Annotated in this window: 49 protein-coding genes and 1 tRNA gene (1 of these 50 running past the window's edge); 34 read left to right on the forward strand and 16 right to left on the reverse strand. The window is 40.5% G+C overall.

Annotation, left to right across the window (positions count from 1 at the left end):
• Nucleotides 1-679 precede the first annotated feature (679 nt).
• The 3 genes from GLP24_RS15895 to GLP24_RS15905 all read left to right on the forward strand — a co-directional run bounded on the left by GLP24_RS15895 (nucleotide 680) and on the right by GLP24_RS15905 (nucleotide 2,126).
• Complete coding sequence (locus GLP24_RS15895) at nucleotides 680-871, forward strand: hypothetical protein (protein WP_232578186.1); 192 nt, start codon at nucleotides 680-682, stop codon at nucleotides 869-871.
• Nucleotides 872-943: 72 nt separating this feature from the next.
• Nucleotides 944-1,924 (forward strand): sugar-binding transcriptional regulator, encoded by a 981-nt coding sequence (locus GLP24_RS15900; RefSeq protein WP_232616242.1) that lies wholly within the window; start codon nucleotides 944-946, stop codon nucleotides 1,922-1,924.
• 107 nt (nucleotides 1,925-2,031) lie between these two features.
• Nucleotides 2,032-2,126, forward strand: a tRNA-Sec gene (locus GLP24_RS15905).
• A 16-nt stretch (nucleotides 2,127-2,142) separates the two neighbouring features.
• Here GLP24_RS15905 and selB read toward each other — a convergent pair.
• The 5 genes from selB to fdnG form a co-directional block, all read right to left on the reverse strand.
• Nucleotides 2,143-4,065, reverse strand: coding sequence for a selenocysteine-specific translation elongation factor (gene selB / locus GLP24_RS15910; RefSeq protein ID WP_232616243.1), 1,923 nt, complete (start codon nucleotides 4,063-4,065; stop codon nucleotides 2,143-2,145).
• Nucleotides 4,066-4,082: 17 nt separating this feature from the next.
• Nucleotides 4,083-4,973 (reverse strand): formate dehydrogenase accessory protein FdhE, encoded by an 891-nt coding sequence (gene fdhE / locus GLP24_RS15915; protein WP_232616244.1) that lies wholly within the window; start codon nucleotides 4,971-4,973, stop codon nucleotides 4,083-4,085.
• A gap of 101 nt (nucleotides 4,974-5,074) precedes the next feature.
• Entirely contained in the window at nucleotides 5,075-5,710 is a 636-nt protein-coding gene (locus GLP24_RS15920; protein ID WP_101770323.1) for a formate dehydrogenase subunit gamma, read from the reverse strand.
• Nucleotides 5,707-6,582 carry a formate dehydrogenase subunit beta gene (gene fdxH, locus GLP24_RS15925; protein WP_101770322.1) on the reverse strand — a complete coding sequence of 292 codons (876 nt, stop codon included), beginning with the start codon at nucleotides 6,580-6,582 and terminating at the stop codon, nucleotides 5,707-5,709. Before fdxH ends, GLP24_RS15920 begins: the two co-directional genes overlap by 4 nt.
• Before the next feature lie 3 nt (nucleotides 6,583-6,585).
• A complete protein-coding gene (gene fdnG, locus GLP24_RS15930; RefSeq protein ID WP_144043194.1) occupies nucleotides 6,586-9,600 on the reverse strand; it encodes a formate dehydrogenase-N subunit alpha in 3,015 nt (1,004 codons plus the stop codon).
• A gap of 907 nt (nucleotides 9,601-10,507) precedes the next feature.
• On the opposite strand from fdnG, the gene mepA reads away from it, so the two are divergent.
• The gene (mepA, locus tag GLP24_RS15935) at nucleotides 10,508-11,344 is read left to right on the forward strand and encodes a penicillin-insensitive murein endopeptidase (protein WP_232616245.1); all 837 of its coding nucleotides are present in this window, start codon (nucleotides 10,508-10,510) and stop codon (nucleotides 11,342-11,344) included.
• Nucleotides 11,345-11,436: 92 nt separating this feature from the next.
• Here the strand turns inward: mepA and GLP24_RS15940 are convergent, their stop codons facing one another.
• Together GLP24_RS15940 and trhP are read right to left on the reverse strand one after the other, a co-directional pair.
• Nucleotides 11,437-11,691 (reverse strand): YfhL family 4Fe-4S dicluster ferredoxin, encoded by a 255-nt coding sequence (locus GLP24_RS15940; RefSeq protein WP_045037164.1) that lies wholly within the window; start codon nucleotides 11,689-11,691, stop codon nucleotides 11,437-11,439.
• Nucleotides 11,692-11,696: 5 nt separating this feature from the next.
• Nucleotides 11,697-13,085, reverse strand: coding sequence for a prephenate-dependent tRNA uridine(34) hydroxylase TrhP (gene trhP / locus GLP24_RS15945; protein WP_101770318.1), 1,389 nt, complete (start codon nucleotides 13,083-13,085; stop codon nucleotides 11,697-11,699).
• Between the two features lie 318 nt (nucleotides 13,086-13,403).
• Here trhP and GLP24_RS15950 point away from each other — a divergent pair, with 318 nt between their 5' ends.
• Complete coding sequence (locus GLP24_RS15950; protein WP_232616246.1) at nucleotides 13,404-14,903, forward strand: permease; 1,500 nt, start codon at nucleotides 13,404-13,406, stop codon at nucleotides 14,901-14,903.
• A gap of 134 nt (nucleotides 14,904-15,037) precedes the next feature.
• On the opposite strand, the gene rdgC is transcribed toward GLP24_RS15950, so the two are convergent.
• A complete protein-coding gene (gene rdgC / locus GLP24_RS15955; RefSeq protein WP_181314830.1) occupies nucleotides 15,038-15,949 on the reverse strand; it encodes a recombination-associated protein RdgC in 912 nt (303 codons plus the stop codon).
• A gap of 126 nt (nucleotides 15,950-16,075) precedes the next feature.
• Nucleotides 16,076-16,561 carry a VOC family protein gene (locus GLP24_RS15960; protein WP_232616247.1) on the reverse strand — a complete coding sequence of 162 codons (486 nt, stop codon included), beginning with the start codon at nucleotides 16,559-16,561 and terminating at the stop codon, nucleotides 16,076-16,078.
• Nucleotides 16,562-16,771: 210 nt separating this feature from the next.
• Between GLP24_RS15960 and GLP24_RS15965 the strand changes: the two genes are divergently transcribed.
• From GLP24_RS15965 to GLP24_RS15985, 5 genes are all read left to right on the forward strand, one after another.
• Complete coding sequence (locus GLP24_RS15965) at nucleotides 16,772-18,004, forward strand: exonuclease SbcCD subunit D C-terminal domain-containing protein (RefSeq protein ID WP_232616248.1); 1,233 nt, start codon at nucleotides 16,772-16,774, stop codon at nucleotides 18,002-18,004.
• A gap of 17 nt (nucleotides 18,005-18,021) precedes the next feature.
• On the forward strand, nucleotides 18,022-21,819 hold the full coding sequence (locus GLP24_RS15970) for an AAA family ATPase (protein ID WP_232616249.1): 3,798 nt from the start codon (nucleotides 18,022-18,024) through the stop codon (nucleotides 21,817-21,819).
• A gap of 178 nt (nucleotides 21,820-21,997) precedes the next feature.
• Entirely contained in the window at nucleotides 21,998-22,687 is a 690-nt protein-coding gene (phoB, locus tag GLP24_RS15975; protein ID WP_045037157.1) for a phosphate regulon transcriptional regulator PhoB, read from the forward strand.
• 152 nt (nucleotides 22,688-22,839) lie between these two features.
• Nucleotides 22,840-24,168 (forward strand): phosphate regulon sensor histidine kinase PhoR, encoded by a 1,329-nt coding sequence (phoR, locus tag GLP24_RS15980; protein ID WP_232616250.1) that lies wholly within the window; start codon nucleotides 22,840-22,842, stop codon nucleotides 24,166-24,168.
• A gap of 25 nt (nucleotides 24,169-24,193) precedes the next feature.
• Nucleotides 24,194-25,198, forward strand: coding sequence for a PstS family phosphate ABC transporter substrate-binding protein (locus GLP24_RS15985; protein WP_407951512.1), 1,005 nt, complete (start codon nucleotides 24,194-24,196; stop codon nucleotides 25,196-25,198).
• 84 nt (nucleotides 25,199-25,282) lie between these two features.
• Here GLP24_RS15985 and GLP24_RS15990 read toward each other — a convergent pair whose 3' ends face one another.
• Nucleotides 25,283-27,442: an autotransporter domain-containing protein gene (locus GLP24_RS15990; protein ID WP_232616251.1), complete on the reverse strand. Its 2,160-nt coding sequence runs from the start codon at nucleotides 27,440-27,442 to the stop codon at nucleotides 25,283-25,285.
• A 187-nt stretch (nucleotides 27,443-27,629) separates the two neighbouring features.
• Between GLP24_RS15990 and GLP24_RS19880 the strand changes: the two genes are divergently transcribed.
• The gene (locus GLP24_RS19880; RefSeq protein WP_265576742.1) at nucleotides 27,630-27,758 is read left to right on the forward strand and encodes a hypothetical protein; all 129 of its coding nucleotides are present in this window, start codon (nucleotides 27,630-27,632) and stop codon (nucleotides 27,756-27,758) included.
• A gap of 148 nt (nucleotides 27,759-27,906) precedes the next feature.
• On the opposite strand, the gene GLP24_RS15995 is transcribed toward GLP24_RS19880, so the two are convergent.
• Nucleotides 27,907-28,719, reverse strand: coding sequence for an enoyl-CoA hydratase/isomerase family protein (locus tag GLP24_RS15995; RefSeq protein ID WP_232578196.1), 813 nt, complete (start codon nucleotides 28,717-28,719; stop codon nucleotides 27,907-27,909).
• A gap of 177 nt (nucleotides 28,720-28,896) precedes the next feature.
• Between GLP24_RS15995 and GLP24_RS16000 the strand changes: the two genes are divergently transcribed.
• The 3 genes from GLP24_RS16000 to GLP24_RS16010 all read left to right on the forward strand — a co-directional run bounded on the left by GLP24_RS16000 (nucleotide 28,897) and on the right by GLP24_RS16010 (nucleotide 30,721).
• Nucleotides 28,897-29,841, forward strand: a complete 945-nt coding sequence (locus GLP24_RS16000) for a LysR family transcriptional regulator (RefSeq protein WP_232616252.1) — start codon at nucleotides 28,897-28,899, stop codon at nucleotides 29,839-29,841.
• Nucleotides 29,842-30,186: 345 nt separating this feature from the next.
• The gene (locus tag GLP24_RS16005; RefSeq protein ID WP_101770309.1) at nucleotides 30,187-30,453 is read left to right on the forward strand and encodes a type II toxin-antitoxin system RelB/DinJ family antitoxin; all 267 of its coding nucleotides are present in this window, start codon (nucleotides 30,187-30,189) and stop codon (nucleotides 30,451-30,453) included.
• A complete protein-coding gene (locus GLP24_RS16010) occupies nucleotides 30,440-30,721 on the forward strand; it encodes a type II toxin-antitoxin system YafQ family toxin (protein WP_065193595.1) in 282 nt (93 codons plus the stop codon). The genes GLP24_RS16005 and GLP24_RS16010 overlap by 14 nt, the downstream gene beginning before the upstream one ends.
• Nucleotides 30,722-31,053: 332 nt before the next feature.
• Here GLP24_RS16010 and GLP24_RS16015 read toward each other — a convergent pair whose 3' ends face one another.
• Nucleotides 31,054-31,560 (reverse strand): glycine cleavage system protein R, encoded by a 507-nt coding sequence (locus GLP24_RS16015; RefSeq protein ID WP_232616253.1) that lies wholly within the window; start codon nucleotides 31,558-31,560, stop codon nucleotides 31,054-31,056.
• A gap of 175 nt (nucleotides 31,561-31,735) precedes the next feature.
• On the opposite strand from GLP24_RS16015, the gene GLP24_RS16020 reads away from it, so the two are divergent.
• Genes GLP24_RS16020 through phoU form a run of 4 tightly spaced genes read left to right on the forward strand, consistent with a single transcriptional unit; the run spans nucleotide 31,736 to nucleotide 37,201 of the window.
• Complete coding sequence (locus tag GLP24_RS16020; RefSeq protein ID WP_232616254.1) at nucleotides 31,736-33,964, forward strand: ABC transporter permease subunit; 2,229 nt, start codon at nucleotides 31,736-31,738, stop codon at nucleotides 33,962-33,964.
• A 14-nt stretch (nucleotides 33,965-33,978) separates the two neighbouring features.
• The gene (gene pstA / locus GLP24_RS16025; RefSeq protein WP_232616255.1) at nucleotides 33,979-35,616 is read left to right on the forward strand and encodes a phosphate ABC transporter permease PstA; all 1,638 of its coding nucleotides are present in this window, start codon (nucleotides 33,979-33,981) and stop codon (nucleotides 35,614-35,616) included.
• Nucleotides 35,617-35,645: 29 nt separating this feature from the next.
• Entirely contained in the window at nucleotides 35,646-36,482 is an 837-nt protein-coding gene (gene pstB / locus GLP24_RS16030; protein WP_407951513.1) for a phosphate ABC transporter ATP-binding protein PstB, read from the forward strand.
• Nucleotides 36,483-36,493: 11 nt separating this feature from the next.
• Nucleotides 36,494-37,201 (forward strand): phosphate signaling complex protein PhoU, encoded by a 708-nt coding sequence (gene phoU, locus GLP24_RS16035; protein WP_045037146.1) that lies wholly within the window; start codon nucleotides 36,494-36,496, stop codon nucleotides 37,199-37,201.
• Nucleotides 37,202-37,322: 121 nt separating this feature from the next.
• On the opposite strand, the gene GLP24_RS16040 is transcribed toward phoU, so the two are convergent.
• Nucleotides 37,323-38,063, reverse strand: a complete 741-nt coding sequence (locus tag GLP24_RS16040; RefSeq protein ID WP_232616256.1) for a copper homeostasis protein CutC — start codon at nucleotides 38,061-38,063, stop codon at nucleotides 37,323-37,325.
• Nucleotides 38,064-38,300: 237 nt separating this feature from the next.
• Complete coding sequence (locus tag GLP24_RS16045; protein ID WP_101770155.1) at nucleotides 38,301-38,912, reverse strand: peroxiredoxin C; 612 nt, start codon at nucleotides 38,910-38,912, stop codon at nucleotides 38,301-38,303.
• 131 nt (nucleotides 38,913-39,043) lie between these two features.
• Between GLP24_RS16045 and GLP24_RS16050 the strand changes: the two genes are divergently transcribed.
• From GLP24_RS16050 to aceA, 3 genes are all read left to right on the forward strand, one after another.
• Nucleotides 39,044-39,946: a hydrogen peroxide-inducible genes activator gene (locus tag GLP24_RS16050; protein ID WP_101770156.1), complete on the forward strand. Its 903-nt coding sequence runs from the start codon at nucleotides 39,044-39,046 to the stop codon at nucleotides 39,944-39,946.
• Between the two features lie 690 nt (nucleotides 39,947-40,636).
• Nucleotides 40,637-42,250 (forward strand): malate synthase A, encoded by a 1,614-nt coding sequence (gene aceB / locus GLP24_RS16055; protein WP_232616257.1) that lies wholly within the window; start codon nucleotides 40,637-40,639, stop codon nucleotides 42,248-42,250.
• Between the two features lie 37 nt (nucleotides 42,251-42,287).
• Entirely contained in the window at nucleotides 42,288-43,595 is a 1,308-nt protein-coding gene (gene aceA, locus GLP24_RS16060; RefSeq protein WP_101770158.1) for an isocitrate lyase, read from the forward strand.
• Between the two features lie 61 nt (nucleotides 43,596-43,656).
• On the opposite strand, the gene GLP24_RS16065 is transcribed toward aceA, so the two are convergent.
• The gene (locus GLP24_RS16065) at nucleotides 43,657-44,142 is read right to left on the reverse strand and encodes a CBS domain-containing protein (protein WP_101770159.1); all 486 of its coding nucleotides are present in this window, start codon (nucleotides 44,140-44,142) and stop codon (nucleotides 43,657-43,659) included.
• Nucleotides 44,143-44,414: 272 nt separating this feature from the next.
• Here GLP24_RS16065 and queA point away from each other — a divergent pair, with 272 nt between their 5' ends.
• The 5 genes from queA to secF all read left to right on the forward strand — a co-directional run bounded on the left by queA (nucleotide 44,415) and on the right by secF (nucleotide 50,106).
• Nucleotides 44,415-45,467, forward strand: a complete 1,053-nt coding sequence (queA, locus tag GLP24_RS16070; protein ID WP_232616258.1) for a tRNA preQ1(34) S-adenosylmethionine ribosyltransferase-isomerase QueA — start codon at nucleotides 44,415-44,417, stop codon at nucleotides 45,465-45,467.
• A 296-nt stretch (nucleotides 45,468-45,763) separates the two neighbouring features.
• Nucleotides 45,764-46,891 (forward strand): tRNA guanosine(34) transglycosylase Tgt, encoded by a 1,128-nt coding sequence (gene tgt / locus GLP24_RS16075; RefSeq protein WP_101770161.1) that lies wholly within the window; start codon nucleotides 45,764-45,766, stop codon nucleotides 46,889-46,891.
• Nucleotides 46,892-46,917: 26 nt separating this feature from the next.
• The gene (gene yajC / locus GLP24_RS16080) at nucleotides 46,918-47,256 is read left to right on the forward strand and encodes a preprotein translocase subunit YajC (protein ID WP_101770162.1); all 339 of its coding nucleotides are present in this window, start codon (nucleotides 46,918-46,920) and stop codon (nucleotides 47,254-47,256) included.
• Nucleotides 47,257-47,292: 36 nt separating this feature from the next.
• On the forward strand, nucleotides 47,293-49,146 hold the full coding sequence (secD, locus tag GLP24_RS16085) for a protein translocase subunit SecD (RefSeq protein WP_232616259.1): 1,854 nt from the start codon (nucleotides 47,293-47,295) through the stop codon (nucleotides 49,144-49,146).
• A 12-nt stretch (nucleotides 49,147-49,158) separates the two neighbouring features.
• Nucleotides 49,159-50,106: a protein translocase subunit SecF gene (gene secF, locus GLP24_RS16090; RefSeq protein WP_101770164.1), complete on the forward strand. Its 948-nt coding sequence runs from the start codon at nucleotides 49,159-49,161 to the stop codon at nucleotides 50,104-50,106.
• 320 nt (nucleotides 50,107-50,426) lie between these two features.
• Here the strand turns inward: secF and suhB are convergent, their stop codons facing one another.
• Complete coding sequence (gene suhB, locus GLP24_RS16095) at nucleotides 50,427-51,227, reverse strand: inositol-1-monophosphatase (RefSeq protein WP_101770165.1); 801 nt, start codon at nucleotides 51,225-51,227, stop codon at nucleotides 50,427-50,429.
• Nucleotides 51,228-51,471: 244 nt separating this feature from the next.
• Here suhB and trmJ point away from each other — a divergent pair, with 244 nt between their 5' ends.
• The 8 genes from trmJ to fdx form a co-directional block, all read left to right on the forward strand.
• Nucleotides 51,472-52,212 (forward strand): tRNA (cytosine(32)/uridine(32)-2'-O)-methyltransferase TrmJ, encoded by a 741-nt coding sequence (gene trmJ, locus GLP24_RS16100; protein ID WP_152654347.1) that lies wholly within the window; start codon nucleotides 51,472-51,474, stop codon nucleotides 52,210-52,212.
• A gap of 109 nt (nucleotides 52,213-52,321) precedes the next feature.
• Nucleotides 52,322-52,837, forward strand: a complete 516-nt coding sequence (iscR, locus tag GLP24_RS16105; protein WP_045037132.1) for a Fe-S cluster assembly transcriptional regulator IscR — start codon at nucleotides 52,322-52,324, stop codon at nucleotides 52,835-52,837.
• A gap of 31 nt (nucleotides 52,838-52,868) precedes the next feature.
• Complete coding sequence (locus GLP24_RS16110) at nucleotides 52,869-54,083, forward strand: IscS subfamily cysteine desulfurase (protein ID WP_232616260.1); 1,215 nt, start codon at nucleotides 52,869-52,871, stop codon at nucleotides 54,081-54,083.
• Between the two features lie 33 nt (nucleotides 54,084-54,116).
• Complete coding sequence (gene iscU, locus GLP24_RS16115) at nucleotides 54,117-54,503, forward strand: Fe-S cluster assembly scaffold IscU (protein ID WP_045037130.1); 387 nt, start codon at nucleotides 54,117-54,119, stop codon at nucleotides 54,501-54,503.
• Nucleotides 54,504-54,520: 17 nt separating this feature from the next.
• A complete protein-coding gene (iscA, locus tag GLP24_RS16120) occupies nucleotides 54,521-54,844 on the forward strand; it encodes an iron-sulfur cluster assembly protein IscA (protein WP_036795847.1) in 324 nt (107 codons plus the stop codon).
• Between the two features lie 88 nt (nucleotides 54,845-54,932).
• Entirely contained in the window at nucleotides 54,933-55,448 is a 516-nt protein-coding gene (gene hscB, locus GLP24_RS16125) for a co-chaperone HscB (RefSeq protein WP_232601819.1), read from the forward strand.
• A gap of 32 nt (nucleotides 55,449-55,480) precedes the next feature.
• Nucleotides 55,481-57,334, forward strand: a complete 1,854-nt coding sequence (gene hscA / locus GLP24_RS16130) for a Fe-S protein assembly chaperone HscA (protein WP_101770169.1) — start codon at nucleotides 55,481-55,483, stop codon at nucleotides 57,332-57,334.
• Between the two features lie 2 nt (nucleotides 57,335-57,336).
• Nucleotides 57,337-57,671, forward strand: partial view of an ISC system 2Fe-2S type ferredoxin gene (gene fdx, locus GLP24_RS16135; protein WP_101770170.1) — the 5' portion only. Its footprint extends 4 nt past the window's final position; 335 of the gene's 339 nt are visible here — the first part of the coding sequence; it begins with the start codon at nucleotides 57,337-57,339; its stop codon lies beyond the right edge, outside the window.

Consider the following 57,671-nt stretch of genomic DNA (forward strand, 5'->3'; position numbering starts at 1 on the left):
CGTTGTAGTTCAGTTGGTTAACTTTCTATTGGGAAGCTTAGCGGCCTATCACGCCGAGGGTCGTGCTGATGTTCGGAATGGTAAATCCCGTCCACTTCACATTTTTAGAAAGAAACCTGAATCTAACGATTCAGGTTTTTTTCGTCTGTAGAAAATAGTAACGATAGCGTGGTAGTTCAGTTGGTTAACTTTCTATTGGGAAGCTTAGCGGCCTATCACGCCGAGGGTCGTGCTGATGTTCGGAATGGTAAATCCCGTCTACTTCACATTTTTAGAAAGAAACCTGAATCTAACGATTCAGGTTTCTTTTCGTCTGTAGGAAATAGTAACGATAGCGTTGTAGTTCAGTTGGTTAACTTTCTATTGGGAAGCTTAGCGGCCTATCACGCCGAGGGTCGTGCTGATGTTCGGAATGGTAAATCCCGTCCATTTCACATTTTTAAAAAGAAGCCTGAATCTAACGATACAGGTTTTTTTTCGTTTGTAGAAAATGATAACAATCGCGCAGGTTATTATCCGTCATCTCGGAAGGGAGGCACGAGCTATCCGTGATCTACTTATCACGTGTTTGAGCATTAAAGACACCAATAAAAAATCAACTAAAACAGCAGTAAAAACAATAACTCTACAACGTGCGGATAATAGATTCCCTATCTCGTTCGTAATTTCGCTGTAGGAAATGACGGTCGTTATAAATAGGAAGCTTAGCGGTCTGTCATGGTTATTATTAGATGGTAATGATCGCGCTAATGCTCTGGTTGTAATGTTAGCGATGCCAAGTCCCGTCCACTTCACATTATTGAAGAAGCCTGAATTGAAAGATTCAGGTTTTCAACGTTGTACACGATCAGATAAAACTGGATATACGTAATAACCTCTCGATTTTTATTCGGCAGTGTTAGAATAGGTTTTTGATTTAGCGCCCTATATAAAGGACTAAGTGATGAGCAGTTTGAATAATGATAATAATCACGCTGAGAATGATCAGCTGACTGAAATTGCTATTGCCTATTATCAAGAAGGTGCTACGCAAGAAGAAATATCACAACGTTTTGGGATGTCTCGCGCCAAAATTGGCCGTTTACTTCGTCGCGCACGAGAAGAAGGTGTGGTTGAAATTACGGTTAAATACCATCCGGTGTTTAGTGAAAAGCTTGAACAACAGTTAATTGAACGATTTAAGTTGAAGCGAGCGCTGATTGCGTTAGATCAACCTGATGATGAAACTCAACGTCAACAAGTTGCGAGCTTAGTTTCTGGTTATCTGGCGGCGACATTATCGGATGATATGGTGGTGGCGGTTGGGCAAGGACGAAATATTGCTTCAATAGCGAATCATGTTGGCGTTGTGCCACATCGGAATTGTCGTTTTGTGTGCGGGATTGGTGGTACGCATCGTTCTGGTAATGCGATTAATGCCGATCATATTTGTCGTCAACTTGCGAAAAAATATGATGGTATCAGTGAAACACTCTATGCACCGGCTTATGTTGAAGACATTATGGTTAAAGAGGCATTCATGAACAACGGTACGGTTAAAGAAACGTTGGATCGTGCCCGTCGCGCTGATGTCGCTTTAGTGGGTGTTGGTGATATGAATGAAAATAGCCACATGGTGAAATTAGGTTGGTTCACGCCTCAAGAAATAGTCGAAGCACGGATTCGAAAAGGGGTTGTGGGGGATATTGCTGGCTATGATTTTTTTGATAGCCAAGGTAAGCAAGCTGATACCATGATGAGCGATCGAGTGATTGGTTTAACGATGGATGAATTACGTCATATTCCGACCGTGGTAGTAACTGCGGCTGAAAACAGTAAAGCATTAGCCTTATTAGGTGCGTTGCGATCAGGCGTTGTAGATGTACTTGCAACCAGTGTTAGCAATGCATTGACGATTCTTAATCTTGATCAACAGATGAAATAGATGTTTATTTAATCATTTGATCTATAAAAGAAACCGCTATCATAATTGAATGTAGATAGCGGTTGCGCATTATACCTTAAAGCAATAAAATACAGATTCAAAATAAAGGAAGAACGTCGTATCCGGTGATGCGTCCGGATTTCAAATCCGGGTAGGGCTGCCAGCAGTCCTGGGTAGGTTCGACTCCTATGTTCTTCCGCCACTTCCCTGTTTTATCCTTAATCTTGTAATAAATCCTGATCTTTTAATTCGCGATAATTAAATTTACGCTTAGTAAAACCAATCTTATCAAAATACTCTAATAACTGAATCGCAACCTTACGTCCTAATTGACTGATATCTCGAAATTCTGCGGTTTCTAACTTTTGATGTTGAGAGGTATGTTGGCGTACGGCGGTTGCCATATTTACTAGATAGTGATGACTGACATAGCGATCTTTCACTATGGCGGCAATATAACTTAATTGCGCTAATTTATAGCTGAGTTTACGTATATTCTCTTCATTCTCACCCATTTCTGCTGCAAGATCGCGTATCCACCATGGTTGAGAATGGGTTGCCATTAATTGCTCTATTTGATGCCAACAGTGTAATTCTGGCTGTGTTAGCTGTAATTGATGCGCCGCTAAATGTAGCCATCCTCGAGTATTTGCTAACAGTTGCTGGTTGAGTAATTGGTCGATAATCGCATTAAAAATAACCTGTGGCTGATTAAGTGCCACCATGCGGTATAACCGATCTTTACCAATACCAAGAGTATCTTGAGCTTGTTGATGATATTGCTCTAGTGTGGCGATAATGTGCTGTTGTAAATCCTGCTGATAACTGACATAACAAAGATAATCACCGTATTGGTTAATCGTCGTATTTGTTGCTAATAGGTGATTTATAACATCAGTTTTGCATTGATGCTGTTCAAGCAGTTGTTGGCGTGATTGGGGGGCATGTTGGAGCTTAAAGGCAATAATATCATTGAGCGAATTGAGACTTGCACGTTGATTAAGATACTCAAGTCGCAGCGGTGTTCGTTTGCCACGATTAGGCGGTAGTAAGTCAATCACCATCGCACTGCCAAGATTGATTTTCTGGGCGGGATCGCGCAGTAATAATCGGTCTTGTTCCGTTAAACACAATGGCGTATCAAGGGTAATTTCAGCAAGGGCAGTCTCACCTTGTGCTAATTGTTTATCTTCTAATAATGCAATGCGAGCTGTGGTGTGAGTTGCTGCATGGAAAACTTGAATATTTTGCCAGTGTTTAATCAAATGGTTGGCGGTTAATTTAACCGTGATCCGTTTGATTATGGTTGTTGGTGCTGTTTGTAATAACCAATCGCCACGGTTTAAGTTGGCTTTATTAATGTCACCACTAATATTAAGCGCAACCCGTTGGTTTGCCGTCGCAGATTCCGTTGCCTGTCCCTGAGCATGAATACTTTTTATTCGTACTATTTGTGGTTGGCTATGGCCTTTTTTAAGGTTGCTATGGCTAACTAAGCACAGGCTATCACCAACGTTAATTTGACCGTTTAACGCGGTTCCCGTTACGACTAAACCGGATCCTTTAACGTGAAAGGCGCGGTCGATAGCGAGTTTGAAATTTAGCGTATTATCATGTTGTTGTTCATTGTCAGCAAGATCAATCAGGTGTTGTTTAAGTTCATCAATACCGTCATTTGTGTGCGCAGAACAATGAAAAATAGTCGCTTGAGTAAAGCCATATTGAAACAATAATTGGCTTAATGTTGCTTCGAGTTGCTGTTGTTGCTCAACGGTTGTGAGGTCAGATTTTGTGATCACCACCGTTAGACTATCCATGGCGAGTAAGCGCAAAATAGTCAGGTGTTCATCGCTTTGCGGCATCATGCCTTCATCACCCGCCACAACCAGCATTGCATGATGGGCGGTGCCAACGCCTGCGAGCATATTGGATAGGAATTTTTCATGGCCGGGTACGTCAATAAAACCTAACCGTTGTGGTTGGTTAGATTTTGTTGAGTGATACGGCATAAACGCATAGCCTAAATCAATAGTCAGCCCGCGTTGTTGCTCTTCTGGTAGTCGATCGGCATTGATCCCAGTAAGGGCTTGTAATAGTTTTGTTTTACCATGATCGACATGGCCAGCTGTAGCAATAATCATAGCGTTACTCTAGAGCGTTATTGAGCGAGAGGCAGTAAGAAAGGGTTGAAGCCGCTGCGATAGAATTCCATTTGACCTAGTTTTTGATCAAGTACCAGGGTCGCAAGATCATCAGCAATAGGATCTAATTGTGGGTTCTTCTCTAGTACCAACATTTTTAAATAGCTTTGACAATGGCCGCAGGTTTCAGCACGGACGCTATCTTCTAGTGATTCACTTTGTAATTGAATATTTTCGCCATCACCACATTGGGTACATTCAGCGCGTAGTCGATGCCATTCAGTTTCACATTGGCTGCAATGTAAGTAACGATGACCACTGCCTTGAATTAAACTGGCTACAGGTGCACCGCCACAAAGTGGACAATGTGATTGTTTGGTATTTGCTTCTGGCTGCCACTCTAATTGGGTATTAGTCACAATTAAGCTCATTAGCGTATTGATGCAACCCCAAAGAATAATCGCAATATCGGCAGGTACGCGCTCTGGTTGATTTTGCTGTAAAGCATGAAAGTAATGCTGCAATGTTTGTTGATCAATTTGACTCAGATTATCGATAACTTTAACGATATCATCGCTAACAATAGGGCGTAGTGCTGACGTTAATTGGGTTAGCATTGGGTCTAAAATAGCTTGCCAGGTGCTGTCTATTTCAATGGGCCATGTTAGCGTTTTAGTTTGTAATTGCTGTTGGACGGCGCTATTAAATGTTTCAACCAAATGTACTTGTTGCTGTACGATTTGACCTGCTAATAAAAGATAATCTGCCATAAAAGAATCTTGTGCCAACTGACGTAAACGTGCAGCGCGGGCATGAAAAATGGTTGCAGGTTGACCAATAATTAACGGATTAAAACCATCACTTTTTTGTTTAATAATAGTGTCTTTATCTAAAATTTTAACGCTCATGCAGGTATCCAATTATAAGAATACCAACCACGGTAAACCGAGGTTGGTATAGAAATAAAGAATGGATAAACAACGTGGTTTATCCATTCGAGAGCTAGTTGTTAGTGTTGGTCTTTGTTGCTAGATAGCGAACGGAACCAGCGTGGGTGATGTTTCTTTGCCCAAGCGGGAGAAACCTTACCTTCTAACATGCCATCAATTGAGCCTTTTACCCAATACGCCATGTAAACATGAACAATTAAGCTCAAAGCAAATACAAGGGCTGTGATTGAGTGAACAATTAATGCTATACGTATGACATCAATGCTGAAGTAAGCTGAAAAGTAAGCGCGCCATGCAATCAGACCCGTTACTAGCAACAATACCGCACAGGCAATAAATTGACGAAGGAGCATTTTTTGTCCCGCGTTATATTGACCTGCTTCTGGTACGTTTTCTTCATTTTCAGTTAGTACGTCTTTTACTTTTAGCATCCATTGGAGATCACCTTTTTCAAAGTGGTTATGGCTCCAATAACGAGAAACTAAAAAGCATAAGCCAACTGTCATCACAATTGCACCAAATGGGTGCAAAATACGCGCAAGCTGTGGTGAACCATAGACATAGCTAAGGAAGTGTAAAGGGGCAAACATAAAAGATAAGCCAGACAATAAAGTCCAGATACCTGCTAATGCAACAGTCCAATGCACAACACGATTTAAAGGCTTATGACGTAAAATTGTTTTATTCAAACTCATTTCTCATCTCCTTCGTCTTCAGCAACACGACTACGACCAACAGTGACTCGGTGAATAGCAGCAAGGGCTAAAGTACCGACTAAACCAACAGCAGCAAGTGGCTTGAGATCATCTTTCCATAATTTCACTGTTTCGCTGATTTTAGGATCTTTAGGTAGATCATAACGTTCAGGATCAGTGATATCGTGTAGAACATAAATCACATGCGTACCGCCAACACCTTGTGGGTTGTAGACACCTGCTTTTTTATGGCCTTTAGCTTGCAATGCAGCAACACGTTGATTGGCATATTCAAGAATTTCTTCACGAGGGCCAAAGCGTAATGCACCTGTTGGACAGGTTTTTGCACATGATGGCACTTGACCTGCCTGAAGGCGATCAAGACATAGCGTACATTTGTAAACGCGGTTATCAACAGGGTTCATACGCGGAATATCAAATGGGCAGCCTGCGATACAGTAACCGCAACCAACACATTTTTCCGAGTTGAAATCGACAACGCCGTTTTCATATTGCACGATAGCGCCAGGTTCTGGGCACGCTTTTAAACAGCCAGGATCAGAACAGTGCATGCAGCTATGTTTGCTGAAGAGCCACTTGAACTTGTTATCTTCTTCAATTTCTTTGAAGTGGATAGTGGTCCACGTTTCAGCTGTAGTATTAGGCGGATTTTGGTAAGAGCCTTCAAAGGTTCCTACTTTGCCGCGTAAATTATTCCATTCGCTACACGCATCCATACAGCCTTTACAGCCGGTACAGCAAGTGACATCAATGAGCTTAGTCACTTGAATTTGACGTTTACGCGCATCAGGTGATGGAGTAAGCGACGATGTAGCAGAACTACGAATGATATTCTGTGATTCCATACCCATGGCTTACTTCACCTTCTCTACGTTAACCAAAAATGCCTTGTATTCAGGTGTTTGTGAGTTAGCATCACCAACACTTGGCGATAACGTATTCGCAAGGTAACCTGGCTTAGTATCACCTTCGTAACCCCAGTGAATTGGGATACCGACAGTGTGAACTGCTTGGCCATTAACATGCAGTGGCGTAATACGTTTCGAGACATAAGCTTTAGCGATAATAGAGCCACGCTTAGATGTTACTCGAATCATATCGGCATTCTTAATGCCTTTTTCTTCCGCAAGACCAACGCCGATCTCTACAAATTGTTCAGGCTGTAATACAGCATTAAAATGAGAGTGACTGGTCCATGTATGGAAGTGTTCAGTTAAGCGATAAGTGGTACCCACAAATGGGTAATCCTCTTTAGTGCCTAGCTGAGCCGCATCATCTTTAAATAAACGTGCCGCTGGGTTTGAAATCACATTTTTATGTAATGGGTTAGTACCAATCGGTGTTTCAAACGGTTCGTAGTGCTCAGGGAACGGACCTTCAGCCATTTTATCAAGGGCAAACAGACGACCTACGCCTTCAGGTTGCATGATAAATGGGCTCGCATTTTTTGCTGGTGGTAATTTAGCATTAAAGTCAGGTACATCTGGGCCAACCCATTTGTCACCATTCCACTCAACTAAGACGCGTGATTTATCCCATGGTGTTCCATCAGGACGTGTTGAAGCACGGTTATACAATACACGACGGTTTGCAGGCCATGACCATGCCCAGTTAGGTGCAAGACCTAAACCTGAAGGATCGCTGTTATCACGACGTGCAGTTTGGTTACCGGCTTCTGTCCAACTACCTGTGTATAACCAGCACGCAGAATTGGTCGAACCATCAGCTTTTAGTTTGCTAAAGCTAGATAGTTGCTTACCGTTAGCATCTTTACCGTTAAGTTCTTTGCATAGCTCTTTGGTATTTGGTGCAGCAGGGATCGCATAGTTCCAATCAAGAGATAGGATAGGATCAGGATATGTGCCGCCTTCTTGTTGATACATATCGCGCATCTTCAAGAAAATACCCGCTAAGATCTCGGCATCACCTTTTGCTTCTCCTGGCATATCAGCTGCTTTCCAGTGCCACTGTAACCAGCGCGCTGAACTTACGATAGTGCCATCTTCTTCCGCAAAACATGCACAAGGCAAACGGAATACTTCAGTGTCAATGCTTGCAGTATCAACTTCATTAACGTTAGGTTTATTCTGCCAAAACGTAGAGGTTTCAGTGACAAGAGGATCGACAACTACTAAGTATTTCAACTTAGACAAAGAGTCTAATGTTTTTTGTTTGTTAGACATTGAAGCGACAGGGTTGAAACCTTGACAGATATAGCCATTCATTTTGCCTTTGTTCATCATTTCGAACACGCGCAATATGTCGTAGCTTTGATCCCATTTTGGCATCATGTCGTAGCCAAAGTTATTTTCAGCTGTCGCACTTTTACCGTAGAAAGACTTCAGTAATGATACGAAGAATGCAGGGTAATGCTGCCAATAGTTAGTTTGATCCGCTTCAAGTGCCGCTGGAGTGTGGTGCTTAAGGTGAGTCGCTAAATCAACATCTTTATCAGATGGCAATTTTAAGTAACCAGGTAAACTTTGTGCTAACAGACCAAGGTCAGTAATACCTTGAATATTAGAGTGACCACGCAGGGCGTTAACGCCACCGCCAGCCATACCCATATTACCTAGTAGTAACTGAATCATTGCCATACAACGGATATTTTCAGCGCCTTTAGAGTGCTGAGTCCAGCCCGTTGCATACAAGATAGTGGCAACACGGTTATCCGCAGCAGTACTACCAAGTGCTTTACAGATGTGATCAAACATATCAACAGGCGTACCGGTGATATTAGAAACAACATCTGGAGTGTAACGAGCAACGTGATCTTTAAGTAAGTTCCATACACAGCGAGGATGTTGTAGAGACTCATCCTTTAATGCATAGCCTTGATCGTCAAGTTGGTAGAACCAGCTGCTACGATCATACTGACGTTTCTCTGCATCATAGCCAGAGAATAGACCATCGTGGAATGCATAGTCGTCACGCACAATAAAGCTAGCGTTGGTGTATGCTTTAACATACTCATGATTCACTTGGCTGCTTGCAATTAGGTAGCGAATAGCACCTAAAAGGAAAGCAATATCAGCACCAGAACGGATCGGTGCATAGTGATCAGCCACTGCTGCTGTACGCGTGAAACGTGGATCAACTACAATGATTTCAGCGTTATTATTTTTTTGAGCTTCAATCGCCCAGCGGAAGCCTACAGGGTGTGCTTCTGCTGCGTTACCGCCCATAACAAGAATAAGGTTGGCATTTTTGATATCAACCCAGTTGTTTGTCATCGCGCCGCGGCCAAATGTTGGAGCAAGACTTGCTACCGTTGGACCGTGTCAAACACGCGCTTGAGTATCTACAGGAACCATGCCTAAACCACGGGCAAATTTCTGAGTTAACCAACCGTTTTCATTGCTTTCCGCTGAGGCACAAAGCATGCCTGTTGTTAGCCAGCGGTTAACTGTGGTGCCTTCGTCATTGGTTTTTACCAAGTTAGCATCACGGTCTTGTTTCATTAGTTTAGCGATACGGCTAAAGGCTTCGTCCCATGTTAGACGCTGCCATTTATCTGAGCCAGGAGCACGGTATTCTGGGAATTTCAAACGTTGTTCGCTGTTAACAAAACCAGCTAGGCCCGCACCTTTAGGACATAATGCACCACGGCTTACTGGATGATCGGGATCACCTTCAACGTGGAACACTTTTTGTTTAATATTACCGCCAGTAGCACCTGTGCTGTATAGCAATGTGCCACAGCCAACTGAACAATAAGAACACGTATTACGCGTTTCTTTGGCTGCGGTTAATTTAAAGTCACGGGCTTGTGCCCATGCTTTTTGTGAAACTGTGGCAAGCGAAGCAATTGTTGTTGTTGCTACAGCCCCCGCGCACAATTTAAATAATTGACGTCTACTTATATTCAATCTTAAAAGACCTTATTAGAAATAAAGAAGAGGGTGAAATCTACAATGTTATTATATGAGTAAATATAAAATCGTCAAATTTTGCTATTAGCGATAAAATTATAAAAAATAGGGCGGTAATATAAATAACTATTCACTGTCATTAATAACTATTCACTGTCATTAATAACTAATGATAATGAATAGTATGATGATGGTAATTTCAATCAAAATTACTGTGAGCTTATTATGTAGTAATAATCATTTTCATTTACTTATGTTACTATCTTATTATATTTGTTCATGTTTTATTTTTAATGGTAAATATATTTATATAATGTATGACAAATAAATAGATTACTTTTCAATTGAATGTAAGCCATGGTTATAAAGGATTCCTTTGCTTTTGCGTTCTTCTCTGAAGCTAAAAAAGAAATATCAATAAGTTGTTTTTTTATTTATAAACAAGTCGTTATGATTTTATCTGTTTTTTTATTTATAGGTGTCCAGTGTTTTTTTATTAGGTGAATAACGAGATAGTGTTAAATTAATGATATAAATTAATAATTATCGGCATTAAGCTGCAATCTTAAGTATCATATTTAGAGTATTAGAATGTCATTTAATCGGTAAGGTTAGGTTAAGTATATTTAATAATGATCTTCTATTTTATAAAATCATGGTGATTGAAGTATAAAAAAGCCGTTATATAATATTTTAAAAATAAGTGGTGATCTTTATTTGTTTCTTTAAGAACCTATCAAAGACTTAAAAATAAAAAGTGAATGACGGTAGGGAAATTTGAATGGATATTATTTTTCTCATTATTATAAATTAAAATAATGGTAGATTTTTTAGTGGATGAATTTTGCATCGTTACAAGGTTGCGTTATCATTGTATGACAGCAAATAAAAAGGAAGAGTTAATGTGTTAAGGACGATAATAACGGGTTTAATGCTCGCTTGTATAAGTCAGAGCGTAATGGCAACACCATGGGAAAAAGTAAAAAATCCAAGTCAGGGTGATTCTAGTTCGATTGGCTCATATGCTAATGGATGTCTTGCTGGTGGTGAGCGTTTACCGCTGCAAGGTGATGGCTACCAAGTAATACGTTCTGAGCGTGGACGTTATTATGGTAATAGTGAAATGATTGTTTTTTTGCAGCAATTGATGAAGCAATCACAGCAACTGAAAATTGGTAATGTATTGGTGGGTGATATTGCAATGCCGCGTGGCGGTCGGTTCTCATCCGGTCATGCAAGTCATCAAACCGGACTTGATGCTGATATTTGGTTGCGTATACCTGAAAAGCCATTATCACCACAAGCACTAAAAACAGTTTCAGCACTGCCGATGGTGGATGTGAAAAATTATAAAATCATCGAAAAAAACTGGAGTATGAAGCAAGCACAGTTAATTCAACTTGCTGCCAGTGATGATCGTGTTTCACGTATTTTTGTCCATCCGGTGATCAAACAACAGTTATGTAAAACGCAGTGGAAACAACGTGATTGGCTGCGTAAAGTTCGACCTTGGTTTGGTCATTACTACCATTTTCATGTGCGGTTAAAATGCCCTGAAGGAAGTACGACATGTAAGCCTCAAACACCGCCGCCAGCAGGTGATGGCTGTGGTACTGAGCTTGCCTCATGGTCACCAAATTATAAAGCACCAGTGAAGATTGAGTCTGTTATAAAAGTAAAACCTAAGCCAAAACAGGTAAAAGTATTACCTCCTATGTGTACGATGGTTTTAAAAAGTTAGTTTTCTGATGGCGATATAGATCGATCATCAAATAAAAAAGCGCCGCCCAGTTAACTGAGCGGCGCTTTTTTTAGAGGGTTTATTACTGAGGACTAAGCAAGGCCTTGCAGCGTAACAAACTTATCAAGCAGTTCATCATCTGATTCAATATGCTCAGGATCAGTAATAATGCAATTGGTGATAGGACAAACAGACTGACACGTCGGTTTATCATAATGCCCTTTACATTCTGTGCAGCGATCAGGATTAATTTCGTAAAATTCATCCCCCATGGTGATTGCTTCATTGGGGCATTCAGGATCACACATATCACAGTTAATGCATTTAGTTGTAATGAGCAGTGCCATCGTGCTTATTTACCGTCTTTAGGTGCGTGTGGGTTACGGGTATCTTCACCGTTATTCAAATTACGCATTAATAAACCAAAACTTAGATCCATATCTGATGGCATTGGAATAAACACAAAGTGGCCATTACCTTTTGCATCATCAATCACTTCTGATTTACGGTTTTCCATGGTTTCGAGTTTGAAGACAACGTTACCTTGTGGTGTCATTACTTCTAGGCTATCACCGACAATGAACTTGTTTTTCACATCAACTTCAGCAAGGTCGCCACGGCGTTTACCTGTAAATTCACCGACAAATTGTTGGGAATCTGAAATTGAGTAACCGTAATCATAATTTTGGTAAGCATCATGGGTATGACGACGAAGGAAACCTTCAGTGTAACCACGGTGCGCTAGGCTTTCTAATGTGCCTAGTAGTGAATCGTCAAATGGCTTACCAGCAACCGCATCATCAATCGCTTTACGGTAAACTTGCGCAGTACGTGCACAGTAATAGAAAGACTTAGTACGACCTTCAATTTTCAGTGAATGTACGCCCATTTTAGTTAGACGCTCAACATGTTGTACTGCACGAAGATCTTTAGAGTTCATGATGTAAGTACCATGCTCATCTTCAAATGCCGCCATTTTTTCTTCAGGACGGTGAGATTCGCTTAGTAATACAACATCATCAATCGGCTTACCAAGACCTAATGTATTATTTGGACGCTCTTCAATTTCTTGAATTTGGATGGCGTCTTTAGCTTCAACGATTTGACCTGAATCGTTCTCAACTGCTTTTTCTACTTTGTATTCCCAACGGCATGAGTTAGTGCACGTGCCTTGGTTTGGATCGCGTTTGTTGATGTAACCAGATAACAAACAACGGCCAGAATACGCCATGCAAAGAGCACCATGAACAAAGATTTCTAGTTCTGTATCAGGACAGTGCTCACGAATCTCTTCGATTTCTTCTAGTGATAATTCACGAGAAAGAATGACACGCTCAACACCCTGAGTTGACCAAAATTTAACGGTCGCCCAGTTAACAGCATTAGCTTGTACTGATAGGTGAATGACTACTTCAGGAAATGCTTCACGAACCATCATGATCAAACCAGGATCTGACATGATAAGTGCGTCAGGGCCCATCTCTACAATCGGCTTTAAGTCACGAATAAAGGTTTTAAGCTTAGAGTTATGCGGTTGAATATTACAAACCACATACAGCTTTTTACCTTGTGCGTGTGCTTCATCGATACCAATTTTCAGGTTATCTAGATTGAATTCATTGTTACGAACGCGAAGGCTGTAACGAGGTTGGCCTGCATAGACAGCATCTGCACCATAAGCAAAGGCGTAACGCATGTTTTTAAGGCTACCGGCTGGAGATAGTAATTCTGGTTTAAACATTGTTTAGTTCTCTTAGATGTCTGATTCCAAATCAGCCTATAACACCTAGTGCTATAGGGAGGAGGCGAGATTCTACTTTTTTCATTCCCACATTGCCAATTTTCTTGAAAATAATGATTATCCACGGCAATTGATATCGGTATAGAAATCAATTTAGCGAGATTCTCAGTGGTAATTGTTAAAAATAATCTATTAATTAATGTACTAAAATACATACTTAGTATGCATTAAATACATTAGTTATATTTTAGGGCAACATGTGCTAACTGTTTGCACAATGTTGCTACTAGTTAATGATGGCATATTAAGAAGGTATATATGATAGGGCAAGATATTGGTGGGTTGGTTATCCATTTGTTTTCTACATTTGGAAATATGGTTTGGCAAATTTTTTGGCCATTAGCATTCGGCTTAATGTTGTCGTCATGGATTCGTAATTTATTACCCGTATCGAGTGTAGTAAAACATTTAGGTAAAACGACCGTAGTGAGTCTTGGCTTTACTACCTTTTTAGGCATGGTGTCGTCATCATGTTCATATGCTGCGGCGTCACTATCTCATACGTTACTGACTAAAAAAGCGACGGTTGCTAACGCAATGGCATTTTTAGTTTCAAGCACTAACTTGATTATAGAAATGTTCATTGTCTTAGTTGCGTTGATGGGCTGGACGTTTTTCTGGGGTGAAGTCATTGGTGGTTTAATTTTAATTGCGACCGCTGGATTTTTATTTAGTCGATTTTATCCAAAAGATGTTGAACAAGAGTTACGCCAACATCTTTTAGACGCCCAACCGCAAAAAGCAAGTTGCGGCATGGATATGTCTGAAATGAGCGGTGATCACAGCGACTGCGGCATGGACATGTCTAAGATGAAGTCTGACGACAGTGACTGCGGCATGGATATGTCGAAGATGAAGTCTGATGACAGTGACTGTGGCATGGACATGTCGAAGATGAAAGCTGACGACAGTGACTGTGGCATGGATATGTCTAAGATGAAGTCTGACGACAGCGACTGCGGAATGGATATGTCGAAGATGAAAGCTGACGACAGTGATTGCGGCATGGACATGTCTAAGATGAAGTCTGATGACAGTGACTGCGGCATGGATATGTCTAAGATGAAAGCTGACGACAGCGACATGGATATGTCAAGCATGAAGTCTGGCGATCATTCTGCAATGAAGATGAATATGGTGGCTGAGCCTCAATCTGCCACCATGGAAAAAATCACCAAGTCTGCGGGTTTCTTCCAAATGGATATTGCCATGATTGGTAAAGAAATCCTGATCGGGGTGGTGGTATCTTCTATTTTAATTGCATTAATGCCTCAAGATGGTTGGCGCGATCTGTTTATTAGTAATGATGCTGGCTTACCTGTGTGGTTACATTCTTTCTTAGATGTGATCATTGGTATTTTTGTGGCAATGGTTGCGTATGTTTGTTCTGTGGGTAATCTGATTTTAGCGGCAGCATTGTGGCATGGTGGTATTTCATTTGGTGGCGTGATTGGTTTCATTTTATCGGATGTGTTAACCATTCCAATGATCCGTGTTTACCAAAAATACTACGGTAAACGTCCAACGAAATGGATGGTTGGATTGTTATTCGTTTCTATCTTGTTTACAGGTTTGTGTGTTGATGCGATCTTTAATGGCTTTGGTTGGGTTACAACTGACCAAACAGCACGTGCATTAAATCAATCAGGCTTTGGTTTGAACTTCACCACCGTGATGAATCTTATCTTTATTCCTGTTTCTATTTGGTATTACCGTTTAGGTAAAAAAGCCAATGCAAGTATGGGAATGAGTATGTAGCGCGGATAGACGTTTATAACGAACAGTTTATCAGTAAGTAGCAAAAGAGCCGTCATGTGCTAACACGTGACGGCTCTTTTTGTTATTCAAGCAATGCTTATATGACGTAAAGCCACATGCCGAAAACCGAGGAATTAACCTTTGTTTTCTAAGCCGCCGATAACATCAAATAGGTTGGGTAAAAATGCAGAGAACTCGCCGCCCATTAATGACAGGTCAGCATCAATGCGTTGTGCCATATCTTCACGGTCGATATCTTCGTTTTGATCTTTTAATTCATCAGAGAATTTAAGACGTTTAACGGTTAAGTCATCCGCTAGAATGAAATCAATACGGTCTTGCCAATTAAGTGCCAGTTTAGTGACCACTTTATTCGCTTCAATGTGCGCTAAAATCTCATCACAATTTAAATCTTGCTGCTTACAACGGATCACGCCACCGTCTTCTTCAATCGCTTTAAATTCAGCTTCCTCACCAATAGTAAAACCTTGTGGTGATTGGTTGCTGCGAACCCATTCTGTTAGGGTTAATGCTAATGGTTTTTCAGGCACAACCGGAACAACAGGTAAGCTACCGATAGATTTACGTAATAATGCTAATACATCTTCAGCTTTTTTGTAGCTACCCGCATCAACCACAATGAAGCCTAATTTAGGCATGATTAATGCGTAAGTTTGGTGTTGACGACTGAATGCGCGTGGTAATAAATCCATCACGATTTCGTCTTTGAGGCTGTCTTTCTCAGTCTTTTTCAGTTTACGACCAAGATCTTTTTCCTGCATATCAATTTTGTTGTTCAATGATTCTTTGATCACTGATGCAGGCAGCATTTTTTCTTCTTTGCGCGCACAAATTAAAATATTGTCACCAGAAACATGGGTAAACATATCACCATGTTTGCCCAGTGCATGCGCCCAGCCAAACTTTTGAATGTCTTGGCTACCACAAGGTGTAAAGCGGAATTCTTCCAGCTGTTTTTCTATTTGGTCTGCATTTAAGTCAATCTCACGCGTAAAACGGTAAGTCAGTATATTTTTAAACCACATCATGCTAGTCACACTTTTTAGGGGAAACAGTTGGGGATCTATCTTAACCTAACCACCGAAAATTACTAAGTAGCGTTTGTGATTGTTGGTCGGATTGGCGATCACCAACCCTTATCTTAAAAAATATTATTCATACTTTGTGGAGTAAGTCTCTTCATAAGTATGTGAGTACAGCTCAAACAAGTTACCAAAAGGGTCTTCTAAATAAACCATTTGGGATGTGTTGCTGTCATCTTCAGGGTGGTAGCGCATGATATCCATACGAACCTTACCGCCATATTGTTCAGTTCGGGCTATAACACCATGAAAATCATCAGTTTGAAGGCAGAAGTGAAAAATGCCGATGCGAGAGAAATCAACCTCATGACGCTGTTGACGGTCTTTCATTTCAAACAGCTCAAAGCCGATACCGTCTTTGGTTAATAGATGGGCAATATTAAAGCCTTTAAAGTCCTTACCAAAAACTGCGATACACATGCGACCAATGGCGGTTTCACGCTCTTCGGTAACTTTGGTATTACCCATCACAATATCAAGACCCAGCGCTTTAGTATAAAACTCAACCGCGGTATCCATGTCGCCAACCATTATACCGACGTGATTCATTTTCATAATTTACTCCAAATTAAAGTGATTAATTCGTAACTTTTCTCGATGGGGTAATACTATGCTAAGCCTTAAATAATATAAAATTATCAATATTTATTAAAATAATAACATTTTGTTATGACGGTTGTTTATGAATCATCAAAACTCTGTGTAGTTGAGGGTTCACACGGTACAATCTGATGATTATTTCTGGCCTGGTAGTGTTATCCCATTATGAAAATTATCCATACCTCTGATTGGCATCTTGGCCATCAATTACATGGCTATAGCCGTGCAACGGAACATCAAGCATTTTTAGATTGGCTTGCTGATACCCTTGAGCAACAACAAGCGGATGCCTTATTAGTGGCAGGGGATATTTTTGATACTGCTAATCCAGCCGCCAGTGCATGGGAAATGTTGTATCGTTTCTTAGCCCGATTAGCGAAAACATTGCCGAAGCTTGATGTGGTAATGATCGGTGGCAACCATGATTCACCCAGTAAACTCGATGCGCCACAAGCGTTGTTAAAAGCGTTTAATTTGCATTTAGTTGGTGGTATTCATCGGCTAGATAATGGCGAATTAGATTGCGATCGAATGTTAGTACCATTAACCAATGCCGATGGTGAACAAGCGGCATGGGTGCTCGCGGTGCCATTTTTACGCAGCGCTGATTTACGCACTGAAAATTTAGCTGAAACAGATGATCGCCTCATTAAAGGGGTTGAAGTGTTGTATGCCGAAATGACCGCCGTTGCTCGTGAGCGTAAACAACCTCAACAAGCGTTAATCGGTATGGGCCACGCGTATATGGCGTCAGGAAAAATTTCTGAGATGTCAGAGCGACGGGTATTAGGGGGGAATCAGCATGCGCTACCGGCGACTATTTTTGCCGATGATGTTAGCTATGTTGCCCTTGGACATTTGCATTTAGCCCAAAAAGTTGCCAAGCAAGAACATGTGCGTTATTGCGGCTCACCGATTCCATTATCAATGGCTGAGCGTAATTATAGCCATCAAATCGTGGCGGTTGAATTAGACGGTACTGACGTTATTAATATTGAGCCAATCACCATTCCTCGAAGTGTTGATATGCTAAAAGTACCAACCAAACCTGCGCCATTAGATGAAGTATTAGTGGCACTTAAAGCGTTATCTGATGATGAGCTTCCTCGTGAGCAACAACCATTTTTAGAGGTGCATGTACTGCTTGATAAGCCCCAAGCTCTGTTACGTGAAAAAGTGTTGCAAGCATTAGAAGGTAAATCGGTACGGTTGGCTAAAATCACCCCGCATTATCAACACGTCGAACAGCAACAAGGCTTGCAGCACCAACGGTTATCTGAGGTGTCACCGCAACAAGTATTTTCTCTGAGTTGGAATAAAAAATACGATGGTGAACCTGATGCTGCGATGACTGCCGCTTTTGAAAGCTTATTAGTGCAAGTTGAAGAACAACAATAATAATAGAGAATAATAAAATGAAAATACTTGCACTGCGTGGTGAAAATTTAGCGAGTTTACAAACCAAATTTGAGATTGATTTTGCTGGTGGACGCTTAGGCGAAGCGGGCTTATTTGCGATCACGGGTAAAACAGGCGCGGGTAAATCAACTTTACTCGATGCGATTTGTTTAGCGTTATACGATCGTATTCCTCGTCTGCAATCTAATAAAAAAAATGATGCTGAAATCGGGCGTGATGATGACGATAATCGCATTAAAGCCAACGATGTGCGCAGTATTTTATCGCGCGGTAAAGCTGAGGGTTTTGCTGAGGTAGATTTTATTGCTAACGATGGTTCGCATTGGCGTACCCATTGGCAAGTGCGTCGTGCTCGTGGTCGTGCTGAAGGTAAAATGCAAGCCGCTGAACAATGGTTAGAGAATATTGAAACGGGGCAACGTTTTGCGGGTAAAAAACAAGAGTTACAAGCTGAAATAGAACGCTTAATTGGGTTGAGTTTTGATCAATTCCGTCGCGCAGTGATGTTACCTCAAGGTGAGTTTGCGGCATTTTTAAAAGCGGGTGCTGATGAACGTGCCACGTTACTTGAACGAATGACGGGCGGTGAAATTTACGGTCGGTTATCGATGGCGGCTTATAAGCGTTCGGCTGAGGAAAAACAAAAGCTGGCTCAGTTACAAGATAAGCTTGGCGATGTGGCCTTATTAAGTGATGAACAAAAATTGGCATTAAATAGCCAGTTAGAGATTGTACGTCAACAAGTTAATACTCAACAGCAACAGCTTGAGCAATTAAAACAGCATCAGGATGTCATGCTAACCGCGTCAAAGTTACAGCTGCGTATTGCTGTGGGTGAACAACAGTTACAACAAGCTGAGTTCATTCAACAACAAGCAGCGCCGCGTTATATAGAGTTGCAACAATACGAACAAGCCTTGCCTGCCCGTGGTGATTTCAGCTTATTAGTACAAGCAAAACAGCAACTGATTAAGTGGACGGCAACAGAGCAACAAAGCAGCGCTACCTTAAAAGAAAATCACCAACAGCAAGCGCAATTGCAAGCAAGTACTGAGCAATGCCAACAGTTACTGACTCAAAAACAACAGTCGTTTAATGCGCTAGAACCAAAATTAAAGCAAGCAGCCACCATTGAACAACAACGTCATGGCTTACAGTTGCAACGCGATGAGTTACAACTGCAAATTTCACAGTTAACCAACGCGTTAGCGCTTAACCGTGAGCAATTATTAAAGCAGCAACAGCAACAACAAACCTCACAACAACAGTATCAACAGCTGGTGGTTGAGTTAGAGACAACGCAAGCGGTGAAAGCATTAGCCGAACAGCATAACGCGATCAAAGATAACGTTAACCAATTTCAGCAAGCACAAACCGATATTGCTCAACTGCAAGCAGATATCAAACAACGTCAAATAACATTAACCACAACCACTCAACAACAAGCTGACTTAGAACAACAGCTGTCAGGTTTCGTGGCACAACAGCAACAGTTAACAGCACAAGTTGTTGCGCATGATCTTGTTCAATTAGAACAAATACAAGATCAACAACGTCAAGATTATAGTGCTTATCAACAGTGTAATAGCCAATTAAAAGACAGTTTATATGGCTTAGATAAGTGGCATGGGCAGCTACAGCAACGTGATAAATTGCAGTTACAACAGCAAGCGTTAGGGGTAACGATCACCAATAATCAGCACCGTTTAACCGCACTAGCCCCCGAATTATTACAATTAGACGCGCAACATAAAGAAGTTGATCATCAATTGACTCAAAGTCGCGCGGTGATGAACCTAACTGATTATCGTGAGCAATTGATTGAGGGCGCAGCGTGTCCGTTATGTGGTGCGCTTGAACATCCATACCAGCAACATAATCCGCAAGTTGCCACCATTATTAGTCAGCAACAGCAGCGATTGCAGCAGCTAGCCCAACAATTGCAAGATGCCTATGCCGATCAGCGTCAACTGACTCAAACCATCACGCAAGATCAACACACCCAAACCGAATTAGCGCAAGAGATTGATGGGCTTAATGCGAATATTCAAACATTAGTCAGTCAGCAACAATGTCATTGGTCTGATTTAATGGCGCTTGATCTTGATGCGATAATGTTGGCTGAAATTCGCTTATCCGCCGTCAGTGATGTGGCTCAACTGGCACATTATCAAGCCAATTGGTCACAAGCACAGGATGATGCGATAGCACAAATGCAGACCATTAAAACCCAAGGCGAGCAGCGTAAAAAACTGATCACCGAGGTTAAACAGCAACAGCAACAGTTGCTGCAATTAGGTCATCAACAAGCTGAGATCAAAGAGACCTACCATCAACTGTCACAACAACAAACGCAAGCGCAAGAACAGCAAAAAGCGTTAGTGTCACAATGTGAAAGCCAACAAAAAGTCTACGAACAAAGACAACAAGCATTGAATGCAATTTACGGAAATGATGCGTGGCTAACAGTATTATCTCAGCAAGGTAAAAATAGTTTTATCGCCGAACTTGAGCAACAAATAGCACAATATCAAACCAATGTTAGCCAACAACAGCAACTTGAAAAACAGTTGGCTGAACGTGCTCCCGTATTAGCTCAGTTAATCAGTGGGGTTGAGCATAGCGAGCAGCAGTTACAGACGATGACCAATAAAGATCATCAATTAACGCAACAACAAACGCTATATTGGCAACAACGGCTTGATCTCATTGGTGAGCAATCGTTAGATGTCATTGAACATAAAGCCAAAGCTGAGCTTGAATACCAGCAACAACAATTACAACAACAGCAAACTCGGCTTAATCAGTTAGCCGAAGCGATGGCGGCAAATGAAGCGCACCATCAACATGCTCAACAGCAATTGGTTGAAGCCAATCAAGCTCAGCAACAGTTACAACAAACATGGGGTAATTGGCTAGAAAAATCAGCCCTGACTGAACCTGAATTGACCGCGTTATTGAGTAAAGATGATGCATGGTTGCACCAACAACGGGCTGAGCTTAAACAGATCGAACAGGCATTATCTGCTTGCCAAACAGTATTAAAAGAGCGTCAGCAAGCAGATGCTGATCACCAGCCAATGGTTGAATTAGCGACAGGTTGGTTTACTACTCATGACATCAGCAATGATGTGAGTTCACAACAGCAAACCATGACGGAATGGCTTGCTCAAAAACAGCACTGTGATGATCAGGTTTTTCAATTACGTCAGCAATTAGTCCATGCCGAGCAAGCGGAACAACAGGCTGGGGATTTACGCTCTGCGTTAGCGACACAACAAACCCAAACCGAACTCTGGCTACAAATGAATGAGTTGATCGGTTCTGCAACAGGCAATAAGTTCCGTACCTTGGCACAAGGGCTAACCTTACAACAATTGGTGTTAGCAGCGAACGAACATTTGCAAGATTTAGCCCCACGTTATGCGCTACAACCTGTACCTGGCAGCCCGTTAGCGTTACAAGTTATTGACCATGATATGGGCGATGAAGTGCGCAGTGTAGAATCGCTTTCTGGTGGCGAAAGTTTCTTGGTGTCGTTGTCATTAGCGTTGGCATTAGCCTCCCTTGCGGCTGATACGCGCCAGCTCGGTTCACTGTTTATTGATGAAGGTTTTGGTACGCTTGATCCTGAGAGTTTAGAGATGGCATTAGCCTGCTTAGATGCTTTGCAAGCGGATGGGCGTCAGATTGGGGTTATCTCGCATGTTAGCACCTTAGTTGAGCGAATTGGTGTGCAAGTTGCGGTTGAAGCCATAGGCGGTGGACGTAGCCAAATTATCATAAAAGGGTAATTATATTGCCATTAAGTGTTGGGTTATTTTTGTTGTAGAATCAAATAGAAAACGTATTTTAAGCGATTGTTATTGATTCTATTAAAATCATCTTTATCTGAAAAAGTCACAAAAGTGTCATAATGAACACACATAATGATGCATGTCAGAGAAAACAAACGACTAGGTAGATTTTATTATGGCAAGACGGATTCTTGTAGTAGAAGACGAAGCACCGATTCGCGAAATGTTGTGTTTTGTCCTAGAGCAAAATGGATATCAAGCAATAGAAGCTGAAGATTACGATAGTGCATTAGAAAAAATGTGTGAGCCGTATCCTGAGTTGATCTTAATGGATTGGATGTTACCTGGAGGCTCTGGCATTAACTTGATTAAGCATTTCAAGCGTGATGAATTGACTCGCCAAATTCCAGTGGTGATGCTAACCGCCCGTGGTGAAGAAGAAGATAAAGTACGTGGTCTTGAAGTGGGTGCAGATGATTACATCACTAAACCGTTTTCACCTAAAGAGTTAATGGCACGTTTGAAAGCCGTTATGCGTCGCGCTTCACCAACGGCTTTAGATGATGTGATTGACGTTCAAGGATTGAAATTAGATCCCGTTTCACATCGCGTAACCTCAGCCGATGAGCCACTCGACATGGGTCCGACTGAGTTTAAGATGTTGCACTTTTTTATGACTCACCAAGAGCGCGTTTATAGCCGTGAGCAACTGTTGAACAATGTGTGGGGCACCAATGTTTACGTTGAAGATCGCACTGTTGATGTCCATATTCGTCGCTTACGTAAAGCACTTGAGAATGATGGTCACGATAAGATGATTCAAACGGTTCGTGGGGCGGGATACCGTTTTTCAACTCGCATGTAAATATTCCATTGTGCTTATCAGCCGTGGCAAACTCGTTACCTTCATTATTATCATGCGCCTATGATAGCAATGAAGGTTGTGTTGGTTTTATCGAATAGAAAAATAGCGTAACGGAACCACTGTATTACTCCGTTGCTGTTAGGAGTAAACATGTGGAAAGATTGACATGGAAAAAATTGGTTGGGGAGCTAATATTATTTTATCTACCTTGGCTTATACTTGGCGTTATTTTTGGCTACTTACCGTGGTTTTTATTGATCGCGAGTTGGATCCAACTTGGGTGGCATTTTCATAATCAACTTAAAATGTCGAATTGGTTATGGAAAGATCGTAGCTTAACGCCGCCTTCTGGCTCTGGCAGTTGGGAGCCGCTATTTAATGGTATTTATCGCTTACAACAGCGTAATCGCCGCCGCCGCAAAGAACTAACTACCTTAATTCGTCGTTTCCGTAATGGTGCAGAATCATTGCCCGATGCGGTGGTGGTGTTTCGTAGCGAAGGTAATATTGTGTGGTGCAACAAATTAGCCCAACAATTATTAGGTTTGCGCTGGCCTGATGATAGCGGTCAACCTATCAGTAATTTGTTACGCAGCCCCGATTTTGTACGCTACCTTTCTCGTCAAGCTTTTGATACCCCATTAGAAATAACCTCACCGATGAACTATGACCGTACTCTAGAATTACGGATCATGCGCTACACCGAGGGTGAATATCTGATGGCAGTGCGCGATGTGTCACAGTTAAAACAACTGGAAGGCATGCGCCGTAATTTCTTTGCCAATGTGTCCCATGAACTACGCACCCCAATGACTGTCTTGCAAGGGTATCTTGAAATGGCACAAGATCCTGAAATGCTAATGGGACCAATGTGGGATCGCGCTCATGGCGTGATGACCGAACAATTAGCGCGTATGAATGCGCTGGTTGAGCAGTTATTAACGTTATCTAAAATTGAAGCTGCACCGACGATTGAACTAGAAGAAATGGTCGATGTGCCTGCAATGCTGGATATTTTAGAAAAAGAAGCCATGTCGCTCAGTAGTAATAAAGATCAGTCATTTACCTTTGAGGTGGATAACAGCTTAAAAGTCTTTGGCGATAATGATCAACTCCGCAGTGCCATTTCAAACTTGGTTTATAACGCGGTTAAACATACCCCCAATGATGCCGCTATTCATGTGCGTTGGTATCGCTCACCAACAGGACCTCGATTAGAAGTGACTGATAGTGGTGAAGGTATTGAGGCGCAACATATTCACCGTTTAACGGAACGTTTTTACCGAGTTGATAAAGCCCGTTCTCGTGAAACTGGCGGCAGTGGTTTAGGGCTCGCCATTGTTAAGCATGCACTCAGTCACCACGACGCACATCTAGAAATAGAGAGCGAGATTGATAAGGGCAGCACCTTCTCATTCACGTTGCCAAGTCGATTAGTGGTTGATACTGCATTGCCACATACCGCGGCTAATGATCACTAATAAAAGGTAAGGATACCTAATGCTAATGTCACCACTAATAAAAATGATCACCACAACCATGAGCGCGCTTAGTGTGTGGAGTTTGATGGCATTAGCCCCCGTTATGGCAGCGACGACCTCGATAGCCGAGGTCGATACTCAGTTACAATCTTATTCTAAAGTGAGCGGAATTTCGGGTAATTTATCGTCGGTGGGATCGGATACGCTAGCTAACTTAATGACCTACTGGACAGAGGCTTTTAAACGTCAATATCCAAACGTTAATATTCAAATTCAAGCATCTGGTTCATCAACAGCACCGACTGCGCTGGTGGAAGCGACGGCACAATTAGGGCCAATGAGTCGCTTAATGAAAACCAAAGAAGTTGAAGCATTTGAAAAAGAATACGGCTATAAACCAACCGCAATTAAAGTGGCGGTGGATGCGTTAGCCGTGTTTGTGCATGAAGATAACCCGCTTAAAGGCATCAATTTTGAGCAGCTAGATGCAATATATTCGCGTACCTTACGTTGTGGTGCATTAGTACCTATTACTCAATGGGGACAACTAGGCTTACCCAATAGTTGGCAGCAGCGTAATATTCAATTATTTGGTCGTAACTCAGTATCAGGCACCTATGGTGATTTTAAAAAGCGCGCTTTATGTCGTGGCGATTTTCGTAATAACGTTAATGAACAACCGGGCTCAGCTTCAGTAGTGCAGTCTGTTTCGACCTCGCTTAATGCGATTGGTTATTCAGGTATTGGCTATAAGACCACGGGGATCCGTGCTATTCCTGTTGCCCGTGAAGGCTCTGATTATGTTGAAGCCACGGTAGAGAATTCTATCAACGGTAATTATCCACTATCACGCTATTTGTATTTATATATCAACAAACACCCCAATAAAGCTTTAGCACCGATGGAGCAAGAATTCTTACGCTTTATTTTATCCAGTGATGGTCAGAATATAGTGCAAAAAGACGGTTATATTCCATTACCTGTTGCGATTGTGAATGAAAACATGATGAAGTTGGGGCTGAAAGATTGAGGTTGGTGTTAAGGCTACTGATGAGTTTTTATTGTAGCCTTAACTTCTTCTTTTAATGTAGTCTGACTTTATTGAACTTGATAATTAAAAATTGTAGCGGTATGCAATTAACTCATTGATATTATTATGGTCATAAATTACATCTGCATATATGTTCGCTTTTTGTGACACCTTAACATTGATCCCCGCAGTAACATTAAGCCAAGTTTTTTCATCTTTTATTGTAGCGAATTGACTAACATTAATATCTGTTGCGGTAATGTTGTGACTTTTGTTGAATTTATTATAGACACTAAGTTGAATAAATGGTTGATACAAATATTTTTCCTTAAAATCCCGATTAATATTAACACCGACCCTACCAATAATATTATTTTGTTTAACAGTATCCATTTTAGTATCAGACTCATAGCCTACTAAATTATAACTATTTTGGTTATAGTTTTGATATATTAATTGAGTTTGAGGAATTATATTAAATTTGTGATATTTGAAAAAATAGCCAGTTTCAATAGAAGATGTAAATATTTTCGAATCAAAAGATTCACTATTAGTTGATATTGATGGATTTATTTTTGATTTATATAATCCAAAGCCATTTACAAAATCAAAGTAATAGTTTGTTTTCTTTATTGTTGTATAGTTATATAAACTTATTGCATCAGTATTGTTTGTTTCACCATTGTATGAAAAATCCAACTTCCCAAGATTTAACATTAATCCAGAATCAACATGTTTTTGGCTGTGATTATTATTATAAAATGTATATCCCAATGTTAATGTGTTACTTGATAGTTGGCCATCATTAACATTTTGTTTTTTTGAATTATATTTCACCCAAATATTATTTTTATTGGGGTCAATAAATGCGCCTTGGCGTTGATATAAACTACCGGTATTTGATAATGAATAATTAGATAGTGCTAATGGGGTGTAAACATTAACATAGTTGATTTTGTTTAGTGAAGATTGAATATAATAATCATTATTAATATTTTTTAAATTGTAGACGAGCATACCTCTATTAATAGGTTTTGCCATTGTTACATGCTGACTAGATGACTGTGATTCATTGTTAATGACTTTAATACCATTACCTATAGTATTTCTACCTGTTTTACCTAATCCGTTGAAATCTAATTTTAAATTACCTTTTATTTGATGTTTTACATTAATTAAATCAGTTGAAAAAGTATCTAAGTTTGATGACATTTTAACGGTGTAGTTGCCCGTAATTGTATTCGAGTTTAAGGTGATAGGTGCTTTTTTTGTAAATGAAATCGTATTACTATCGTTATTACTTATAATGTTTGAAATGGTTGATGTTCCATTAATATTAATTAATGAATTATTTAGAATTACGGTATCAGCTTTTGATTTTGTATCCATATTCAAGGTGCTATTTGTTAATGTATTACTATTTTTAATGATATTTTCATTGTTTATGATGCTATTTTCGGTAGCTATAATATGAGAAGCAATACCACCATTTTTAACATTAATAATACTATGCTGACTATCAATATTATTAATTGTTCCTTTGTTACTTGAATTTATGGTGCTATCGATACTTTTTATATTATTTATTGTTCCATCGTTAGTTACATTAATAACACTATTTTTTTCGGCGGATACATTATTTTGAATTCCTCCTTTTTTGTCTCTGAGTCCAACATAATCATAACTATGATTAAATGTTGAGTTTGAAGATATTACTGGTGAAAAAGTATATTCTCTTCCTCTGTTGGTATTTATAGATCCTGAAACTGAGCCGTAATATTCATTCAGAATTCCTCCATTATTGATTGTGTTTTTTGTTATAGAGTTAATACCTGTCCATAAAACGCCACCCTTTAATAAGTGAGTTTTAATCGCATAAGCTTTGTTTTTAGTTAGCTGATCTGATAAAGGTATCCGATGGCCATTCTTATCTTCTTGTTTTCTAACATCCCCAACATTTAAAGAAGCATTGTCTCCAATAGTTGCATTGTTTGACTTTGCATTACCTGAAATGTAGAAATAAGCACCTTTTCCTGATGTGCGATCAGTTGTGCCTTTGGCTATAGTATTATTAGCAATAACTTTTTCTGTTATTGCTAATTTTCCACCAGGTAAAATAGTGGCATTATTTAATATTTTACTACCTGTATAGCTTGTTGTATTACCATGTTTTCTATTACTTGTGTTTTCAGTAATGGTATTAAGTGATGACAAATCGATAGGTTGATTAATATTTGAGATCATATTACAACTTATAATAATATAAAAGTGTTCGTGAATATATCACTGTTGAAAAAAAATAATTTATTAATTAATGCATATTATAATTTCGTTTTTACTGCATAAAAATAAATTATAATATGCATAAAATAATATTTAATTGTAAAATGTACAATGTTTTATAAAACGCACTAACAAAGCCTTCGCACCGATGGAGCAAGAATTCTTACGCTTTATTTTATCCAGTGATGGTCAGAATATAGTGCAAAAAGACGGTTATATTCCATTACCTGTCGCGATTGTGAATGAAAACATGATGAAGTTGGGGTTGAAAGATTGAGGTTGGTGTTAAGGTTGTTGCGGCGCGTTAATATGAAATTTATTTACGGAACAGCCAATAAATGATCTGAAGAAAAATGGCAGTAATTTGCGTGGTAATAGAAACCACCCTGAATAAAGAGATTTACTCAGGGCGTTATTTATTTCTATTATTTTGATAATTCGGCAGCTGTGTCCATAAAGATACCTTGCATATCTTTTGCTTCACGCTCAGTTTGTCCGCCATGTTTTAGAAATGTAGAGATAATCATCGCGGTTTTTTCTTCTTTTGCACGCTCTAAAAAGTAGCGTAACTCTAGCTCTGCGCCTGCGGTTTCGTCTGTAATTGACGCTGCGATGATTTCTTTGTACATCACGATATCACGAATTTCTAAGCTGCTAATGATGCCAAGTGTCATTTCTAAAAAGGCATCCATTTCTGCTTTAGGTACAAACTGAGTAATAATATTTAGTTTTTCAGCTTGTTGTGCCGTGAAATCGTTACCTAATAGTAGCGCTTGTAAGGCTTTGTTTTTGCCCATTCTTCTTGCGTACTGAACTGCGCCTTGACCGCCAGTTGGAATATTGACGTGAATTTCTGGTTGAGCAAAAGCTGCATTTTCAGTGGCATAAGAAAGGTCACATGCCATTACAAATTCGTCACCGCCACCACGAGCAACACCATCAACCAAGGCAACAGAGACTTGCTTCATTGCTTTGATGTTCATGATCATGTGGCTAAACTCAATAGAAGCCGCTTGTCCACCTTGGGTACCGTTAATCACATTAAGATCAAGGTGTGCTAAAAAGAACGTTTCGTGCAGTGATTTAAACACAACTACTTTTGTATCACGGTCATCTTTTAAAGAAAGCACAAATGCATTAATTTCGTTAATGAGATCAATAGTTATTACATTCACTGGTGGATTATTGATGGTTACTGTTGCGATACCACCGTGGCTAGTAATTGATAATGTTTTCATAATAATTTCCTCTAAATAGCCTACTAGGCTCGCTAAATACGGTAACGTTAAATGACTTCCTTTTCGTCATTGAGTTAACTATAAACAATTTATTAGATGAGAAAAATGCCAATAATGGCATAGGATTGATGCTAATATTGCACCAATGGCTTGTTTCTTTATTCTTATAAGGCTTATATGGATTTTTCTAATCGTTTATTGTTATTACTCGAAGTGATAGAGCTGGGGTCTTTTACGAATGTGGCAGAGCAGAAAAATATAGATCGCTCTGTAATATCAAAACAGATAAGCCGTTTAGAAAAGGAGTTGGGAGTTCGTTTACTTAATCGTACTACGCGTTCGTTATCGTTAACCGCTGTTGGTAGTGAAATGGTAAATCAAGCGCGGCAATTGCGAGAACTACTAGAAAATACTCATCGCTTAACTCAAAATTATCGTTCAGAACCAAAAGGAACATTGAAGATCACCAGTTCGATGATGTTTGGTCGTCAATATGTACAAGATGCGATTTCTATTTTTCAGCAGCAGTATCCTGATGTGAAGTGTGAACTTAGATTAGAAGATAGAATGGTTGATATAGTGCAAGAAGGTTTTGATATTGGATTTCGTATTGGTAAGGCTAAAAACTCAAGTTTGATCTCGCGAAATATTGCTCGAAGTCGTTTATTAATTGTCGCTTCTGCTGATTTTATTAAACAACACGGAAAAATAGAGACAATTAAAAGATTAGAAACATTACCCGCAACTATTTATTCGGCTCCGGGATTATTAATTGATAAATTTAGCTATCTTGATGAAAATAATAACGAACATCAATTTAAGCTTAATGCTATTTATAAAGTTAATGATGTAGAAATGATGGTAAAAAGTGTATTAGCGGGAAATACACTGGCAGTTGTTTCTGCGCAAATGATTAATAATGAGATTATTGAAGGTAAACTAATACCTATTATGACCCATTTGAATATTGATGATTTTGGAACTATTTATGCGGTGTACCCACATCGAGATGCACCTATTAAAACGAAGCGATTTATCGAGATTCTAAAGTCAATTGTTGGCGAAGATTTGCCTATTTGGGAGCAGAACATTCCTGATTTTGATGTCTTGTATGGGCATTAGAACTTATGTCTATTCGCGAGGGTTGTACTTATTAATTGAATCTACAGATCCTGTAAATAATTCTGTGTAATTATCTTTTACAGGTGATCTTTTAAACGCTCATTTTTTAATACGTTAGCCATCTTAATCGCCCTTTCTGTAGTTACGGTACAATACCGTAACTAATGTTACATTTATTTTAAATCTACCTCTCATGCAAAAATACCGCCTTAAATTGGACGGTATTTAACATATTAGATCTTTATGTGAACTGATACACGATAACGTCCAGATATAACAAAGATCGCTAATAGCATCATTTTTTGTTACTCTTTATAATAATGTAGCACATACGAGGTACAAATAATGAAAACAGAAATAGTTAGAGCTAGAGTCTCTAGTGAACTAAAGCATGAATCTGAAGTAATTCTATCCGAATTAGGTATGAGTATGTCAGATGCTATTCGTATTTTTTTAAGCCAAATAAAATTACGTAATGAATTTCCAATCGAACTTAAGATGCCGAATAGAGAAACACTAAAAGCAATGAAAGAACCAGTCACTAAAGATGAATATAGCTCAGCAAGTGATTTGTTTAGTGATGTCTTAGGCTGTAGTGATGTTAAAAATTAGAGTAAAAAACTCCTTTAAAAAGGACTTAAAAAAAGCGGCTAAAAATACACGATATAATACTTCTCTACTCAAAGAGTTAATTGATAGTCACTTAATAAAAACAGGTACAGTTCCTGAGCAATACAGACCCCATCTTTTACAAGGGGATTGGAAACCTCATATGGAATGCCATATTCAACCTGATTTTTTATTAATATGGGATGTCGATTGGGAATTAAAAGAACTGATATTAGTTAGATGCGGTTCTCATTCTGAATTGTTCGGATGATTATTGGATAAAAATACCGTCTTTTTAGACGGTATTTAACATTTAATCTATTTATACGCACCAACTAATGAGCTTCATTTAAAATCGAGGTTATAAGCCTCGTTTTAATATGTTTTCATCCGCTAGAATAGCCAAAATAGAACATGTCTATTTTGTTAAAAGTGTAATGAAATCAGCCAACAGCGCGGTTACTCTTAATTGTTATTAAAACAGCGTAAAACCGACATTGTGTAGCATGGTTAAATGTTCTTATTTATCACAGATGTTTACCATGGCATGTTAAAGCAGCACGATTCGCGTTACATTGTTTGAGTTGGTGCCATCTGATTGATTTAGCTAACTGTTTCAATATCGACAGTTAAATCATCAGCTAACTGTTCTAATTGTTGTTGAATAATGGCTGCATTGATTTCAAGGGGAGTGTGTAACTGAAATTCAGCCACGAAAATAGGGTAGCCCCAGTTAGGTGCGCTTTGGGTGTTGGTTTTAAGTTTGGCAATATTGACGCCAAGTTGGGCTAAATGGCGAGTTACTTCTTTTACTATGCCCCGACGATCATTACCTGTTACGGTAAGCTGTTGAGTGACATAAGTGGTCACGGTTTGAGTGTGATCTTCTACGATGTGAATGTGTAATGCTTCAATGTCAGTTAATGCTTGGCGAAGTGATTGAAAGTGTTCCGTTGCAACGTCTATTTGTATTATTCCTGCAAACTGCCCGCCAAGTTGGCTAAGTGAACTGCTGAGCCAATTGGCATGATTAAAGTAGACGGTATCGGATAACTGCTCTACAAGCCCTGGTTTGTCTTTACCAATAATGGTCACAATCAGTTGTTTCATTAGGTCAGTCCTTGTCGCTATAACATGATGATGGTGTTTATTAGAGTGGTTGTTTTTAAGCATGGCTGTAAAATACGGTTTAGCCAACTCAAATCATCATCACAATGGTCTTTGTCATAAATCTGTCATTAAATAGCAATACACTTTTGAGCGTATAAATAGGTTAGAGGTCATAATGGCAAACGCCAGCACATTACTAAGGAAAGAAAATCGTTTTCGTCGAGGGAAAGATCAATTAACTCGCGTCGGCGTGACGGCGGGGGGTATTTTTGTTTTGATCACCTTGATGCTGATTTTCTTTTATTTACTGTATGTGATTGTGCCTATTTTCTCATCTGTTGCTGTTAATCCTAAACAGCACTTATCATTATCTGTAACCAGCAAAACAGCGTTGTTAGGGGTTGATGACAGTAATAAGATTGCTTATCGTTTTAGTCACGATGGTAAGGTTATTTTTGTCGATCTACACTCACCATCGCCATCAGCAACCATACTAAAACAACAGACGATCATTAAAAATCCGACTGCGTATGCGGTGAGTTTGCCGCGTGATGGTATGGTGGCTTATGCTACGGCACAAGGACAGGTTAAGATCGTTAAACCTGCGTTTGAACTTACTTTTTCTGAGGCAAATAAGCACTTACAACCCAGCATTCAATATCCTTTTGGTCAAACGCCATTAGCACTTGCTCCCGCAGGAGAGACCATCACGCAATTAGCTATTTCTGGGCGTGATGATCGTACTATTGTGGTCGGTAAAACGGCGACTAATCAACTTTATGGGTTGAGCTTATTACTGCCCGAAAATGTGGTGCAACGGGCGAATGGATGGCAACAGCAGCGGTTTGAGATTACTAATACCCCCGCTAAAATTGATGATTTTCAATTAACCCCAGATGGTAAGACGCTGTATGTGTTGAGTGGATCCAATTTATATTTATATAAGTTAACCGCTAACACGGCTTTTCTGCGTAAAATTGAAAATATTGCTACAGGTAACAGTAAGCCAGTATCGATTACCCTGTTGTCTGGCGCAAATTCATTATTGATTACCAATTCTGATAATACGATTTCGCAATGGTTTGAAGTGGTAAAACAAGGAAAGCGTCAGTTAATCAGTGTCAGAACGTTTCATTTTTCGGCGAGCCCATTAGTTAAAATTGTGCCTGAATATTACCGTAAAGGCTTTTTTGCGATTCAGAAAGACGGCACGACCTCGGCTTATTACACTGCCGAGCGTAAAGTTATATACAAAGATAAAGTCTTCACTAAAGTACCGACTGATATTGCCATTTCTCCTAAAGCGAATTTATTAGTAACGCTCGATAATGGGCAATTGCAGAGTTACCAAGTTAAAAATGCGCATCCCGATATTGGGTTATCATCGTTATTACAAAAAGTATGGTATGAAGGTTATGCCGAACCTGATTATGTATGGCAATCCACCTCTGCCAGTGATGAATTCGAGCCGAAATTAAGCCTAGTACCGATCGTGTTTGGGACGCTGAAAGCGGCGGTTTATTCGATGTTTTTTGCGATTCCATTAGCATTGGCTGGCGCGATTTATACTGCTTATTTTATGTCAAATAAAGTCAGAAGGGTGATCAAACCTACGGTTGAATTGATGGAAGCCTTACCTACCGTTATTTTGGGATTTCTAGCGGGGGTATGGTTAGCGCCTATTGTTGAGCAATATTTAGCAGGCATAGCGCTTGGAATTGTGTTGTTACCGTTGGCTATTATTGTGGTTGGTTGGAGTTGGTCAATGCTGCCCGGACAATGGCGATCACGTGTTCCCAATGGTTTTCATATTGCCTTGTTAATCCCGGTGATTATAGCGGTAACTTATGGTTGTTTTGGTTTAAGTCCGTGGATTGAAACGCAGTTTTTTAATGGTGATTTACAAGGCTATTTAAATAACCATTTAGGTATCGGTTATGATCAGCGTAATGCGCTTATTGTTGGTATCGCGATGGGGTTTGCGGTTATTCCGACGATTTTTACTATTGCCGAAGATGCTATTTTCTCAGTGCCAGCGCATTTGACCAAAGGCTCATTAGCTTTAGGGGCAACCCAATGGCAGACTTTAACTAAAGTGGTGTTACTCACTGCTAGCCCCGGTATTTTTTCTGCGATCATGATGGGACTTGGGCGCGCAGTCGGTGAAACTATGATTGTATTAATGGCAACGGGCAACACCCCTGTTATGGATTGGAACTTACTGCAAGGGTTACGCACCTTAGCAGCCACCATCGCTATTGAAATGCCCGAATCAGAAGTGGGTAGCTCGCATTATCGAGTGTTATTCCTGGCCGCCTTTGTACTGTTTGTATTTACCTTTGTATTTAATACGATTGCTGAAGTTGTTCGTCAACGACTACGTGCAAAATACAGTTCGTTATAATAAGTGATACAGCAATGATTAAATGGTTTAAATCTGGTTCGCCATGGATTTGGTTAACCGCGGGTGCCGTCAGCTTGAGCTTGGTTGCTGTACTCGGTTTATTGTTATTAATTGGCTATAAAGGCTTGAGTTATTTTTGGCCCGCACCCGTGTATCAGTTTGATGTTAATCTCAATGGTAAGCCGCAAGTCGTTATTGGTGAACTCTATCAACGTACCATGGTGCCGGTGGATCAATTGGCAGATGCGGGTATCGATGTTAGTCAATTTACTGAAGACAGTGTGCCGCGTTATTTAATTAAAACCGGTAATCGTGGTCAGGGTACACTCGATTTCTTAACCGTATTAAGCACTCAAATCATTCATCAACAAATCGCCAATAATATTGCGGTGGTTGATCGTGAAAGCAATGGTAAGTTCTATGGCTACCCAGTCAGTGTAATTGAAGGCGGTGAACCTCAACCTTTATCTCAACTTACGATAGCGTTAGCACAAGCCAATAAAGTTCGTTCGGAATTGCGATCTTTACAAAATAATGAGATTGCCAATATTAACTGGCATTTAGAACGGTTACGCATTGAAAAACGCCGCTTAGAATTACGCGGTAAGCTCACTGTGGCGGATGGACAACGTATCGATCGTGAGCAAGCCAATTACAATACGATTTATAAAAACATTGAAAATCGACTATTTGCATTACAAGGGCAATTAGACACTGACGCGCTAGTGTTACGCGATCAAAGTGGCGCTAATGTTACGATTCCGATGATGCAAGTGTTGGATATGTGGCAACCCAATAATTTGTCGTGGCTTGAAAAAGTACAACATTGGGGCCATCAAGTTTATAAGTTTTTATCTGAAGCACCACGTGAAGCAAATACCGAAGGCGGTGTGTTTCCAGCCATCTTTGGTACGGTGTTTATGGTGTTATTAATGAGTATTATGGTGACACCATTAGGGGTACTTGCTGCGGTTTATTTACATGAATATGCCAGTAATAATCGGTTTACAAATTTAATTCGTATTGCAGTGATCAATCTCGCGGGGGTACCGTCAATTGTGTATGGTGTGTTTGGGTTGGGCTTCTTTGTCTATATGGTTGGCGGCACTATTGATGATGTGTTCTTCTCTGCTCAATTGCCGACCCCGACCTTTGGTACACCGGGCATTTTATGGTCGGCATTAACACTCGCTATCATGACTTTACCAGTAGTTATTGTGTCAACCGAAGAAGGGTTAGCCCGTATTCCAAGTTCAGTACGTAATGGTTCGTTAGCACTTGGCGCGACACAAGCGGAAACCTTATGGCGGATTGTATTGCCGATGGCGAGCCCAGCTATCATGACTGGATTGATTCTTGCTGTTGCACGGGCGGCAGGGGAAGTAGCGCCATTAATGCTGGTGGGGGTAGTAAAAATGGCCCCGACCTTGCCGCTAGATATGCATTTTCCATATGTACACTTAGATAGAAAATTCATGCACTTAGGCTTTCATGTGTATGATGTTGCCTTTCAAAGTCCTAATGTTGAAGCTGCGCGCCCATTAGTGTACGCAACCTCGTTTCTATTAGTCACGGTTATTATTAGTTTAAACTTAACGGCTATTGCTATTCGTAATCACCTTCGGGAAAAATTCCGCGCTTTAGAGCAATAACCCTAAGTATCAATAAGATGAGAACAACTATGTATAACGATCGTTCGCTCTTTACTGACCGCCCACCAATGGGGTTATTTGAGCCATTAGATTTATCGCTATTAGCCGAAGATAAAACCGCATTGTCGATAGAAGGTTTAAACCTCCATTATGGTCAAACGCAGGCATTATTTGATATCAACATGCGGATTGCTAAAGGCCAAGTTACTGCATTTATTGGTCCTTCAGGGTGTGGTAAATCAACGTTATTGAGCTGTATTAATCGCATGAATGATCTGATTGATGGCTGTCATATTGACGGTAAAGTCATGCTTCATGGTCAGAATGTGTATGATAAAAAGGTTGATGTTGCAGCGCTGCGGCGTCAAGTTGGAATGGTATTTCAGCGCCCCAATCCTTTTCCTAAATCAATCTATGAAAATGTTGTTTACGGACTGCGATTGCAAGGGATCAACGATCGCCGCGTGCTTGATGATGCGGTTGAAAGTTCACTGCGTTCAGCGGCATTGTGGGATGAAGTAAAAGGGCGGTTGCATGAGAATGCATTTGGTTTGTCAGGCGGTCAGCAACAACGATTAGTGATCGCGCGGGCAATAGCGATTGAACCTGAGATTTTATTATTAGATGAGCCAACATCAGCCTTGGATCCGATATCAACCTTGACCATTGAAGAGTTGATTAATGAGCTTAAAGCAAAATATACCGTTATCATCGTCACTCATAATATGCAGCAAGCGGCGCGAGTTTCCGATCAAACCGCTTTTATGCATATGGGTGAGCTAGTGGAATATACCAGTACCAATGATATATTTACCACTCCCAAAGAAAAACGTACTGAGGATTATATTACCGGGCGTTATGGTTAAGGATCGACAGCATGTTAAATACAATTAGCCTTGGCCGTCATATTTCAGGTCAGTTCAATCATGAATTAGAAAGTATTCGAACCCATGTGTTAGCCATGGGGGGCTTGGTTGAACAGCAGTTAGCAGATAGCTTAAAAGCATTACATAAACAAAATGAAGAATTAGCTAAACGGGTGATTAGAGACGATCATAAAGTTAACGCGATGGAAGTGGCCATTGATGAAGCTTGCACGCGTATCATTGCCAAGCGTCAGCCGACCGCCAGTGATTTACGGTTAGTGATTGCGATTATTAAAACCATTACTGATTTAGAGCGTATTGGTGATGTTGCTGAAAGTATTGCAAAAGTGGCATCGGAAAATTTCACCAATAAGCAATATAACTTATTAGTTTCATTGGAATCGTTAGGCCAACACGCGGTGCGAATGTTGCATGAAACCTTAGATGCTTTTGCCCGAATGGATGTAAAAGCGGCGATTGAAGTGTATCAAGAAGATGATCGTATTGATCGTGAATATGAGGCGATCATACGCCAATTAATGACTTATATGATGGAAGATCCTAATTCAATACCGAATGTGATGAAGGTAATGTGGGCTGCGCGTTCCATTGAACGGGTGGGGGATCGCTGCCAAAATATTTGTGAATATATTATCTATTTTGTACAGGGCAAAGATATTCGCCACACTAACCCTGAAGACATTAAAAATATGCTTTAGCAACAAATATTGCTTATGTTGTAGCGACACTAAAATTAAGCGATATCGTAAAAATAAAAAGGGACGTGATGATCTTAAATAAGATGATACGTCTCGTTTTTGTTGGTGGTGGCAATGATTATCACAGCTTAAGTTGAGCCACCACTGCCGCTATATTTGCGATTCCCGTGATTGGAATGGCGAAATCGTCAATATCAGCGCTACCCATATGCGCTTGTTTTGCAACTGTAATCATATGACTTGGACGCGTGGTTTTACCCGAAAGGTGGATCTCGTTGATGCCTGTTCGAGCAATGATGTCACGCACGTTATGACTATTGACGCCCGCGCCCGCCATAATTTTCAAGTGATTACCACAGTGTTGATGCATTTGGTTAATCATACCAATACCGTCATAAGCATTGGCTTGTAAACCAGAAGTGAGAATGCGTTCACAGCCAGCCGCCATAATCGTATCAAGTGCTGCCATTGGCTCAACACATTGATCGATGGCGCGATGAAAGGTGATCCCCATTCCCTGAGCTTGTTTAACGAGACTAGTAAGAATGTCGTTATCCACTAAGCCATGTGCGGTTAATACGCCGACAACTACTCCCTGTAATCCTGCCTGTTTCGCGGCAAAAATATCTGTCAGCATTATTTCAACATCGTCACTGCTGAATAAAAAATCACCTTGGCGAGGACGGATCATCGCATAAACAGGAATGGTGGCATATTTAGCGGTGGCAGACATAAACCCAGCGCTAGGTGTGAGTCCACCGAGCGCTAACGATGAGCACAGTTCGATACGGGTTGCACCCGCTTGTTGCGCATTATGAAGCGATTCAAGATTATCGATACAAACTTCAAGTTGAATAGTCATTGATTATTAACAGTATGGTATTTAAGAGGGTATTCAGTGTAGAAGATTATTGCAGAAGGGGCGAACAGCGGTGATTGATAATGTGCGGTTGGTTGAAAATGAAATAACGAGGCAAAACGCGAGATAAAAAAGGGCCCGGTATATTCCGGGCCTCATTCTATTTTTATTTGAGCTGACTTTGGCTCTATGTAGCACTAATGCAATTCATAACACCGTGAGCATGGTGTTAGTAGGTAATTATTTTTTACCTAAGTCTGCAGTGTGCTCAGATAGGTAGTCCGCTACACCTTTTGGTGATGCGTCCATACCTGCTTTACCTTCTTCCCACTGTGCAGGACATACTTCGCCATGCTTCTGGTGGAAGTTCAATGCATCAACCATACGTAGCATTTCATCGATGTTACGACCTAATGGTAAGTCGTTAACTACTTGATGACGAACCATGCCGTCTTCATCGATAAGGAAAGAACCACGGAAAGCAACACCCGCTTCTGGATGCTCAACATCGTAAGCTTTACAGATTTCGTGCTTAATATCAGCAACTAGTGGGTATTTAACTTGACCGATACCGCCATCTTTAATAGCAGTGTTACGCCATGCGTTGTGCGAGAACTGTGAATCAATTGAAACACCAATAATTTCTACACCCTTCGCTTGGAAATCTTCAAAGCGTTTATCAAAAGCAATAAGCTCAGATGGGCATACGAAAGTGAAGTCTAGTGGGTAAAAGAAAACTACTGCTTTTTTACCTTTAGTAAATTCTGCAAAGTTGAATGTATCAACGATTTCGCCGTTACCTAGAACAGCTGCAGCAGTAAAATCTGGTGCTTGACGACCTACTAGTACCATTTTGGTGCTCCTTAAATATCGGGGTTTGCCAACCTTTTTAGGCGGGCTCCATACTTGGACGAGACAAACTATAGCTAAACTGTTAAATTGAAAAAAGCGGAATAAACAGATTAAAGTAATCGAAAAATACGATGAATAAATTTCCATCACTTAAACAGCTACATTATTTAGTTACTCTATCGGAAACACACCATTTTGGCGAAGCGGCTAAACGGTGTTTTGTGAGCCAGTCGACACTAAGCTCTGGTATTCAAAATCTTGAGATGTTACTTGACTGCCATCTTGTTGAACGGGATACAAAGGCTAAAACCTTAGTGTTTACCTCAATGGGAGAACAAGTGGTAGAAAGAGCACGAGAGTTATTAGCGTGCAGCCGCGATTTGGTAGAGCTTTCTCGTTGTTGTGGTGATGGTATGGAAGGGCCACTAAGGGTTGGTTGTATTCCTACCATAGCGCCATTTTTGCTGTGTGGTTTAGTACAGCAGGTGAATGTGCTATATCCTAAGCTCAATTTATTATTACGTGAAGATACCACTACCAACTTATTAGCAGCGCTGCAACATGGTGAAATGGATGTGTTAATTTTAGCATTACCTGTTGATATTCATGGGATGGCAAGTAAAGTTGTCGGGCGTGATGCGTTTAAGATGGTGATCAGTAAACAACAAGCATCTTCAGTAACGATGCCGCTACATTATGCCGACTTGCCTGATAAATCTGTGTTTTTATTAGAGAAAGAGCATTGTTTAACTGAGCATGCGGTATCGGCATGTCAATTGACGGCGAAAGAGAAAATTAATCCATTTACAGCCACGAGTTTACACACTGTTGTACAAATGGTTGCTAATGGCTTAGGCATGACTTTTATTCCACAGATGGCAATTAAACATGGCATCTTAGAGAACCAAAATTTGGTCGTTATTGAGCCACCAGGTAAAGATGCTTATCGTGAGATTGGTTTAGTATGGCGACCAACATCAAGCCGTACTGCCACCTTTGAAAAGTTAGGTGATATCGTTAAAAGTTTATTGTAAATCTATTTAATTGTTGCTGGTGGCATAATAAGCCTGAATTTATTCTTAATAAGACGTTGTAATATCTACGTACTTATTATGATTGTTCAGGCTTTTTTATTATCTTTAATATTGATAGTTGTTATTTTTAGTGGTTTTTAGTTGAATATGTTAATTGTTATCAAATAATTAACATATTCTATTATTGAGTGAATTATCTATAACTTACTGTTTTGTTGATTTAATATATTTCTTCTTACAAATTAGGCATTTGTTTGTATTGTTATTCGATTATTTTATTTATTTAATCCTGTTGTTTTATTCTAATTAATTGTTTATTAATCATAATGTTACAGCCAAAATGTATCGGGACATTTATCTTTAAACTATTTTCAAATAATGGCGAAAAACAGGTTTAGTGTAATTTAATTACGTAACTGCATACAAAAAAGCATTATTTTTCAATAAATCTAAATTCCGAGTTAATGGCTAAGAATATTAGGAATTAAGTATATTACATAGTGGTTATGCTTTTTTAATTAATTGAATTTAAACGATTTTTATTTTTATTTTGTAATGGAATAAATCAGTATTATTTGCATTCCAAGCAAGGTTACGGCAACGTAAACATACGCTTAAAATAATTCAACAGGAAATCATTGCTTTTGTTATTGATAAAAGTAGTGATTAAGTTACATGCTGGAGGCGCATATGATAGATACAGCCATTCAAGCAAACGATCATTCTCAGTTATTACTGCAGCACCCGTTGACGGAACAACAACAGCAAATTTTAACCACCGATGCATTATTGTTTATTGCGCAGTTAGTTGAACGTTTTGCTGAACGAGTACCGTTATTGTTAGAGGCCCGTGAATTGCAGCAATTAGCGATTGATCGTGGTCAACTACCTGACTTTTCACCGGAGACGCGTTGCATCAGAGAGTCTGAGTGGAAAATACAAAATATTCCCCATGACTTGCAAGATCGTCGCGTTGAAATTACCGGTCCTGTCGATCGTAAAATGGTGATTAACGCATTAAATGCCAATGTAAAAGTATTCATGGCTGACTTTGAAGATTCATTTTCTCCGACTTGGAATGCGATTATTGATGGTCATCAGAATCTACGTGATGCAGTTAACGGCACTATCAGTTATACCCATCCTAAAACAGGCAAGTTATATCAGCTTGATGATGATCCTGCGGTATTGATTTGTCGTGTCCGTGGTCTGCATTTACTTGAGAAAAATTTATTATGGAATGGTCAGCCTATTCCTGGCGCATTACTTGATTTTGCTTTGTATTTTTATTTGAACCACCAAGCGTTATTAGCCAAAGGCAGTGGCCCGTATTTCTATTTACCCAAATTACAATCTGCTCGAGAAGCAGCATGGTGGAGTGATGTCTTTAGTTTTACTGAAGACCAATTTGGTTTAACTCGCGGTACTATTAAAGCGACGGTATTGATTGAAACCTTACCGGCTGCGTTTGAGATGGATGAAATACTGTTCAATCTTAAAGAACATATTGTTGGGCTTAATTGTGGTCGTTGGGATTATATTTTCAGCTATATAAAAACCTTACGTAATTTCCCTGATCGTATTTTACCTGATCGCCAAGTGGTGACCATGGAAAAACCATTTCTTAATGCTTATTCACGGTTATTAGTCCGTACTTGTCATCGTCGTGGCGCATTAGCGATGGGCGGTATGGCGGCATTTATTCCCGCGAAAGATCCCAAACAACAAGCATGGGTGTTAAATAAGATTCAAACAGATAAAGCGCTTGAGGCAAATAATGGTCACGATGGCACATGGGTTGCTCATCCAGGATTAGCCGATACTGCGCGCGCTATTTTTGACGATGTACTCGATCAACGTGTTAATCAATTGAATGTTAGTCGAGAAGACGATGCGCCAATTACAGCGGCTGAATTATTAGCCCCTTGTGATGGAGAGCGAACAGAAGCGGGTATGCGACATAATATTCGAGTGGCGGTGCAATATATTGAAGCGTGGATTTCAGGTAATGGTTGTGTGCCTATCTATGGCTTGATGGAAGATGCGGCAACCGCTGAAATTGCACGAGCGTCAATTTGGCAATGGATAAAACACGGCAAGACTTTATCTAATGGTCAAGTGGTTACTAAAGCCTTATTTGCACAAATGTTGACTGAAGAAATGCAAGTGTTGCAACAAGAGTTAGGCCAAGAGCGAATTGAAAATGGACGTTTTGATGAGGCTACCTATTTAATGTCGCACTTAGCCACTAGTGATGAGTTAGACAACTTCCTGACCTTAAAAGGTTATGACTATTTAGTGTAATAACGGATTACCGCCAAGTGATTAGAGGGATATTATAATGACATTAACTCGCCAACAACAAATTGCTGCCCTAGAACAAGATTGGGCTGAAAATCCACGCTGGAAACACGTCAAGCGTACTTATACCGCAGAAGAGGTGGTTAATCTTCGTGGTTCGTTTATTCCTGAACATACTATTGCTCAACGTGGTGCTGAAAAATTATGGGAACTGGTTAATGGTAGTGCTAAAAAAGGCTATGTTAACTGTCTCGGTGCTTTGACGGGGGGACAAGCTGTTCAGCAAGCAAAAGCGGGTATTGAAGCGATTTATTTATCGGGTTGGCAAGTTGCGGCAGATAATAATACCGCCTCAGCAATGTACCCTGATCAGTCTTTATACCCAGTAGATTCAGTACCTGCGGTTGTAAAACGTATTAATAATTCGTTTCGTCGTGCAGATCAAATTCAATGGTCTAATGGTGGCTCACCCGCGGATGGGATTGACTATTTCTTGCCGATTGTCGCTGATGCAGAAGCGGGTTTTGGTGGGGTGCTAAATGCGTATGAATTAATGCGTAATATGATTGAAGCCGGTGCCGCTGGGGTTCACTTTGAAGATCAATTAGCATCAGTGAAAAAATGTGGTCATATGGGCGGTAAAGTATTAGTTCCAACCCAAGAAGCGGTGCAAAAGTTAGTGGCGGCACGTTTAGCTGCTGATGTGGCGGGAACGACAACGTTAGTGATTGCACGTACTGATGCGAATGCTGCAGACTTATTAACGTCTGATTGTGATTTATATGATAAAGATTTTATTATTGGCGATCGCTCAGCCGAAGGTTTTTATCGTGTTCGCGCGGGGATTGATCAGGCTATTTCGCGTGGTTTGGCGTATGCACCTTATGCGGATTTAATTTGGTGTGAAACCGCTAAGCCGTGTTTAGAAGAAGCGCGTAAATTTGCTGAAGCGATTCATGAGCAATACCCTGATCAGTTATTGGCTTATAACTGTTCACCGTCATTTAATTGGGAAAAGAACCTTGATGCTGAAACCATCGCTAAATTCCAACAAGAATTAGCCAACATGGGTTATAAGTACCAGTTTATTACTTTGGCAGGTATCCATAATATGTGGTTCAACATGTTTGAACTTGCTCATGCTTACGCACAGGGTGAAGGGATGCGTCATTATGTTGAAAAAGTACAACGTCCTGAATTTGAAGCGGCTGATAAAGGTTATACTTTTGTTGCCCATCAGCAAGAAGTAGGAACGGGTTACTTTGATATTATGACTAACACCATTCAAGGTGGTAATTCGTCAGTGACGGCTTTAACAGGATCAACTGAAGAAGAACAGTTTAAGTAAACGTATTATCTACGGAAATTAATCTATCGAGGGGAGCATGATGCTCCCTTTTTAGTGGTGGTTATAAGTCACGGGCTATATCGATATCACCAAGTTCATCAAGGTTGTCTTGTTCTATAGGATCTACTTCATCTTGCATCTCTAGTAACGTCACTGCAATCGCAACAAAATCACTATTTGTAATAATTCCCACCAATTGTTTATTTTCAAGCACAGGTAAACAACCGATTTGATGTTTTTGCATATACAGTGCCGCTTCTTTAAGGCCAGCATGGCTATCGACACTAAAAATATTACGGTTCATGCAATGTTCAAGTAAAGCTTCTAACGGTGAATGTGAGTGACTGGCGATAATGGATTTTAAATTAGAGTCTTGAGCGGCAAGGACATCTCGTTGAGAAATTAATCCCAGTAAGTGATGATTATCGTCAGTAATGGGGATATGACGAATAGACTGGGTTTGCATCATTTCTTTGGCATCAAATAAGGTGTCATTGCGTGACAATGTATGCGGCTTTAGTGTCATCATATCGGCAACAGTAAACATAGAAACCTCCGTCTTTTATCTAATCGCTAAGATATTATTTTGTAATTGACTCTTTTGAATGTAGCGAATTATGGAAGATTATCCCATGACAGTGGTCATAAATTTCACATGTTAGTAATGATTAAACATCATCTATTATGGCTCAATAAAGGTAACGTAGATTATTTAGGAACAATGGTGGCATCGAAAATAGGCATTAATTGCTTCGGGGTTTCGCATCTGTGGTGGAGTTAAGTATAATGTTCGCTTGCTGTTATTTAAGGCGTATTACGATGCAAGTTTCTGATTTTGATTTTGAGTTACCAGATGAGCTAATTGCTCGCTATCCACAACCTGAGCGTACCGCGAGTCGTTTGCTACATATGACAGGCAATACGGGTGAATTAGCACATAAAGGTTTTAAAGATGTGTTAGATCTGGTTGAGGCTGGGGACTTATTGGTTTTTAATAATACCCGTGTTATTCCTGCGCGTATGTATGGTCATAAAGCGTCTGGTGGTAAAATTGAAGTGTTAGTTGAGCGAATGCTGGATGATAAATCCATTCTTGCTCATGTGCGCGCATCTAAACCACCAAAGCCTGGTATGGAATTGTTACTAGGTGAGCATGGTGAGTTTTCTGCGGTAATGGTTGCTCGCCACGATACGTTATTTGAAATTCATTTTAACAGCGATAAAACCGTCTTAGAGATTTTAGATCAGGTGGGGCATATGCCATTACCACCATACATAGATCGCCCAGATGAAGATGCAGATAAAGAGCGTTACCAAACGGTTTATAACGCTAAACCTGGCGCGGTGGCTGCACCGACGGCTGGCTTGCATTTTGACGAGAAGCTGATGGCTGATCTAAAAGCGAAAGGCGTTAATTTTGCCTTTGTGACCTTGCATGTTGGCGCTGGAACATTCCAGCCAGTACGTGTTGATGATATTAACGATCACCACATGCATTCAGAATATGTTGAAGTGCCTGAAGAGGTTGTTACTGCGGTTAATGAAACCCGCGCTAATGGCGGTCGTATTATTGCGGTCGGTACGACATCTGTACGCTCACTAGAAAGTGCGGCACAAGATGCGATCAAAAAGGGTACTGAGCTAAAACCTTTCTTTGGTGACACAGACATCTTTATTTTTCCTGGATATCAGTTCCAGCTAGTAGATGTATTAATTACTAATTTCCACCTACCTGAATCGACACTGATTATGCTAGTGAGTGCATTTGCTAGTTATGAGTACACCATGAATGCTTATCATCAAGCAGTGGCTAATCAATATCGTTTCTTTAGTTATGGCGACTCGATGTTTATTACCCGTAAAAATGTGTGATATCGATAACGTTAACACTTATTAAAAATTAAGTATTTAGGCTGCTTTTTGTTACAATTGCAGCCTTTGTTGTCTCTGCTATATGATATAAATTTATTTCTATAGCATTTACAACATAATAAATACTTTTTTGCTCCAGTTTATCGTTACGGTTATTTAGAGTAACGCTAATGTTGTGAGCGACAATGGCCGTTATTAACGGCCATTATTTTTGTGGCTGATCAGGCAATAGCCTGTGGGGCTTAATCCCATGATGGGAATATCGTCAGATTGTTTCTCTGGCTTTTGGAGGTCTTGTGAAATTTGAATTAGATAAAACTCAAGGTCGCGCACGTCGCGGTCGCTTGCAGTTTGAACGTGGTACGGTGGAAACGCCAGCATTTATGCCAGTAGGTACTTACGGTACTGTTAAAGGCATGACACCTGAAGAAGTTGCAGAAACAGGTGCACAAATCATTCTTGGTAATACGTTCCACTTGTGGTTACGTCCTGGCCAAGAAGTGATGAAGATGCACGGTGACTTGCATGACTTTATGCAATGGAAAGGCCCTATCCTAACCGATTCAGGCGGCTTCCAAGTATTTAGTCTGGGTGCATTACGTAAAATCACTGAAGAGGGCGTACATTTCCGTAACCCTGTAAACGGTGACAGAATTTTCATGGACGCTGAAAAGTCGATGGAAATTCAAAAAGATCTTGGTTCTGATATCGTAATGATCTTTGACGAATGTACGCCATACCCTGCGACTCATGACGAAGCTAAGAAGTCGATGGAGATGTCTCTTCGTTGGGCTCAACGTAGTCGTAACCACTTTAATGAACTTGAAAATAAAAATGCCTTATTTGGTATTGTTCAAGGTGGTGTATATGAAGATCTACGTGATGTTTCAGTTGAAGGTTTAACCAACATTGGTTTTGATGGTTATGCGGTTGGCGGTTTGGCGGTTGGTGAACCAAAAGAAGATATGCACCGTATTCTTGAGCATACTTGTCCAAAATTACCAGCAGACAAGCCCCGTTACCTTATGGGTGTCGGCAAGCCAGAAGATCTTGTTGAAGGTGTACGTCGCGGTATCGACATGTTTGACTGTGTAATGCCGACGCGAAATGCTCGAAATGCACACTTGTTTGTGACTGGCGGTGTGATCAAGATCCGTAATGCGAAACATAAAATAGATACTACATCACTAGATCCTGAGTGTGACTGTTACACTTGTAAAAATTATTCAAAAGCGTATTTGTATCATCTAGATAAATGTAACGAAATTCTAGGTGCACGCTTAAATACAATCCATAATTTACGTTACTACCAGCGTTTGATGGCAAGTATCCGTAAAGCGATTGACGAAGATCGTTTCGATGCATTTGTAGAAGAATTCTATGCGCGTCGTGATCGTGAAGTTCCACCATTTCAAATTGTATAAATCATAATAAATCGAGGACGTTATAAATGAGCTTTTTTATCTCTCAAGCAAATGCTGCAACTGAAGGTGCATCTGCAGGTGGTTCACCATACCAGTTATTCATTATGCTGGGTCTGTTTGCTGTAATTTTTTACTTCATGATTTACCGTCCACAAGCTAAGCGTGTTAAAGAACACAAAACGCTAATGAGCTCGATGGGTAAAGGCGATGAAGTAATGACAAATGGTGGTCTTTTAGGTCGTATTACAAAGTCTTCATCTGAAAGTGATTACATTGTTATTGCGCTAAACGACAATACTGAAGTGACTATTAAAAAAGACTTCATTACCGCCGTTTTGCCAAAAGGCACAATGAAGTCTTTATAAGACTGTAAAAAACATTCGCTTTGAAGGATCATAGCAGTGCTTAACCGATACCCTCTGTGGAAGAACTTGTTAGTGTTGTTCGCGCTAATCATAGGTTTGCTTTATGCACTTCCCAACGTATACGGTGAAGATCCAGCGATTCAAATAACTGGGGCGCGTGGCGCCTCAGTTACTATGAACGCTTTGGATACTGTCACCGAAGATTTAAAAAAGAACAATATCCCCTATAAGTCAGTTGTATTTGAAAATGGCTCTATATTGGTCCGTTTTAAAGATACTGATATTCAAATTAGTGCCCGCGATATTCTTAATAGTGAGTTAGGCGACAAATATATTGTTGCACTAAATCTTGCACCCTCAACGCCCTCTTGGTTAGAAGCTATTGGTGCTACACCGATGAAGCTTGGCTTAGACTTGCGTGGTGGTGTTCATTTCCTTATGGAAGTGGATATGGATGCAGCGATGGAAAAGCTATTAGGTCAGCAAGAAGAAACATTCAGAACTGAACTACGCCAAGATAAAATTCGTTATCGTGCCATTGATAAAAGTAAAGAAACGGTTTCTATACGTTTACGTGATGCCGCTCAACTTGAGCAGGCAAAAGCAGTATTAGAGCCTCTTCATCCCGATATGATCTTTACTGAAAGTGACGCGAAAGGACGTTTTGTATTAATCGCTAGTTTCTCTGAAGCCCGCCTTCATGAAATTCGTAATTATGCTGTTGATCAAAATATTACGATTTTACGTAACCGTGTTAATGAATTAGGCGTTGCCGAACCATTAGTACAACGCCAAGGTGCTAACCGGATTGTGGTTGAGCTACCGGGTGTTCAAGATACTGCGCGTGCTAAAGAAATTTTAGGCGCAACAGCAACGCTTGAGTTCCGTGAAGTTGATAGTAATGCTGATCTTGCGGCCGCTGCTGCGGGACGAATTCCTGCGGGCAGTGAAGTTAAGATGACCCGTGATGGTCGTCCTGCGGTATTGAAAAAGCGTATTATTCTGGCGGGTTCTCATATTACAGATGCAACATCAAGTGCTGATGAATATGGACGTCCTCAGGTGAATATTTCGCTTGATACCGAAGGCGGTAGCAAAATGACGGCGTTCTCACGTAATAACGTTGGCAAATTAATGGCCACCATATTTACTGAGTACAAAGACAGCGGTAATCGTAGCTCTGAAGGTAAAGTCATTCTTGAAAAACACGAAGAAGTGATTAACCAAGCGACCATTCAAACGGCACTTGGACGTAACTTCCGTATTACAGGTATTGATTCACAGCCAGAAGCGCACAACCTTGCATTGTTATTACGTGCAGGTGCGTTGATTGCACCGATTTCAATTGTTGAAGAGCGCACCATTGGTCCATCTATGGGTCAACAGAATATCGATATGGGTATTCAGGCGTGTATCTGGGGCATGGTCGCTGTAATGCTATTTACCTTATTGTATTACCGTGGTTTTGGTTTGATCGCGAACTTAGCATTGATGATGAACCTAGTGTTAATTATTGGCATAATGTCGATGATCCCTGGTGCAACCATGACGTTGCCAGGTATTGCCGGGATTGTATTAACCGTGGGTATGGCCGTTGATGCTAACGTGCTTATCTTTGAACGTATTCGTGAAGAGTTACGTGATGGGCGAAGTCCTCAGCAAGCGATTCAACAAGGTTATGCCAATGCGTTTAGTACCATTGCTGATGCCAATATCACCACCTTAATGACAGCGATTATTTTGTTTGCTGTTGGCACAGGTGCAATTAAAGGTTTTGCAGTGACATTATCGATCGGTATTTTGACGTCGATGTTTACTGCGATTGTCGGTACTCGTGCTGTCGTTAACTTAGTCTATGGCGGCAAACGCGTAGATAAGTTGTCAATTTAGGAGGACGCATAAATGAAACAATTATTGAATACAGATAAAGTTACTGACTTTATGCGTTGGTCAAAGTTAGCGTTTATTTTCTCGTTAATGATGATTATTGCTTCTATTGCGACAATATCAACCAAAGGATTGAATTGGGGCTTAGACTTTACTGGCGGTACGCTAATTGAAGTGAGCTTTAAAAATCCGGCGGATTTACCATTAATTCGAGAATCATTAGCAGAGTCAGGTTTTGGCGATGCAATTGTGCAGAATTTTGGTACTGCACGCGATGTTATGGTACGACTACAACCTCGTGATGGTATTAAAGGCGAAGTTCTGGGCAACCAGATCATTGATGCTTTAAAAACCGGAACCGGTCAGCAAGTTGAAATGCGCCGAGTGGAATTTGTTGGTCCTAATGTGGGCGATGAATTGGCAGAAGCGGGTGGCTTAGCAATTTTAATTGCACTACTTTGTATTCTACTTTATGTCTCGGTGCGTTTTGAATGGCGTCTAGCAGCTGGTGCGGTGTTATCGTTAGCACACGACATTATCATTACCGTTGGTATTTTTTCGATATTACAAATTGAAGTTGATTTAACTATTGTGGCAGCATTGCTAACAGTAGTGGGTTACTCACTTAACGATACCATCGTGGTGTTTGACCGTATTCGAGAAAACTTCCGTAAGATGCGTAAGCAAACGGCTGGAGAAATTATGAACTGTTCACTTTCTCAAACATTAAGTCGAACATTAATTACTTCCAGTACCACCTTGTTTGTTGTGATTGCCTTGTTCTTAAAAGGCGGTGCGATGATTCAAGGTTTTGCATTAGCTTTATTGCTGGGTATTACTATCGGTACGTATTCTTCAATCTATGTGGCATCCGCGTTAGCGCTTAAATTGGGTATTACCCGAGAGCACTTAATGCCAACGCCAATCGATAAAGAAGGCGAAGAACTTGATGCGATGCCTTAACAATAACGCATAAATAGGTGTTGGAATAAACCTCTAAATAGACGGAGTCTTCGGGCTCCGTTTTTTTATGTGGAAAGAATAATAATTGTAATAACCATATGATTTAATTTTATATATTTTTTCATTGCGTTTAACGTGAGGTTATCAATAAAAGAGGGATTTGAATGAAAATTTGGGGTGAAAAGAGTCACGAGTAGAAAGTGTGTGGGTATTTGTGGATAAGGCGAAATAACACAGAGGTTGATGATGTTGATAGAAACAAAAACGCCCTGCTGGTGGAAATCAGCAGGGCGTTTTTATTTGCGGGTAGTAATCAAAGATTACTTAGCCAGAGCATCGCTACCGAATTCACGGATTTTAGCAAGCATTGGCTTAACTACACGTGCGTTACCAGCAACAATGTTGCCAGATACTAGGTAGTTAGTGTTACCCGTAAAGTCAGCACAGATAGCACCAGCTTCACGCGCGATTAATTCACCAGCAGCAAGTTCCCAAGGCTTTTGGCCTAGTTTGAACACACCATCAACACGGCCAGCAGCTAGGTAACAAAGATCCAATGCAGTACAACCTGATTGACGCATGTCATCACATTCTACAAATAAAGCATTTTGGATTTTTAGGTAGCTTTCAGCGTGTTGCTTAGCAGCAAAAGGAAGACCAGTTGCTAAAACAGTACCTGTTAGATCACGAGGCTGTGTTACACGTAGGCGAAGGCTGTTAAGTTGCGCGCCTGAACCACGAGTAGCTGTGAATAGTTCGTTACGAGCTGGGTCGTAAACTGCAGCAACTTCTGTACGGCCACGCATACGTAGAGCGATAGAAATTGCATAGTGAGGGTAACCGCGAACAAAGTTCATGGTGCCATCCACTGGGTCAATAATCCACTGACACTCTTTGTCACGTCCTTCTTTCGTACCAGACTCAGCTGCAAGAATACAGTGTTCAGGGTAAGATTTACGGATTGTCTCGATGATGATAGCTTCTGCTTCAAGATCGATATTGGTAACAACATCATTACCTTTATTAGCAACCTCAATAGATTGAGGTTTTTCTAGAGATTTAATGACATGGTCACCAGCCTTTCGCACAGCGCGAATGGCAATATTAAGCATCGGATGCATAGGATTTTCCCAACGGATGTTAAAGAACATAAAAAGCGGCGGCGAGTATAACAGAGCTATAAAAAAAAGGAAGTGGTTATTTTTTCGACATTAGCGGATGTGGAAAAAACGAAAATAGCGCAATTTTATTTATTGATGGAAGTAATAGGTAATAACGTTCATCAAATAGACATGTTTTCTTCATTTTTGTGATGGCTGTGCTACTATCTCTGAGCGTTAAATTAGACTGGAATATAGCAACATCATGTTAGATAAAATTCGCGTTGTCCTCATCGGCACGTCACACCCTGGAAATATCGGTTCAGCTGCTCGCGCAATGAAAGTAATGGGGTTAACCAACCTTGTTCTTGTTGATCCCGCGTGCGAAATTGATAGTCATACAATTGCTTTAGCGGCAGGTGCTGCAGATGTAGTTGAGAACGCTAAGATTGTAAAAACATTAGATGAAGCCGTTGCTGATTGCGGTTTAGTTGTTGGTTCAAGTGCACGTTCTCGCACTTTAGAATGGCCACAATTAGATCCACGTGAAAATGGCATTAAAGTGGTCGCTGAATCAGAGCAGCATCCAGTAGCCATTTTATTTGGTCGTGAACGTATCGGCCTCACAAATGAAGAATTACAAAAATGTCATTGCCATGTTTATATTCCGGCAAATCCTGAATATAGCTCATTGAATTTAGCAATGGCAGTACAAACAATAACTTATGAAGTTCGTATGGCGTATCTTAATGCGACTAAGCATCAATCAACTCAAGTTGTTGATGAATATCCGCGCGCCAATGAGCTTGAAATGTTTTACCAACATCTTGAAAAAGTAACCAGTCAAACTCGGTTTATTAATAAAAACCATCCTGGCATGGTGATGGTGAAATTGCGCCGTATGTTTACTCGTGCTCGCCCTGAGCAACAAGAGTTAAACATTTTACGTGGCATTTTATCATCAATAGAAAAGACAATTGAAACCTTAGAAAAGAACAATAAATAACAGTGGTCGCAAGTTAGCGAAAGACTCATTGTTTTAGTGGGTTAAATACTTGACCGATTTAGTCAGGTATGAGAGACTACTTGTATACATTCAAGTAGGTAGCCATGTTATGAAGTTGACTTCAAAAGGAAGATACGCTGTGACTGCAATGCTAGATGTAGCATTGCACTCACATAATGGACCAGTACCGTTGGCTGATATTTCAGAACGTCAAGGGATCTCACTGTCCTACCTAGAACAACTATTTTCGCGTCTTCGTAAAGCGGGCTTGGTAACAAGTGTCCGTGGTCCTGGTGGTGGTTACCGCTTGGGTGAAGATGCCAGCAATATCGCTGTCGGTATGGTTATCGCTGCGGTTGATGAATCAGTTGATGCAACTAAGTGCCAAGGGAAAGGCGGCTGCCAAGGCGGAGTACGCTGTTTAACTCACACTCTATGGCATGATTTAAGTGATCGTATCAGCGGATTTTTGAATAACATCACTCTTGGTGAGTTGATGAAGGATAATGATGTACAAGTTATTGCTGATCGTCAGGATGTAATTCTACGCAGTAATAATCAACCATCATTTGCAAATAAAAAATCACACGACAGCGCCCCTATCGGTGTCGATGTCCGCTCCTAGAGACCAGACGTTCGTGTTTTCGGAGAAGAAAATGAAACTGCCAATATATTTTGATTACTCTGCAACTTGCCCGGTAGATCCTCGTGTTGCTGAGAAAATGGTTCAGTGTTTAACTATGGATGGTACGTTTGGTAATCCAGCGTCACGTTCACATCGTTATGGCTGGCAAGCTGAAGAAGCAGTTGATGCTGCTCGTGAGTATATTGCCGAGTTAGTTAATGCTGATCCACGTGAAATTGTCTTTACATCAGGTGCGACTGAGTCTGATAACCTTGCCATTAAAGGTGCTGCGCATTTCTATCACAAGAAAGGCAAGCATGTTATTACGTGTAAAACTGAGCACAAAGCGGTTCTTGACCCATGTCGTCAATTAGAGCGTGAAGGTTATGAGGTAACTTACCTTGAGCCTGAATCAAATGGTCTTGTTGATTTAGCAAAACTACGCGACGCAATGCGTGAAGATACTGTGCTGGTTTCTATTATGCATGTGAATAATGAAATTGGTGTTATTCAAGATATTGCAGCAATTGGTGAACTTTGTCGTGAAAACAAGACTGTTTTCCATGTTGATGCGGCACAATCAGCGGGTAAATTACCGATTGATGTGCAAACAACGAAAGTTGATTTAATTTCATTTTCAGCGCATAAAATTTACGGTCCTAAAGGTATTGGTGCACTGTATGTGCGTCGTAAGCCTCGTATTCGTCTTGAAGCACAAATGCACGGTGGCGGCCATGAACGTGGTTTCCGCTCTGGTACTTTACCGACTCACCAAATTGTCGGTATGGGCGAAGCATTCCGCATCGCTAAGCTTGAGATGGCACACGATTACCAACACGCTGTTGATATGCGTGAGCGTCTACTAAAAGGCCTTGAAGGCATCGAAGAGATGTCAATCAATGGTGATATGGAACACCGCATTCCGACTAATCTAAATATTAGTTTTGCGTTTGTTGAAGGCGAGTCATTGCTAATGGCATTGAAAGATCTTGCTGTATCATCAGGTTCTGCATGTACATCAGCGAGCTTAGAGCCATCATATGTATTACGTGCATTAGGCCTTAATGATGAACTAGCACATAGTTCAATTCGTTTCTCTTTTGGTCGTTTTACTACCGCTGAAGAAATTGATTATGCTGTTGTTCAAATTAAACAAGCAGTAGATAAGCTACGTGCAATGTCACCTCTTTGGGATATGTTCAAAGACGGCATTGATTTAAATACAGTTGAGTGGGCACACCACTAATCTGCGGTTAGACATTATTCGAGGAAATTTATCATGGCATATAGTGAAAAAGTCATCGATCATTATGAAAATCCGCGTAACGTGGGTTCATTTGACAACGACGATAAAAGCATTGGTAGCGGTATGGTGGGTGCACCAGCCTGTGGCGATGTAATGAAGCTTCAGATTAAAGTATCTGAAGATGGCATTATTGAAGATGCAAAGTTTAAAACATATGGTTGTGGTTCTGCTATCGCATCAAGTTCACTGATCACCGAATGGGTGAAAGGTAAAACATTAGACGAAGCAGCATCAATCAAGAACTCTGCGATTGCAGAAGAGCTTGAGTTACCACCGGTTAAAGTTCACTGTTCAATTCTTGCAGAAGATGCAATTAAAGCAGCAGTTAGCGATTATAAAAAGAAACACGAACAAAAATAATTTCTGAGGTTTGAAGTATGGCCATTACTATCACTGAAGCGGCAGCTAGTCGCGTATCGACTTTTTTAGCTAATCGAGGCAAAGGCATTGGTTTACGCCTCGGGGTTCGCACTTCAGGGTGTTCGGGTATGGCGTATATCCTTGAGTTCGTCGATGATCTTGACGAAGGGGATCAAGTCTTTGAAGAGCAAGGTGTAAAGATTATTGTTGATGCCAAAAGCATGGTTTACCTTGATGGTACTGAGCTTGATTTCGCCAAAGAAGGCCTTAATGAAGGTTTTCAATTTAATAACCCTAACGTGTCGAGCGAATGTGGTTGTGGTGAAAGCTTCAACGTATAATTGCTTATAGCGTTTTATTAAACCTGGCTGCTGGCCGCCATTATGGCGAGTGAGTTGTCAGGTTTATTTTTTATCTCTGGTTGCGATTATGAATCATTTCGAATTATTTGGATTACCGTTTCAATTTGATGTTGATGGCGGTTTATTAGCAACACAATTCCGTGAGTTACAGCGTCGATTCCATCCTGATAACTTTGCAACTGCATCTGAGCGTGACCGATTATTATCGGTACAAAAAGCAGCTCAGATTAATGATGCCTTTCAAACGTTAAAAAATCCTGTCTCTCGTGCTGAATATATGCTTGCTGAACGCGATGAAGATATTCGTGGAGAGCAAAAGACCCTCCAAGACATGGATTTCTTGATGCAGCAAATGGAACTGCGCGAAGCACTCGAAGTTATTTCTGATTCAGCTAATCCTGAAGCGGCTTTGTTTGATTTTGAACAACAGGCCACTGCTATGTATAAGGCAAAGTTGGATCAATTGGCCGAGTTATTGAGCCAAGAAAATTGGAGTGAAGCTGCTGACGCAGTACGTAAGTTAAAGTTTATTGTTAAGTTGCGTGATGAAGTCGAACGTCTTGAAGAATCATTATTCGACTAATCAGCACTTGCGTTATTTAGACAGGAACGATAATGGCATTTTTACAGATTTCCGAACCCGGTCAAAGTGCAGCACCGCATCAACAAAAATTAGCGGTTGGCATTGATTTAGGGACGACAAACTCATTAGTAGCTACCGTTCGTAGCGGCGTTGCAGAAACATTGAAAGATGCTGAAGGACGTTCAATTTTACCCTCAGTGGTTCATTATGCTGAGAAGCATATAATTACCGGTGACGCTGCACGTGCGTATGCACAACGGGATCCTGTCAATACGATCCTATCGGTAAAGCGTCTGATGGGACGTTCATTGGTTGATATTGAGCAGCGTTATCCGCAATTACCTTATCAATTTACCGCATCAGTAAATGGTTTACCTCAGCTTGTTACCCGTCAGGGAACGATGAACCCAGTGCAGGTATCGGCTGAAATTTTAAAATCATTAAGTCAGCGTGCAGTAGAAAGTTTAGGTGGTGACCTTGAAGGGGTTGTGATCACCGTTCCTGCTTATTTTGATGATGCACAACGTGCGGGCACCAAAGATGCCGCTAAGTTAGCGAATCTAAATGTTTTGCGCTTACTTAATGAACCAACAGCTGCCGCTATTGCTTATGGTCTCGATTCGGGTCAAGAAGGTGTTATTGCTGTTTATGATCTTGGTGGCGGTACGTTTGATATCTCGATTTTACGTCTATCAAAAGGCGTATTTGAAGTGCTTGCGACCGGTGGTGATTCTGCATTAGGCGGTGATGATTTTGATCAGCTGATTGCTGACTGGGTCTTACTTCAAGCGGAATTAGTCGAGACACTAACCCCACAACAACGCCGTGAATTACAAGATGCTGCTCAACAAGCGAAAGTGGCATTGAGTGATGCTGATAGCGTGACAATGAATGTATTAGGTTGGCAGGGTGAAATTACTCGTGACCAATTCAATGCGTTAGTTACGCCATTAATAAAGAAAACATTATTTTCCTGTCGTCGCGCATTAAAAGATGCAGATATCACTATTGATGATGTGATTGAAACAGTCATGGTTGGCGGTTCAACTCGTGTCCCGTTAGTTCGTGAATTGGTGGGAACCTTCTTTGGTAAAACGCCATTAACCACTATCGATCCTGATCAAGTGGTTGCTATCGGTGCTGCTATTCAAGCCGATATTCTGGTGGGTAATAAACCCGATGCAGATATGTTGCTATTAGATGTGATTCCATTGTCGTTAGGCATTGAAACCATGGGTGGCATGATCGAAAAAATTATTCCACGTAATACCACGCTACCTGTTGCTCGCGCACAAGAATTTACTACGTTCAAAGATGGTCAAACAGCAATGTCTGTTCACATCGTTCAAGGTGAGCGTGAGATGGTGAGCGATTGCCGCTCATTAGCTCGATTTACTTTACGTGGTATTCCACCAATGGCCGCTGGAGCCGCACATATTCGTGTGACTTACCAAGTTGATGCTGATGGCTTATTGTCGGTAATGGCAATGGAAAAAAGCAGTGGTGTACAATCATCGATTCAAGTGAAGCCATCTTATGGTCTTTCTGATGATGAAATTGCAACTATGCTCCGCGATTCAATGACATTTGCTCAAGATGACAAAGATGCACGTGCATTAGCGGAACAACAAGTAGAAGCCGATCGTGTACTTGAAGCGCTAATTGCTGCGTTAACAGTAGACGGTGAAACCTTGTTAACGGCTCAAGAACGCGAAGAATTAGAAACTGTAATGATGGAACTGGTTCAATTACGTCAGAGTGGCGACGCTCGTACCATTGAAGCCGGAATTAAGAAAACTGATAAGGCCAGCCAAGAATTTGCGTCACGTCGAATGGATCAATCTATTCGTCAAGCGTTAGCTGGTCAGTCTATTGATGAGGTTTAGGCATGCCTAAGATTATAATTTTACCTAATGAAGAACATTGTCCAGAAGGCGCAATTTTAGAAGCGCAACCTGGCGAAACTATCCTAGATGTTGCATTGCGCAATGGTATTGAAATTGAGCATGCGTGTGAAAAATCTTGTGCGTGTACTACCTGCCATGTTGTCGTTCGTGAAGGGTTTGATTCTCTTAAAGAGAGTGATGAACTTGAAGATGACATGCTAGATAAAGCATGGGGACTTGAGCCTGAATCTCGTCTAAGTTGTCAGGCACGGGTTGCTAATGAGGATTTAGTGGTTGATATTCCACGCTATACCGTCAATCTTGCTTCTGAAGCCCA

It is taken from the genome of Photobacterium carnosum (genome assembly GCF_021236965.1).
Classification (GTDB): Bacteria; Pseudomonadota; Gammaproteobacteria; order Enterobacterales; family Vibrionaceae; genus Photobacterium; species Photobacterium carnosum.

Excerpts from the sequence above, each read along its gene's own strand:
- GLP24_RS15895 (WP_232578186.1), top strand. The coding sequence starts at position 680 with ATGACGGTCGTTATAAATAGGAAGCTTAGCGGTCTGTCATGGTTATTA.
- GLP24_RS15900 (WP_232616242.1), top strand. The coding sequence starts at position 944 with ATGAGCAGTTTGAATAATGATAATAATCACGCTGAGAATGATCAGCTG.
- selB (WP_232616243.1), bottom strand. The coding sequence starts at position 4,065 with ATGATTATTGCTACAGCTGGCCATGTCGATCATGGTAAAACAAAACTA.
- fdhE (WP_232616244.1), bottom strand. The coding sequence starts at position 4,973 with ATGAGCGTTAAAATTTTAGATAAAGACACTATTATTAAACAAAAAAGT.
- GLP24_RS15920 (WP_101770323.1), bottom strand. The coding sequence starts at position 5,710 with ATGAGTTTGAATAAAACAATTTTACGTCATAAGCCTTTAAATCGTGTT.
- fdxH (WP_101770322.1), bottom strand. The coding sequence starts at position 6,582 with ATGGGTATGGAATCACAGAATATCATTCGTAGTTCTGCTACATCGTCG.
- GLP24_RS15940 (WP_045037164.1), bottom strand. The coding sequence starts at position 11,691 with ATGGCACTGCTCATTACAACTAAATGCATTAACTGTGATATGTGTGAT.
- trhP (WP_101770318.1), bottom strand. The coding sequence starts at position 13,085 with ATGTTTAAACCAGAATTACTATCTCCAGCCGGTAGCCTTAAAAACATG.
- GLP24_RS15950 (WP_232616246.1), top strand. The coding sequence starts at position 13,404 with ATGATAGGGCAAGATATTGGTGGGTTGGTTATCCATTTGTTTTCTACA.
- rdgC (WP_181314830.1), bottom strand. The coding sequence starts at position 15,949 with ATGTGGTTTAAAAATATACTGACTTACCGTTTTACGCGTGAGATTGAC.
- GLP24_RS15960 (WP_232616247.1), bottom strand. The coding sequence starts at position 16,561 with ATGAAAATGAATCACGTCGGTATAATGGTTGGCGACATGGATACCGCG.
- GLP24_RS15965 (WP_232616248.1), top strand. The coding sequence starts at position 16,772 with ATGAAAATTATCCATACCTCTGATTGGCATCTTGGCCATCAATTACAT.
- GLP24_RS15970 (WP_232616249.1), top strand. The coding sequence starts at position 18,022 with ATGAAAATACTTGCACTGCGTGGTGAAAATTTAGCGAGTTTACAAACC.
- phoB (WP_045037157.1), top strand. The coding sequence starts at position 21,998 with ATGGCAAGACGGATTCTTGTAGTAGAAGACGAAGCACCGATTCGCGAA.
- GLP24_RS15985 (WP_407951512.1), top strand. The coding sequence starts at position 24,194 with ATGTCACCACTAATAAAAATGATCACCACAACCATGAGCGCGCTTAGT.
- GLP24_RS15990 (WP_232616251.1), bottom strand. The coding sequence starts at position 27,442 with ATGATCTCAAATATTAATCAACCTATCGATTTGTCATCACTTAATACC.
- GLP24_RS19880 (WP_265576742.1), top strand. The coding sequence starts at position 27,630 with ATGGAGCAAGAATTCTTACGCTTTATTTTATCCAGTGATGGTCAGAAT.
- GLP24_RS15995 (WP_232578196.1), bottom strand. The coding sequence starts at position 28,719 with ATGAAAACATTATCAATTACTAGCCACGGTGGTATCGCAACAGTAACC.
- GLP24_RS16000 (WP_232616252.1), top strand. The coding sequence starts at position 28,897 with ATGGATTTTTCTAATCGTTTATTGTTATTACTCGAAGTGATAGAGCTG.
- GLP24_RS16005 (WP_101770309.1), top strand. The coding sequence starts at position 30,187 with ATGAAAACAGAAATAGTTAGAGCTAGAGTCTCTAGTGAACTAAAGCAT.
- GLP24_RS16010 (WP_065193595.1), top strand. The coding sequence starts at position 30,440 with ATGTTAAAAATTAGAGTAAAAAACTCCTTTAAAAAGGACTTAAAAAAA.
- GLP24_RS16015 (WP_232616253.1), bottom strand. The coding sequence starts at position 31,560 with ATGAAACAACTGATTGTGACCATTATTGGTAAAGACAAACCAGGGCTT.
- GLP24_RS16020 (WP_232616254.1), top strand. The coding sequence starts at position 31,736 with ATGGCAAACGCCAGCACATTACTAAGGAAAGAAAATCGTTTTCGTCGA.
- pstA (WP_232616255.1), top strand. The coding sequence starts at position 33,979 with ATGATTAAATGGTTTAAATCTGGTTCGCCATGGATTTGGTTAACCGCG.
- pstB (WP_407951513.1), top strand. The coding sequence starts at position 35,646 with ATGTATAACGATCGTTCGCTCTTTACTGACCGCCCACCAATGGGGTTA.
- phoU (WP_045037146.1), top strand. The coding sequence starts at position 36,494 with ATGTTAAATACAATTAGCCTTGGCCGTCATATTTCAGGTCAGTTCAAT.
- GLP24_RS16040 (WP_232616256.1), bottom strand. The coding sequence starts at position 38,063 with ATGACTATTCAACTTGAAGTTTGTATCGATAATCTTGAATCGCTTCAT.
- GLP24_RS16045 (WP_101770155.1), bottom strand. The coding sequence starts at position 38,912 with ATGGTACTAGTAGGTCGTCAAGCACCAGATTTTACTGCTGCAGCTGTT.
- GLP24_RS16050 (WP_101770156.1), top strand. The coding sequence starts at position 39,044 with ATGAATAAATTTCCATCACTTAAACAGCTACATTATTTAGTTACTCTA.
- aceB (WP_232616257.1), top strand. The coding sequence starts at position 40,637 with ATGATAGATACAGCCATTCAAGCAAACGATCATTCTCAGTTATTACTG.
- aceA (WP_101770158.1), top strand. The coding sequence starts at position 42,288 with ATGACATTAACTCGCCAACAACAAATTGCTGCCCTAGAACAAGATTGG.
- GLP24_RS16065 (WP_101770159.1), bottom strand. The coding sequence starts at position 44,142 with ATGTTTACTGTTGCCGATATGATGACACTAAAGCCGCATACATTGTCA.
- queA (WP_232616258.1), top strand. The coding sequence starts at position 44,415 with ATGCAAGTTTCTGATTTTGATTTTGAGTTACCAGATGAGCTAATTGCT.
- yajC (WP_101770162.1), top strand. The coding sequence starts at position 46,918 with ATGAGCTTTTTTATCTCTCAAGCAAATGCTGCAACTGAAGGTGCATCT.
- secF (WP_101770164.1), top strand. The coding sequence starts at position 49,159 with ATGAAACAATTATTGAATACAGATAAAGTTACTGACTTTATGCGTTGG.
- suhB (WP_101770165.1), bottom strand. The coding sequence starts at position 51,227 with ATGCATCCGATGCTTAATATTGCCATTCGCGCTGTGCGAAAGGCTGGT.
- trmJ (WP_152654347.1), top strand. The coding sequence starts at position 51,472 with ATGTTAGATAAAATTCGCGTTGTCCTCATCGGCACGTCACACCCTGGA.
- iscR (WP_045037132.1), top strand. The coding sequence starts at position 52,322 with ATGAAGTTGACTTCAAAAGGAAGATACGCTGTGACTGCAATGCTAGAT.
- GLP24_RS16110 (WP_232616260.1), top strand. The coding sequence starts at position 52,869 with ATGAAACTGCCAATATATTTTGATTACTCTGCAACTTGCCCGGTAGAT.
- iscU (WP_045037130.1), top strand. The coding sequence starts at position 54,117 with ATGGCATATAGTGAAAAAGTCATCGATCATTATGAAAATCCGCGTAAC.
- iscA (WP_036795847.1), top strand. The coding sequence starts at position 54,521 with ATGGCCATTACTATCACTGAAGCGGCAGCTAGTCGCGTATCGACTTTT.
- hscB (WP_232601819.1), top strand. The coding sequence starts at position 54,933 with ATGAATCATTTCGAATTATTTGGATTACCGTTTCAATTTGATGTTGAT.
- hscA (WP_101770169.1), top strand. The coding sequence starts at position 55,481 with ATGGCATTTTTACAGATTTCCGAACCCGGTCAAAGTGCAGCACCGCAT.